General features: G+C 59.6%; 33 protein-coding genes. 17 read left to right on the top strand and 16 right to left on the bottom strand.

Going from position 1 to position 41130, the window contains the following annotated elements; translation table 11 throughout:
- The first annotated feature begins 191 nt into the window (after positions 1–191).
- The 3 genes from EQV90_RS19895 (at position 192) to EQV90_RS19905 (ending at position 2600) form a co-directional block, all read left to right on the top strand.
- The gene (locus EQV90_RS19895) at positions 192–1304 is read left to right on the top strand and encodes a right-handed parallel beta-helix repeat-containing protein (RefSeq protein WP_160627808.1); all 1113 of its coding nucleotides are present in this window, start codon (positions 192–194) and stop codon (positions 1302–1304) included.
- 163 nt (positions 1305–1467) lie between these two features.
- Complete coding sequence (locus tag EQV90_RS19900) at positions 1468–2391, top strand: hypothetical protein (protein WP_240878567.1); 924 nt, start codon at positions 1468–1470, stop codon at positions 2389–2391.
- Positions 2392–2429: 38 nt separating this feature from the next.
- The gene (locus tag EQV90_RS19905; RefSeq protein WP_240878568.1) at positions 2430–2600 is read left to right on the top strand and encodes a hypothetical protein; all 171 of its coding nucleotides are present in this window, start codon (positions 2430–2432) and stop codon (positions 2598–2600) included.
- Between the two features lie 107 nt (positions 2601–2707).
- Here the strand turns inward: EQV90_RS19905 and EQV90_RS19910 are convergent, their stop codons facing one another.
- From EQV90_RS19910 to EQV90_RS19925, 4 genes are all read right to left on the bottom strand, one after another.
- The gene (locus EQV90_RS19910; RefSeq protein WP_037001841.1) at positions 2708–3796 is read right to left on the bottom strand and encodes a polysaccharide biosynthesis/export family protein; all 1089 of its coding nucleotides are present in this window, start codon (positions 3794–3796) and stop codon (positions 2708–2710) included.
- The gene (locus tag EQV90_RS19915; RefSeq protein WP_003446009.1) at positions 3789–4895 is read right to left on the bottom strand and encodes an LPS biosynthesis protein; all 1107 of its coding nucleotides are present in this window, start codon (positions 4893–4895) and stop codon (positions 3789–3791) included. Before EQV90_RS19915 ends, EQV90_RS19910 begins: the two co-directional genes overlap by 8 nt.
- A gap of 54 nt (positions 4896–4949) precedes the next feature.
- Positions 4950–5546 carry an ABC transporter ATP-binding protein gene (locus EQV90_RS19920; RefSeq protein ID WP_235972469.1) on the bottom strand — a complete coding sequence of 199 codons (597 nt, stop codon included), beginning with the start codon at positions 5544–5546 and terminating at the stop codon, positions 4950–4952.
- 69 nt (positions 5547–5615) lie between these two features.
- On the bottom strand, positions 5616–6407 hold the full coding sequence (locus EQV90_RS19925; RefSeq protein WP_100917183.1) for an ABC transporter permease: 792 nt from the start codon (positions 6405–6407) through the stop codon (positions 5616–5618).
- A 192-nt stretch (positions 6408–6599) separates the two neighbouring features.
- On the opposite strand from EQV90_RS19925, the gene EQV90_RS19930 reads away from it, so the two are divergent.
- The 3 genes from EQV90_RS19930 (at position 6600) to umuC (ending at position 8968) form a co-directional block, all read left to right on the top strand.
- Positions 6600–6974: a hypothetical protein gene (locus EQV90_RS19930; RefSeq protein WP_148666177.1), complete on the top strand. Its 375-nt coding sequence runs from the start codon at positions 6600–6602 to the stop codon at positions 6972–6974.
- Positions 6975–7275: 301 nt separating this feature from the next.
- Positions 7276–7704, top strand: a complete 429-nt coding sequence (locus EQV90_RS19935) for a S24 family peptidase (RefSeq protein WP_003446004.1) — start codon at positions 7276–7278, stop codon at positions 7702–7704.
- The gene (umuC, locus tag EQV90_RS19940) at positions 7694–8968 is read left to right on the top strand and encodes a translesion error-prone DNA polymerase V subunit UmuC (RefSeq protein ID WP_003446002.1); all 1275 of its coding nucleotides are present in this window, start codon (positions 7694–7696) and stop codon (positions 8966–8968) included. Before EQV90_RS19935 ends, umuC begins: the two co-directional genes overlap by 11 nt.
- A gap of 565 nt (positions 8969–9533) precedes the next feature.
- Here the strand turns inward: umuC and EQV90_RS19945 are convergent.
- Positions 9534–10028 carry a DUF2938 domain-containing protein gene (locus EQV90_RS19945; RefSeq protein WP_010657287.1) on the bottom strand — a complete coding sequence of 165 codons (495 nt, stop codon included), beginning with the start codon at positions 10026–10028 and terminating at the stop codon, positions 9534–9536.
- A gap of 80 nt (positions 10029–10108) precedes the next feature.
- On the opposite strand from EQV90_RS19945, the gene EQV90_RS19950 reads away from it, so the two are divergent.
- Positions 10109–10513, top strand: coding sequence for a helix-turn-helix domain-containing protein (locus EQV90_RS19950; protein ID WP_003445988.1), 405 nt, complete (start codon positions 10109–10111; stop codon positions 10511–10513).
- Between the two features lie 118 nt (positions 10514–10631).
- Positions 10632–11927 carry an EAL domain-containing response regulator gene (locus tag EQV90_RS19955; protein WP_240878569.1) on the top strand — a complete coding sequence of 432 codons (1296 nt, stop codon included), beginning with the start codon at positions 10632–10634 and terminating at the stop codon, positions 11925–11927.
- Positions 11928–11948: 21 nt separating this feature from the next.
- On the opposite strand, the gene EQV90_RS19960 is transcribed toward EQV90_RS19955, so the two are convergent.
- Both EQV90_RS19960 and EQV90_RS19965 read right to left on the bottom strand, forming a co-directional pair.
- Positions 11949–13043: a lactonase family protein gene (locus EQV90_RS19960; RefSeq protein ID WP_238839956.1), complete on the bottom strand. Its 1095-nt coding sequence runs from the start codon at positions 13041–13043 to the stop codon at positions 11949–11951.
- A 185-nt stretch (positions 13044–13228) separates the two neighbouring features.
- Positions 13229–14131 carry a LysR family transcriptional regulator gene (locus tag EQV90_RS19965; protein ID WP_003445985.1) on the bottom strand — a complete coding sequence of 301 codons (903 nt, stop codon included), beginning with the start codon at positions 14129–14131 and terminating at the stop codon, positions 13229–13231.
- Positions 14132–14237: 106 nt separating this feature from the next.
- Between EQV90_RS19965 and EQV90_RS19970 the strand changes: the two genes are divergently transcribed.
- A complete protein-coding gene (locus EQV90_RS19970) occupies positions 14238–15623 on the top strand; it encodes an MFS transporter (RefSeq protein WP_240878570.1) in 1386 nt (461 codons plus the stop codon).
- Entirely contained in the window at positions 15620–16894 is a 1275-nt protein-coding gene (locus tag EQV90_RS19975; RefSeq protein ID WP_160627792.1) for a glucarate dehydratase family protein, read from the top strand. Before EQV90_RS19970 ends, EQV90_RS19975 begins: the two co-directional genes overlap by 4 nt.
- Positions 16895–17408: 514 nt before the next feature.
- Here EQV90_RS19975 and EQV90_RS19980 read toward each other — a convergent pair.
- The 3 genes from EQV90_RS19980 to EQV90_RS19990 all read right to left on the bottom strand — a co-directional run bounded on the left by EQV90_RS19980 (position 17409) and on the right by EQV90_RS19990 (position 21599).
- Positions 17409–19091 carry an amidohydrolase gene (locus EQV90_RS19980; protein WP_003445976.1) on the bottom strand — a complete coding sequence of 561 codons (1683 nt, stop codon included), beginning with the start codon at positions 19089–19091 and terminating at the stop codon, positions 17409–17411.
- On the bottom strand, positions 19092–20525 hold the full coding sequence (locus EQV90_RS19985) for an MFS transporter (protein WP_003445975.1): 1434 nt from the start codon (positions 20523–20525) through the stop codon (positions 19092–19094).
- Positions 20526–20708: 183 nt separating this feature from the next.
- Positions 20709–21599 carry a LysR family transcriptional regulator gene (locus EQV90_RS19990; protein ID WP_003445970.1) on the bottom strand — a complete coding sequence of 297 codons (891 nt, stop codon included), beginning with the start codon at positions 21597–21599 and terminating at the stop codon, positions 20709–20711.
- Positions 21600–21712: 113 nt separating this feature from the next.
- Between EQV90_RS19990 and EQV90_RS19995 the strand changes: the two genes are divergently transcribed.
- From EQV90_RS19995 to EQV90_RS20015, 5 genes are all read left to right on the top strand, one after another.
- A complete protein-coding gene (locus EQV90_RS19995) occupies positions 21713–23440 on the top strand; it encodes an acyl-CoA dehydrogenase family protein (protein WP_240878571.1) in 1728 nt (575 codons plus the stop codon).
- A gap of 93 nt (positions 23441–23533) precedes the next feature.
- The gene (locus tag EQV90_RS20000; protein WP_003445966.1) at positions 23534–24721 is read left to right on the top strand and encodes a CaiB/BaiF CoA-transferase family protein; all 1188 of its coding nucleotides are present in this window, start codon (positions 23534–23536) and stop codon (positions 24719–24721) included.
- A gap of 27 nt (positions 24722–24748) precedes the next feature.
- Positions 24749–26308 carry a 3-hydroxyacyl-CoA dehydrogenase gene (locus tag EQV90_RS20005; protein ID WP_003445956.1) on the top strand — a complete coding sequence of 520 codons (1560 nt, stop codon included), beginning with the start codon at positions 24749–24751 and terminating at the stop codon, positions 26306–26308.
- Positions 26301–27503: a 3-oxoadipyl-CoA thiolase gene (locus EQV90_RS20010; protein ID WP_003445947.1), complete on the top strand. Its 1203-nt coding sequence runs from the start codon at positions 26301–26303 to the stop codon at positions 27501–27503. The genes EQV90_RS20005 and EQV90_RS20010 overlap by 8 nt, the downstream gene beginning before the upstream one ends.
- Positions 27504–27571: 68 nt before the next feature.
- A complete protein-coding gene (locus EQV90_RS20015) occupies positions 27572–28897 on the top strand; it encodes an OprD family porin (protein WP_003445946.1) in 1326 nt (441 codons plus the stop codon).
- A 775-nt stretch (positions 28898–29672) separates the two neighbouring features.
- Here EQV90_RS20015 and EQV90_RS20020 read toward each other — a convergent pair.
- From EQV90_RS20020 to EQV90_RS20035, 4 genes are all read right to left on the bottom strand, one after another.
- Positions 29673–31040: a cytochrome c gene (locus EQV90_RS20020; protein ID WP_240878572.1), complete on the bottom strand. Its 1368-nt coding sequence runs from the start codon at positions 31038–31040 to the stop codon at positions 29673–29675.
- Positions 31041–31043: 3 nt separating this feature from the next.
- Positions 31044–32666 carry a GMC family oxidoreductase gene (locus tag EQV90_RS20025; RefSeq protein WP_003445936.1) on the bottom strand — a complete coding sequence of 541 codons (1623 nt, stop codon included), beginning with the start codon at positions 32664–32666 and terminating at the stop codon, positions 31044–31046.
- Positions 32659–33189 (bottom strand): sugar dehydrogenase complex small subunit, encoded by a 531-nt coding sequence (locus tag EQV90_RS20030; RefSeq protein WP_127195323.1) that lies wholly within the window; start codon positions 33187–33189, stop codon positions 32659–32661. The genes EQV90_RS20025 and EQV90_RS20030 overlap by 8 nt, the downstream gene beginning before the upstream one ends.
- A 168-nt stretch (positions 33190–33357) precedes the next feature.
- Positions 33358–34758: a PLP-dependent aminotransferase family protein gene (locus EQV90_RS20035; RefSeq protein ID WP_161719403.1), complete on the bottom strand. Its 1401-nt coding sequence runs from the start codon at positions 34756–34758 to the stop codon at positions 33358–33360.
- Between the two features lie 112 nt (positions 34759–34870).
- Here EQV90_RS20035 and EQV90_RS20040 point away from each other — a divergent pair, with 112 nt between their 5' ends.
- Complete coding sequence (locus EQV90_RS20040; RefSeq protein ID WP_240878573.1) at positions 34871–35323, top strand: carboxymuconolactone decarboxylase family protein; 453 nt, start codon at positions 34871–34873, stop codon at positions 35321–35323.
- A gap of 526 nt (positions 35324–35849) precedes the next feature.
- Here the strand turns inward: EQV90_RS20040 and EQV90_RS20045 are convergent.
- Complete coding sequence (locus tag EQV90_RS20045; protein WP_240878574.1) at positions 35850–37952, bottom strand: TonB-dependent siderophore receptor; 2103 nt, start codon at positions 37950–37952, stop codon at positions 35850–35852.
- Positions 37953–38197: 245 nt separating this feature from the next.
- Positions 38198–39427, bottom strand: a complete 1230-nt coding sequence (gene alr, locus EQV90_RS20050; protein WP_029612909.1) for an alanine racemase — start codon at positions 39425–39427, stop codon at positions 38198–38200.
- A 179-nt stretch (positions 39428–39606) separates the two neighbouring features.
- Here alr and EQV90_RS20055 point away from each other — a divergent pair, with 179 nt between their 5' ends.
- On the top strand, positions 39607–40281 hold the full coding sequence (locus EQV90_RS20055; RefSeq protein ID WP_003445922.1) for an MgtC/SapB family protein: 675 nt from the start codon (positions 39607–39609) through the stop codon (positions 40279–40281).
- The last annotated feature ends 849 nt before the right edge of the window (positions 40282–41130 follow it).

The following is a 41130-nucleotide window of genomic DNA, read 5'->3' on the forward strand; positions in this document are numbered from 1 at the left end:
AGGTGCTCTTCCGCAAAAAATAGTGAACTGACAGGAGGAAAGGTCTGTTTTTCGATTAAGTCGGTGTTTTTTGAACCTCAGACAGCTAGACCGTTAAAAACGGCTGCTTACTTCAGACCTTCCTTAAGGGGTACGCCTCTGCTTTTCAGAGTGTATTCTAATAATTCCTTATGCGGCATTGAGCGGAGACAATGAAAATGAAAAAAAGTTCTGGATTGAAACGAAGTCTGAACTGTTTTTTTTCGTTATTGGTCACTTGCCCGGTTGTAGTCTTTGCCGGGGAAGGCGGGGCCTGCCGGCTGCCGGCGCAGAATGCGTTGAGCGGTCAGGTCGAGCTGGACGGTTCTTGTACCTATACCCAGTCTTTGCGTCTACCTGCGAGTAATACGCATCTGAACTGCAAGGGCGCTACGCTGGACGGTGGGAATAATATCCCTATTGGTATTGTTATTGGTGGGGGTAAAAAGAAGATCGAGAATGTAACGGTTGAAAACTGCCGTATTCAGAATTTCAAAAATCGTGGCATCAGTATTACTTCCGGCTTTCGTATCAAAGACCTTTCTGCCGACCGGAATGCGAACTATGACGTGGCGCCCAGTCATATTGTGATCGACAATGTCACTGTGTTAAACAGCGGTCGTGGTGGTGTGTATTTTGACAGCTATACGACGGACTCCACGCTAAAAAACTCCACTATTCAAGACTCAGGTAACGTCGGTGTCTATCTGGAGCAGGGGACGCAGCGCCTGAATATTGTCAACAACACCATTCAGGGCAATGGTAAGGCGGGGAAGCGTGAAGGCTTGTCCGTTGACTCCTCGGCGCATAATACGATTGAGGGGAACCGGTTCATAGGGAATACGCGCGGCGGGGTACTTATGTACAAAAACTGCGGGGAAAACTTTCTGTCCGGAAAGTCTGCACTTCGTTGGCAGTCAAGTGATTTTAATACCGTCCGGAATAATACCTTTACCAATGAGCGTGTCGGTGTCTGGATTGCCTCGCGTCAAGGTAAGGACTTGAGCAAGTGGGGATGCGGTGATCCAGCTGTGGATCCGAGTGGAAAGTACTACAAGGATTACGCCAATAATAATGTTGTTGAGGATAATGTGTTTTGTCATACCAAGACGGCTGTTCGCGTTGAGGGTGACAACAATAAAATCATGAGGAATCGTATTGGCGGCGCCAGTCGAGAGCCTGTGCTCGAACCTTATAAATATACAAAAAAACCGGATGGCCAGAACACGCAAGGCAACACAGTCGAAGGTAATGACACCGTTGAGTGTTCCCCTGAAGGTAAGTGACGACGGTAGAGAAACCTGCCGTTTTGATGTAAAAAGGTAGACCTTCTCGGGGGGAGGTCTCCTTTGTCGAGTGAGGGCAGGTGCTCACACGCCTGTGAACTGCTTGTGCGTATGTGAGATGCATTCCAGGTCTCGACTTTTATTAAATAATAGGTTTGTTGGTATGGACACGTTTTCGGAGATGGAAGGTAAGCATTTCAAGATCGTTGAGCGTGCAGGCTCCAGGCGTCTCATGGTTTTTTTGGCGGGTACAGATAAAACCGACGGGAAATTTGATTTTTGGCACGTTGCGAATGCCCAGTCGTCTCACTTGTTGTTCTTTAATAACGGTCGGAACGAATGGTACCAACAAGGGATCCCCGGTTTTGGTGACAGCCATGAAGGCACCGTAGAAAAGCTAAAGTCCCTTGTTCAATACTTACAAGTTGACGAGGTGTTTTTTGTGGGCGTCAGCATGGGTGGTTATGGTGCGGTTTTATATGGCGCTGCCCTGGATGCAAAAGTGCTGGCCTTTGGTTACGATACCAAGCTGAAGATTAAGGGCAGTCGCAGTCTGAAGCGAATGCCTAAAAATGTTCCCCTTGCATTTCCCGATCTGCGTCCGCTGATTGAGGCCTCGAAAGTTGAAATTTTGCAAATTGCAGGCGAGTGTGACTCTCTTGATTTGCTTTCAGCTGCGCATATTCAGGACATGAAGCAAGTTAAGACCATTACCTTGACGGGTGTTGGTCATGGTGGTGCGCCTTTTATTAAAGATCATTATGGTTTGTCTGAGTTTATTGCCCTGTGGGCCGACGATCAGCCGCTGCCGGAAATTATCGAGGCCGGTGCCTCGGTGAGTAACGGGCCTCTGGTCAGGGCGCTCTATAAAACGTTTCTGGCCTTCCAGGAAAAGGACTGGCTAAAAGTTGAGCTCGAAGCAGCCGTTGCGCTCAAGCTTGATCCAAGGCATGAATACTCAAACTATCTGCTGGGCACAAGTTTGTTGGAGGTCAAGCGGATAGAAGAGGCTCTGGCGCCATTGCTTATGTCTGTCGGCTCGGCACCGCATTACAGGGGGCGCGTTATCGTCTCGGCCGGGCATTGATGCTTAATAAGCGCCATGGGTATGCGAAAGTGCACTTTATGGCCTATCTGAAACGTAATCCAACGGCTCACACTGTGTTGATGATGCTGTCGGATATATATGCGAGAGAGGGGAATCTTCAGATGGCAAGGCAGTACTTGCTCGAAGCTCTTGAGCATGGCGGGGATGCAGAGAAAATAGAACCTCGTCTGGCCAAGCTGGCGGCCTGATTGTTACGGCATCGCCATACCTTTTCAGGGCTGTAATGGATTTCTCCAAACAAAAACGCCAAGACCTAGGGTCTTGGCGTTTTTGTTTAACGGCAGTATTTTTCCGTTTACTGAATACCTGTTACTCGGCCTAGCATCATCGTCTGCACAACAGGGCTGATGATTTTTTGCCATTCATGCACTGCCGAGTTGGTGACATAGATGGTGTCATCCGGCTTGATCACGACCTGACGAGCATAGAAGATCGCTGCCGGGTCGCGCATGTCGAGGCGCAGAACGGTAGGTTTGGCCTGTTTGCCTTCGCCCATGCGGAATATAAATACGCCTTCAGGGTTGGCGCTGCCTTCTTTCAATCCGCCGACACTGCTCAGGGCATCCAGCAAGCTGGTATTTTGCGCTGGCAGATCTTTCAGTCCTGGCTCAGCCACGGCGCCCATGGCCACGAAGCGCTGACGGGCGCGTTCGAGTATGACTTCCGAGTTCGGGCGCAGCACCATGTTGTTGCCGGCCAGAATGTCTTCGTAATTGAACTGTTGAACCTGGCTACCGGTACGCACGGTAACGTTGACCAGATGCGGTTCCATTACCGGTCCGCCCGCCTGGTTGACGGCATCGAGCAAGGTCAAAGGCCCTTGCAGGGTGCTGAAGCGCCCCGGGGACTTGACTGCGCCCGCAACCAGTACCGAGCCTGACAGGTCGCCAACCAGTTCGACGTGGGTTTGCACGTCGGTGGTCATGCCTTTGAGCTGCTTGACGATCAATGCCTCAACTTGGGTGAGGGTCAGGCCTGCCACAAAAGGCTGGCCTACATAGGGCAGTGAAATCGTGCCCTGGTCGTTGATGCGTGTTTTAAGCTGAGTGCCGCCAGTGGACAGCGGGGCAAATAGCGCCGAGCCCTCCGGTGCGTTGTCGGTGATCAGGATGCTCAGGACATCACCGGGCATCAGTCGCGCCGAGGGGGCGAGCGGTTTTGCGATGTTGGCTTGCATCGGGCGCACGGCACCACGCATATAAGGTGCGATGGTGTTGGCGTTGATCTCCACCAGATTGTAGGTCGTGTTCTCGGACTCGATGGCACCCTTGTAAGGGCCAGCGCCGGATATCACGCCACTGCAGCCCGAGAGGCCGAGGATCGCCAGGGCCACTGTTGCCAGTTTCAGGTGGAACGAGTGGGAGAGAGTAAGGGATTTAATCACGGTGATCCTCGATCGAAGCCAGGATGAAGCGAGTAATGCCGTACAGCATCAGTAGGCCGAGCAAGATAGTTGCCAGGTTATACAGACGCTCTGGGTACAGTGCCTGTTGCGGGGTGTTCGGGCTTACGACCGTCACCAGGGTGCGGATCTTTTTGCTGGCTTCAATCCGTGCATTGTCGAGCGCAGCTACTGCGGTTTTGTAGCTGGCTTCGGCGATGCCTGCATCCAGTGTCAGTTGCTGGAAGGCTGAGGCGACTACGTTCAGCTGGGAGCCGTCCGTTGACGACACCAGCAGGCGTTTTTCCTTGGCCAGTTGCTGGGCGATGGCGCTAACCCTTTGCTTCTGCTGTTTCACTTGCGGCGAATCGGCGCGAAGCTTGAACTGCATCTCGGTCAACACGGCCTGTTCTTTGGTGTGCTGGGCTTCGAGGTCGGAAATGATGGTGGCACGGCTTTGTGCAGTGTTTGCGCCATCGAGCACTTTGTTGGTGTTCTGGAAGTCGATCAGTTCGGCTTTGCGATCGGCGTATTGAAGCCTTGCGGTTTCCAGCTCACTTTTGGCGAAGGTCATTTGTTCGCGGGCAATGCTGTGGCTGACTTCGTTTACGAAGTTCTCGCTGGCGGAAAGTATGGTGCGCAGCATTTGCTCCGAAAGCTCGGGGGTAAAGGCTTGCACTTCAACCCGCAACAGGCCGGTAGTTTCGTCGTAGTGGGCGGTTACCATGCGCTGGTAGTAGCTGAGCAGGTCTTCGCGCGAGGCGTCCTTGTTGAGCCAGAAGAACATGTCGCTGCGCTGGGCGGCATATTGCTCGATCCAGTGCAGGCGCTCTTCGAGCAACAACATCATGTCCATTGACCCGATGTATTCGCGCAGGTAGAGCGTCTCTTCCCTGGACGCGGGGTTGGTGCCGGTCAGCAGGGTAGCCAGGCCAGGCATGGCGGCGGCCTGGTTGCCACCGTCCTGACGAACGACGACCTGTGCACTGCTGACATAGCGATCGGCGGCGAATATGCCGTAGTAAATGGCCGCCAGTACCATTGGCAAAATCACCAGGCCGATAGCCAGGCGCCAGCGTCTGAGTTTACCCTTGCTGCTCATATGTGATGCATCCTTGAAGTCGAACGGTTCTGCTTTATAAAAGAGAGTATGAAGTCAGGCGTTGTAGGCTTTGATGCCTTCGGCTACGTCTTCGTAAACCTGGATCTCGCCATTGCGAACCAGCAGTACGATGTCGCAGATTTTTTGAACTTCATTCATGTTGTGGGTCACCAGCACGACTTTTGACTGCTGTAATTTTTCCTGGAATACGTCGGCACATTTACGTTTGAACTGTGCATCGCCGACGGACATCACTTCGTCGATCAGGTAGTAATCAAAATCGAAGGCCATGCTCAGGCCAAAGGCCACTCGAGAGCGCATTCCGGAGGAATAGGTCTTGATGGGCTCGTCGATCCAGTCGCCGATTTCGGCAAATTCCTGAACGTAGCGGATCTTGTCGCGCATGTCGTCGCCCATTGCGCCGTAGACGCGGCAGACAAACTTGATGTTTTCCCGGCCGGTCATGCTGCCTTGAAAACCGCCCGTCAAGCCTACCGGCCAGGAAATACTCCTGTCTGTAGCAACGGACCCGGAGTCAGGGATATCGGCACCGCCAAGCAGGCGCATCAGGGTCGATTTGCCTGCACCGTTGCGTCCGATAAGGCCGATATTCTTGCCTGGCGGAATCGACAACGAGAGGTTGCGGAACACATACCGACGTCCCTTCGGAGTCAAGTAGGATTTGGTAACGTTTCTAAGTTCGAACACGTTGGCCTGTACTCATCCGTTCTTCGTGGAAACCAGGTGCAAGCGGCGTGCGCGATAGCTACCCATGGCAATAAACAGCAGCACTATCGTGATGCAGATCACGTAACCTTCCGACACGCCATCCACAGGGGTGTAGTGCGGCAAGACCTCAGCGCGGATCAGCTCGACAATGTGCAGGAAAGGGTTTAGCAGCAACACCGGCATCATCGCTTGTGGCAGGTAAGCAGCAGGTACCAATACGCCGGAAATGAAATACAGCGGGAAAAAGGCCATGCGAATGACCACCTTCAGGCTGGGCAGGGCATGGGTGATCAATGCCAGTACCATGCCCAGGCTAAACGCAAACAACAGGCCCACGGCCAGTGTCGTCACCCACATCAGCGGGTTGGCCACCGACATGTCGAAGCCGTACCACGCGAAAGCAAATACCAGAATCGCGTACACCGTGGCACTGATGCAGGTTTCCACCAGTACCCGGGCGACATAGGTGTCCAGAGGCTTGATTTGCTTGTAGCCAAACAGCGAGCGGTTTTCCCGCAGGCTGTCCATCAGGCGCAAGGCGGTGTTGCGGTAGAGCAGGAAGGGAGCCATCGCGACCAGGACAAATACCGGGTACTCAACGTCAGCGACGGTACGTCCACGAATGACCGCGAATAAAATACTGAAGATAAGCAGGTGGCATATGGGCTCGATGAGAGTCCATACGGCGCCCATGCGGCGCACGCCAAAACGTGCCCGGGCTTCGCGCAGCACCAGGGCGAAGATCACCGATTTTTGAATCTGGAGCGAGGATCGAGGCTTCAATATGTTTACCGCAATGCAGAGCCGCGCAAATGAATGCGCCGGGGAATTCATTTTCAGGAAATGCAGAACCCCGCGCGGTAAAGCCGGGATTCGAGAGTCTTCCATGTTCTGGGGGCAGGGAGATTAATCGTTTCGTAGTATGAGCGTCAATAAAGAAGCGCCTTTGTATACAGGACAGCTCCTAAAATTATTGTGAATCGCATATTAAAGCGGCGGGTGATTTCTCGAGACACAAGAAATTATAAAGAGTTCAGCGCAATATCCAAAAACCACTGCCGGGGCTGGATTCGAGTTGTTTTTTTCTTGAATTTATTGGGTGTCATTGCCCGTTTTGAGAAAAACAGGTTTGCGCTGAGGCTTTGCTGTGTAGCGAAAGACAGTTCGGCTGCCGGCATGACTGCGGTCGCAGTTTTCACGGGTGCCCGTCTGTCAGTGAAGTTCCACGTTCTTATTGAGGTGGATCCGCCAGGCATTTATCAGGGCGCCAAGGAGGGTGACGGTGACGACAGTGCAAATAACGGTGATCCAGATCATTTTTGGATTCCTTTTGCTGTACTACCCGTATAACCCTCGAAAGTTACAAACTTGCGACGGCCCCTGCGCCTTGCTCCTTACTGAGGATAGACCGTCTGCGCGGGTATTTTTGCGTTTGGGGAAATGACAGCCCGCAACTGCTGTCTGCGGTACATGGAACCGTGTTGTGTTGGTCCCCCAGCAATCGATCTCAGTCGGGCCACTACGTTGCTTGAAGGCTGATGCCCGGGGTGTGGCCATGATCCATCCGTCGAAATCTCGGCCTGAACAATTGACCGGATTCGCTCTACACAGTTAACTGTATATACATACAGTCAACTAAAGGGCGCGTGTCATGGGCTTCACTGTTTTGGGTCCTCTTGCTGAAGGTGGCATTCGCCTGCCGATGTGCTCGTTCAAGATTCCTGCCGGGTTTCCGTCACCGGCGACGGATCATATGGATAAGCAAATCTCGCTGGATGAAGTGCTTAACGTGCGGGCTCCGCATGTTTATCTGGTGACGATCGATGGCGACAGCATGCAGGGCGTCGGGATTTTTGCCGGGGATGTGGCAGTGGTTGACCGCTCCATCGAGCCTGCCCACGGGCATGTGGTGGTCGCGCTGCTCAATAATGATCCGGTCTGCAAGCGTCTGTGCCTGCGGGGCAAGAGGGTCATTCTGGGTTCAGAGAACCCCAGATACCCGGATCGCTATGTGATGGAAGGCGATGACCTTTCGATCTGGGGCGTGATCACCTATAGCGTGCGCAACCATGGCCATTAAGTGCGATCCGGTGTTCGCCCTGATCGATTGCAACAGCTTTTATGCCAGTTGCGAGCGGGTGTTTCGCCCGGATCTGGCGAAAGTGCCGATTGTGGTGCTGAGCAATAACGATGGCTGCGTCATCGCCCGCAGTTATGACGCCAAACCCCACATCAAGATGGGTGAGCCGTACTTTCAGATCAAGCACCGGCTGGAGCAGCTGGGTATCGTGGCATTTTCGTCGAACTATGCGCTGTATGGCGACATGAGCGAGCGGGTGATGAGCCTGATCGAGGCGCAGGTGCCGGCGGTGGAGGTCTATAGCATCGATGAGTGTTTTGCCGATTTGACCGGTATTGCCGATGCCAGCGCCATGGGTTGCCAGTTGCGCAGCCGTGTCCTGCAGTGCACGGGGATCCCGGTCGGGGTCGGGATCGCGCACACCAAAACCCTGGCCAAGCTGGCCAATCACACGGCCAAACGCTTACAGGAGCAAACCGGCGGGGTGGTCAATCTGTGTGGTGAGCATCAGCGGCACTGGGTATTGCGTAATACGGCGGTGAGCGAGGTGTGGGGAGTAGGGCGGCGGATGACGGCTCATCTGCAGGGGATGGGGATTCGCACGGCCATGGACCTGGCCAGCGCTGAGCCGTGGATGCTGCGCAAGAGGTTCAGTGTGGTAATCGAGAAAACCGCCCGGGAGCTGTCGGGCACGCCGTGCCTGGAGCTGGACGAACCTGATCCTCCCAGGCAGGAAATCTGCTGCAGTCGCATGTTTGGCAAGCGCCTGACCAGCGTGGCGCCAATTAAAGAGGCGGTGGCCACTTATATGATGCGGGCTTCAGAAAAGCTCCGCGCGCAGAACTCCTATTGCACCAAGGTGCGGGTAAGTATTCGCACGGGCATGTTCAACCCTGACGAAGCCAAGTATGCCAAGGGGGTGGTAGTGACATTGCCATACCCGACCGATGATGTACGGCTGCTGACCAAGGCCGCGGTTGATGCTGTGGATAGCGTGTTTCAGCCGGGTTTCAGGTACAGCAAGGCTGAAGTGATGTTGCTGGACCTGCGCCAGCCGGGAGAGTTCTCCGATGATTTGTTTGCGCTTAATCAGCCGGCGGAGGCGACCCGGGTGATGTCGGTGCTGGATGCGATTAATCAGCGTTGGGGCAGGGGGACGCTACGGGCTGCCAGCGTGCCGGTGAATCCAGCCTGGGGCATGCGCCGGGAGTTGATGAGTCAGGGCTACACCACCCGACTGGATCAGCTGTGGCGGGTGTCCTAGGTGCGGCTCCCCGCTATCTGTGGGAGCTGGCTCGCCAGCGATGCAGACAACTCGGCATACCTGCCGGACCGCGGTGCAGCCATCGCGGGCAAGCCCGACTCCTACAAAGGGTGGAATGGTGTGGTTCCCCGGTACCTGTGGGAGCTGGCTCGCCAGCGATGCAGACAAATCGACATACCTGCCGGATCGCGGCACTGCCATCGCGGGCAAGCCCGGCTCCCACAAAGGGTGGAGTGGTGTGGTTCCCCGGTACCTGTGGGAGCTGGCTTGCCAGCGATGCAGACAACTCGGCATACCTGCCGGACCGCGGCGCAGCCATCGCGGGCAAGCCCGGCTCTCACATAAGGATGATCTGTGGGAGCTGGCTTGCCAGCGATGCAGACAACTCGGCATACCTGTCGGAGCGCAGTGCAGCCATCGCGGGCAAGCCCGGCTCTCACAAAGGGTGATCTGTGGGAGCTGGCTCGCCAGCGATGCAGACAACTCGGCATACCTGCCGGACCGCCGTGCAGCCATCACGGGCAAGCCCGACTCCCACAAAAGGTGATCGGTGTTGGTTGCTGTCTTAGAGGTATTTGACCAAGGCCAGGCCGGTTATATACAGCCCAAGGCCGAAGGTCAGGTGGGTGACCAGGCTTCTTTGTCGCGCCACCCAGGGTTTGGGGGTGTTTGCAGCAGCAATGCCCATGCCCCAGGCGGGCTGCATGATCAGCCAGGGCGCAGCGACGCTGATGACGCCGGTAATCAGGGCGGGCAGCAGGCTCGGGTGTTGGAGCCAGGCGCTGCCGGCAACGGCCACCAGTGCTGCGGCGAAAATGATGCCGGTCAGGTAGTGAAAAACCCAGCCCGCAATGCGTTCATTGCGGGTTGGGGCGGCGGCTGCAATCGAGGTGTGACGGAATTGCCCCTGCAGCATATGCCCCAGCCAGCGGCCGACGAGCCGGTAGTCGAGGGACGGGATCTTGAAGGCGCGGGTTTTGATCGCGGCCACAAGGTCCATGAACAGGGTCGCGCCTATACCCAGGGCGGCTGCGTTAATAATGATTTCAACCATGGTCATTTCAATTATCCCTTGCCTGTCATGTCTTCTGATTGCTTGAATTGACAAGTGTGCAAGTTCAAGCCGACTTGAGGTCAAGCATGAAAGAGCTGGTCATTGGAGAGGTGGTAAGGCGTTCGGGTGTCGCGGCATCGACTTTGCGCTACTACGAAGAGAAAGGGCTGATCCGCTCCATAGGACGACGGGGCTTGAGCCGGGTGTTTTGCGCGGATGTGCTGGAAAAACTGTCATTGATCGCGCTCGCCCAGTCACTGACTTTTTCACTGGATGACATCGCACATATGGTCAGCGCCGATGGCAGGCCGGCGCTTGATCGCGCGCAGCTGTTGGCAAAGGCCGATGAGCTGGAGCAGGTGATTGTCCGGCTCAGTGCCGCACGGGATGAACTGAGGCGTGCAGCGGTCTGCCCTGCGGCCAGTCATGTGGAGTGCCCGAGCTTTCAGCAGCTGCTGGAGACTGCCGCCAGGGGAGGATCAAAACATTGAGATGAGCCCGTGGAGTAATGCCCTCAAGGGTGCTTTACTCATTCTCTAACCGGCGATTCTCAACGATGGACAAGGCAGTCCGCGAGGTAGAAACAGCCTCTTCCCTTGAGGGCTTTACATGTCCACTGTGCCCGCCACACTGTTGATCGTTGACGATGAAGTCCAGATGCGCACCTTGCTCGACACCCTGTTGCTCAATCAGGGTTACTACACGCTTACCTCCAGCTGCGGCGCAGAAGCGCTGACTGTCGCACAGCAACACATACCGGATCTGATCCTGCTGGATATCAAAATGCCGGGCATGGATGGTTATGAAGTTGCCCGCCAGCTCAAGAGCAACAGTTTGACCGCCAATATCCCGATCATCATGCTTTCCGAGCCCGGGGATCAAAGTGCCCGCATCTCTGGCCTGGAGGCCGGGGCCGAGGACTTCCTCAGCAAGCCGGTGTCCAATACCGAACTGTGGGGGCGGGTGCGTAACCAGTTAAGGCTCAAGGCATTTGGCGACTTTCGGGTTGACCCTGTGCTGGAACGGCATGTTGAACAAGACTCCTCCGGGTCCGGTCTGAGCCACAAGGTCAGTACCGAGATCAACCGCACCCGTGCGATCGAGCATTTCACAGCGCTGGATATCGAGCAGCAGCAGATGCAAGCGGCATTGCGCGACGCGGTGCGCAAGCAGGCTCTGGATTTGGTTTACCAACCCAAAATCGGTCTGGCTGACGGTCAGATTTGCGGGGTGGAGGCGCTGTTGCGCTGGTACCGACCGGGGCTGGTGACTATCTCGCCGGGGGTTTTTGTTCCCGTGCTTGAGAGCCTGGGGCTGATCTCAGAGGTCGGGCAGTGGGTCATCGACACGGTGTGCCGGCAAATTGCCAACTGGCAGCGCGCCGGTCTGGATGTGGTGCCGGTGGCGGTGAACGTATCGGCTCAGCAGTTGCTCGAGGGCGACCTGATCCATGACATTCAGCAGTCCCTCGGCGCGCACCGGGTTGACGCCAAATGGCTGGAAGTCGAGCTCACCGAGAGCTCGCTGGTGGTGAATACGCCGCGCACCATCGCCAGCTTGTTAAAACTCAAGGAAATCGGGATCAACATCTCCATCGATGACTTTGGCACGGGCTATTCGAGCCTGGCTTCGCTGGTGCGTTTTCCCATCGACAAGCTGAAAATTGACATCTCCTATATCCGCGAAATCACCCGCAACCCGCAGGATGCAGCGATTGCCCGCACCATCATTGAACTGGCCCGCAGTCTTGATATGAAAGTCATCGCCGAAGGCGTGGAAACCCGCGATCAACTGGCGTTTTTGAGCGACAACGGTTGCGACCAGCTGCAAGGGTTCCTGTTTTGCCGGCCGTTACCCGCAAGAGAACTGGAACCCTTGTTGCGTGAACCCCGCAGCTTTATCTGAAGGCTCGCTGCCCGGGCAATATCAGGGGTAGCTCACCACCTGCACCCAGTTCGCGCCCTTGCCCGAAGGTGCAGTGGCGTGGCGCGAGAGGGTGCCGTCTTCAGGGTCAATGGCGTACACCCCGACCTGCGGGCTTTTCTCCCCGCTCACCAGCAACCATTGTCCCGAGGGATCTAGCGCAATGCCCCGTGGTTGTTGCTCGACTTTAATGTTCTGCACAAAGCCGGGCAGCCCCGTCTTGCTGTCGATGGCAAACACGCTGACCGTGCTGCCAGTGCGCTCGGAGGTGTAGAGGTGGCGTGCGTCCGGGGTCAGCTTGATATCGGCGGCCCAGATCAGATTGGACGCCAGTGGCGGCGGGGTCGGCTGGCCGGGTTTGATCATCGGGCGGGCGACACCGCGTACCAGGCCGGAGTCCGCCGGTATTGCACTGACATCGCCGAGCTCGGTCAGGCGTCCGGTTTTCGGGTCGATGGCAAAGGTGGTGACGCTGCCGGCCATTTCGTTAAGCAAATAGAGGAAACGGTTGTCTGCCGAAATCACTGGATGACGCGGACCGCTGCCTTCAGGCAACTGAACCTGACCCAGGGGCGTGAGTTTGCCGCTGGCGGCATCGAATTTGAACTCCAGCAGGCGATCGGCGCCCAGATTGGCGGCGTACACGAAACGGTTGGTGCCATCGACAATGATCGAATGGGCGTTAGGCCCGGTCTTGATCACCTGCTGCACGTCATCGGTCACGATGCCGTCGGCATTGATCATATTGACGCTGACCAGGTCCTCGCCGTACGAGGCGCCAAACAGGTAATGGCCGTTCTTGTCGGTCGAGATATAGGCCAGGCTGTCGGCCACGGTCGAGTTCTTCAGGTGCTTGAGTGCACCGTTTTCAGGATCGATGGCGAAGGTGGCCATGGCATAGGGTTTGCCGCGAATGGACGCATAGAGCTTGCTGTGATCGGGGCTCAGGGCCAGGGGCATCACCCCCGGGCCGGCTTCGGTGGTGGCCAGGGGCTGCAGTTGACCCTGTGCAGTCAACGTATAACTGCTCAGGGTGCCATCGGTGGCGTTGGACACGTAGACATAGGTACTGGCCCAGCTCAGCTGGGTCAGGCTCATAAGCACGGCGCCAGTCAAGGTTTTCAGGGGTGTAGCTCGCAGCATCAGAAGGCTTTCTTATTGTTGTATGTTGTCGTACCTCTTTGCTGGATTGTTAGGTGGCTATCATTGTCCTGTCAATCAGTTTATGGGTGCTTGCGGTGCCCGTCAGGGTGCATCGCCGGTAGCGTCTTGTCCCTCAATGCCTACAGGCCCCAGCCGTCCCGTGCTGCCCGCCGTATCCCTTCCAGCAACATCGCGAATGCCGGGTTGTCATTGTTTTCGCGCCAGATCAGATGCAGTTCGCTCTGCACCCCTTCGCCCAGATCGATATCGCGAAACACCACATTCTTGAACGCCACGCTGGAGGCGCAACGCGGCACCAGGGCCAGGCCCATCGCCGCATTGACCAGCGCCAGAATGGTCAGTGACGAGCCCAGCCACTGCACGTACTGCGGGGTCACGCGGGCAGAGCGCAGGGTGCCGGTCAGCAGTTCGTTGAAGGGCGGGTAGGCGGCATGGGAGTACATCAGGAAGGGCTGTGCATCGAGGTCTTTGACATTCACGCTAGCAGCGCTGGCCAGTGGGTGGCTGCCGGGCACCGCCAGCACGAACGGCTCGCGTACCAGGCATTCAGTGGCGTAGCCGGGCTCCAGCAGGGGCGCGCGGGCGATGCCAAGGTCGATGCGCCACGCGCGTAACGCTTCATGTTGCTGATAGGTGTTCATCTCTGACAGATCAATTTTGACCTGGGGCTGCTTGAGCCGGGCCTCGGCGATGACCTTGGGCAAAAATTCATACACTGCGCTACCGACGAAACTGATGTTGACCGTGCCAATGTCGCCTTCAGCGAAGCGCCGCGCGGTGATCGCGGCTTGTTGGGCGCGTTCCAGCAAGTTCTGGGCTTCGATGAAAAATGCCCGCCCGGCAGCGGTCAGGGCGACGCTGCGGGTGGTACGGGTGAACAGCTCGACTCCCAGGTGATGCTCCAACAGTTGAATCTGTCGGCTGAGGGGCGGCTGGGTCATATTCAGCCGCTCGGCGGCACGCCGGAAGTTGAGCTCGGTGGCCACCGTGGTGAAGCAACGCAGTTGGGTCAGTTCGAACATTGATCTAATTCCGGTATCAATCCAGTGCCAAGTTAGATTAGACCGGGAACAATGTCCGCGTCCATGATCGCCCTGTCCCTAAAAAAACAATGATCGGGAGTCCCCCTTGAATACCCTCCAGAGTCTGCCAGACCCCACGGTGCTTGCCCGCGCCGCGGCCAAGGTCAAGCGTCATGTCTTGCCCCTGTTTGTGGTTATGTTCATCGTCAACTACATCGACCGGGTCAATATCGGCTTTGTCCGCAGCCACCTGGAAACCGACCTGGGCATTGGCGCTGCCGCCTATGGCCTGGGGGCCGGGCTGTTCTTTGTTGGTTACGCGATATTCGAAGTGCCCTCCAACCTGCTGCTGCAACGCTATGGCGCCCGCGCCTGGCTGACACGCATCATGTTTACCTGGGGCGCAGCGGCAATGGCGATGGCCTTTGTGCGCGGCGAAACCAGTTTCTATGTATTGCGCTTTATTCTCGGCGCCGCTGAAGCGGGGTTCTTTCCCGGGATCATTTACTACTTCACCCAATGGCTGCCGTCGACCGAACGCGGCAAGGCCATGGCGATCTTTCTCAGCGGCTCGGCCATTGCTTCGGTGATCTCGGGGCCGGTGTCCGGGGCGTTGCTCAATGTCAGCGGCATGAGCCTGCATGGCTGGCAATGGATGTTCCTGATTGAAGGCTTTGCCTCGATCGTGCTCTGTGCCTTCGTCTGGTTCTGGCTGCAGTCGCATCCACGCCAGGCGAAATGGCTGAGCGAAGAAGAGAAGGCTGCATTGCTGGGGGCCAGTGCACTGGAGCAGCAGGCCCGGGAAAGCGTGCAGACGGTCAGGCCGTCGATGTTCAAATTGCTGGCCGACAAACAGATCGCGCTGTTCTGTTTTATCTATTTCTCGATTGCCCTGACCATCTATGGCGCGACGTTCTGGCTGCCGAGCATGATTAAAAAGATGGGCAGCTTCGGCGACTTTCAAGTCGGGCTGTTCAACTCGATTCCGTGGCTGATTTCCATCGTCGCGATGTACGGCTTCGCGGCTTTGGCCAGCAAATGGAAACACCAGCAGGCCTGGGTGGCGCTGACTCTGGTAATCGCGGCGCTGGGCATGTTCATGTCCACCATCGGCGGGCCGGTATTCGCCTTCGTTGCCATCTGTTTTGCGGCCATTGGCTTCAAGGCCGCCTCGGCTTTGTTCTGGCCGATTCCACAGGGCTACCTCGATGCGCGCATCGCTGCCGCGGTAATTGCCCTGATCAACTCCATCGGCAATCTGGGCGGGTTTGTGGCGCCCACCGCGTTCGGTTTTCTGGAGCAGAGCACCGGCTCTATCGAAGGCGGCCTGTACGGGTTGGCGGCCACCTCACTGGTGGCGGCAGCGGTGATCTTTTTTGTCCGTATGACCCCGCGCAATCAGTTCCTTGCCATCCAGCCCGAGGCCTGCGCAGCCATTACCCCGTCCCGGCATAACCCTTTGAAAACTGATCCAGCAGGAGCCGCTTCTTGAAAATCCAACGCGTCACTGTCACCCCCATCGCTTTCCGGGACCCGCCGCTGCTCAATGCCAGCGGCATTCATGAACCCTTTGCCCTGCGCTCGATCATCGAGATCGAGAGCGACAATGGCTACATTGGCCTGGGCGAGAGCTACGGCGATGCTCCGGCACTGGCCATCCAGCAGCAGTTGCAGGAGCAACTCATAGGTCTCGATCCGTTCAATCTCAATCAGTTGCGGGCCATTGTGCAGGCCACAGTGGCGGCCAATAAACCGCGGAGCATGGCGGGGGCGGAACTGGCCCCCGGCTCCCATGCCAGCAAAGCGGTGAGCAACGCCTATTCGGCCTTTGAAGTGGCGTTTCTTGACCTGCAGGCGCATTACCTGAAGGTGCCGCTGGTGGACCTGCTCGGCGGCGCGGTGCGCGATGAGATTCCCTTCAGTGCCTACCTGTTCTTCAAATACGCCGAGCATATTGATTCACCCTACAAGGCCGACGCCTGGGGCGAGGCACTGAACGAAGCACAAATCGTCGCCCAGGCCCGGCGCATGATTGAGGACTACGGCTTCAAAAGCATCAAGCTCAAGGCCGGGACACTGCCCCCGGAGCAGGAAGTGGCGTGCATCAAGGCGCTGAAAAAAGCTTTTCCCGGCTACCCGCTGCGCATTGACCCGAATGGCAACTGGTCGTTACCAACGGCCATTCGCATGGCGCAATTGCTGGGTGACGATCTGCAGTATTACGAAGACCCGACCCCGGGTCTGGAGGGCATGGCCGAATTGCACCGGCGCACCGGCTTGCCACTGGCAACCAACATGGTGGTCACCGACTTCGATGAGTTCCGCCGCAGCGTGGCCCTCAACAGCACACAGATTGTGCTGGCCGACCACCATTACTGGGGCGGGCTGCGTGACACCCAGGTGCTGGCCAAAATGTGCCAGACCTTTGGTCTGGGCGTGTCCATGCACTCCAACTCGCATTTGGGCATCAGCCTGATGGCCATGGCCCATGTCGCGGCCTCGGTGCCAAACCTGGACTATGCCTGCGACACCCATTACCCCTGGCAGGAGCCGGACGAAGAGGTGATCAAGGGTGGCAAAGTGCCGATTGTCGACGGTTGCGTGAAAGTCACACGGGCTCCGGGTCTGGGGCTGGAACTGGACTACGGGCAATTGGCCAGATTGCATGACCAGTTCCTCAGCTGCGGCATTCGCCAGCGCGATGACGTGAAGCAGATGCAGCGTTACAAGCCTGAGTGGAAGGCAGTCAAACCGCGCTTTTGATCGCTGCTACAGGTTGTGTGCAACGCCCGGGCATTGTGGGAGCTGGCTTGCCAGCGATGCAGACAATTCGACATTACTGCCGGACCGCGGTGCTGCCATCGCGGGCAAGCCCTGCTCCCACAAAGGGTGGAGTGGTGCGGCTGCCCGGTACCTGTGGGAGCTGGCTTGCCAGCGATGGCGGTTAGGCCATCGCGAGGTAATCCAGGTTGGGCGCAACGCCCGGGCATTGTGGGAGCTGGCTTGCCAGCGATGCAGACAAATCGACATGACTGCCGGCCCGCGGTGCTGCCATCGCGGGCAAGCCCGGCTCCCACAAAGGGTGGAGTGATGCGGCTCCCCGGTACCTGTGGGAGCTAGCTTGCCAGCGATGGCGGTGAGGCCACCGCGGGGTAATCCAGGTTGTGTGCAACGCCCAGGCTTTGTGGGAGCTGGCTTGCCAGCGATGCAGTGATGCCACCGCGAGGTAGTCCAGGTTGTGTGCAACGCCCGGGCTTGGTGGGAGCGGCCAGTAATATCAGTCGTGAGCCTGGTACACGGATTTACCCTCGACGATGGTTTCCAGCACTTTGATGTCCTTGATGTTCATCGGGTCGACTGTCGCAATGTCGTCCGACAGGACCACCAGGTCTGCGTATTTGCCGACCTCAATCGAGCCGCGCTCCTGCTCTTCGAAGTTCTGCCGGGCCGCGTTGATTGTGGTGGCGCGCAGGGCATCGGCCACCGGTACACGCTGCGCGGCACCCAGCACCTTGCCGCCGGTGGTCACCCGGTTCACCGCCGACCAGATCAGGCGCATCGGCTCCATCGGCACGATGGGGGTATCGGTATGGATGGTGTAGCGCAGGCCTCTGTCCTGGGCGGAACGGGCGGGGCTGATGCGCTCCGCGCGGTCCTTGCCGATGAATATATCGCGATGGCGGTCGCCCCAGTAGTAGGTGTGCAGCACGAAGAACGAAGGAATTATATTGAGTCGCTTGACCTCGTCGAGCTGATCTTCGCGCATCATCTGCGAGTGGATGATCACTTGCCGAGCATCCTCCCTCGGGTAGGTTTCCTGGGCCTTGCGATAGGCATAAAGCACATCGTCGATCGCCGCATCGCCATTGGCATGGATCATCATCTGGCGCCCGGATTTGTGCACGGCCAGCACCCGGGCTGCCAGCTCCTCACGGCTGAAACGGGGGAAGCCGCGGTAGGTCAGGTCGTTATTGAACGGGGTGTGGTAATGCTCGCTCAGGTAGCCTGTATAGCCTTGAATTGAACCGTCCGAAAACTCCTTGACTCCGCCGACCTTGATCATGCCGCTGGGCAGCGCAACTTGGTCCACCGCGTCCATGGTTTCCAGGCTGCTCCAGGTCATCACCCGGATAGGCAATTCTTTGGCCTGCACCGCATCTTCAAGCATTTTCAGCAGTGCCGGGGTGGTGCCGGCGCCGTGATTGGCGGTGGTCACGCCGTGGGCGGCATACCACTGGCCGGCAAGACGGATGCCTTCCCGTTGCAGGGGCTCGGTCAGGGCCGGGCGCAGTTTGCCCACCAGGGCCAGGGCCGACTCTTCCAGCACGCCATTGGGCTGGCCGTCGGCATCCTTGCGGATCACCCCGCCCGGCGGGTTGGGGGTACTGGCGGTGATGCCGGCCAGGGCCAGAGCGGCACTGTTGGCGACCGTGAGATGCCCCGAGACATGGGTGATGTAAATCGGCCGGGTGCTGGACACCCGGTCGAGATCGGCACGGGTCGGGTGGCGCTTTTCGGCCAGCAGGGTGTCGTCATAGCCGGCGCCGCTGATCCAGTCCCCGGGGCCGACCTTGGCCTGCTGGGCCTTGAGGCGCGCGACGATATCTTCGATGTTGCGCACATCGCCGATGGGCGGGCTGTTGAGGTCGGCGACAAAGGTCCCGGTGATTTTCGAACTGGCAAAATGACTGTGGGCATCATAGATCCCGGGGATCATGGTCTTGCCGTGCAGATCCACCACCCGGGTGTCGGGCCCGATGTAGCGGGCGAGGGCGTCGGACTCGCCCACCGCGAGGATTTTCCCGTCGCGCACCGCAACGGCCCGGGCCGTACTGTTGTCCTTGTCCACGGTCAGTACATTGGCATTGGTATAGACCACCTGGGCGTCGACTTTGGCCGGATCGGCGCTGGCGTTGACGGTCAGCGTGGCGAGCACTGCAAGCAGATAGTTGGCGTTCATTCAAATCCCCGGTGTATGGGTGGCTGCGATGGGTGTCAGGACATTTTTTGCCCCGGTGTCTGTCGCCGTACGCGGCTGCGACCGGGGTGCCGGGCCGCTATCAAGTGCCAGTTCATCGGCATCGGCCTGCTCGGCCGTCGACAGTTCTGAGGCCGTATGGCCAATACGCTTGAGCAGCATCAGCATGCACACCAGCGAAACCAGGGCGTAGCAGGCCGAGGCAATCGCCACGCCTATGATGCTGCCGGTGGAGTTGAGAATGCCCTGGGCCAGCACCGGGGTCGCACCGCCCACCAGCAATGAGCACAGTTGATAGGAGACCGACAGTCCGCTGTAGCGCACCTTGGTCGGGAAGGCCCGGGCCAGGATGCCGCCCACTGCACCGTAAAACATCGAATGGGGAATGGTCGCCAGGCACATGCCGAGCACGGCGATCCAGTAGATTTTGGTTTCCACCGCGAGGAACATCGCCGGCATCAGCAACAGCTCCGGGATCACCATAAAGGCCACGGCCTTGCGCATGTCGATCTTTGACACCAGCACCGCGCCGAACGGCTGGACCAGGAACTGCACCACCAGAGAAATGATGATCACGCTGAGAAAGGTGCTTTGGGCGTAGCCCAGTTCCTTGGTGGCCCAGGACAGGGCAAAGGTACTCTTGAAGTAAGTGACATGGATGATCGGCAGGACGCCGGCACACAGCAGCACAATCCGCCAGTGGTCGCGCAGCACGGCCACAACGGGCAGTTTGACGGTCTTCTTTTGTTCCATCAGGCGCTTCATGTCATCCGACTCTTCGAGCTTGAGACGAATCACCATGCCGACGATCACCAGTGCTGCGGAGAGCAGGAACGGAATGCGCCAGCCCCAGAGCATGAAGTCCGAGACCGGCAGGGCGCTGAGGGCGAAGAACACGATGGTCGCCAGCAGGTTGCCGGCGGGGGACCCCTGCTGGGCGAAAGCGGCATACAGGATGCCCTTGCCCTTGGGCGCATTCTCGCTGGCTATCAGAATGGCACCGCCCCATTCGCCACCCACCGCGATTCCCTGAATGACCCGCAGCACCACCAGTGCGATCGGGGCCCAGATACCAATTTGCAGATAGGTGGGCAACAGGCCGATGCAGGTGGTGGCCACGCCCATCATCACCAGGGTGATGACCAGGGTGGTCTTGCGCCCGATCTTGTCACCCAGGTGACCGAAGATAATGCCGCCTATGGGGCGCGCGATAAACCCGGCCCACAAAGTAAGAAACGACAGCATGGTGGCGGTGCCGGGGTTCAGGTCGGCGGGAAAGAACACTTTGCCGAACACCAGAGCAGCGGCAATGCCGTAGGCATAAAAGTCATACCACTCGATGGTCGTACCGATGAACGAGGCCACTCCGGCCTTGCGGGCTCTTTTGTGGGCGGCAACTTCCTGGGTGGCATTCATAGTTTTTTCCTGCTCATTATTATTGGTCTATGTCCTCTCCCGAACACCTGGAGAGGCTTGCACGGCACATCAGCCTCCAGGCGGGCGAGGAGGTCTGATGGCTGGAGCCTATACAGGCAGAATTGAAAAAAATAATGATTAAATTTTATTGTTTGATACGTGATTTCGTATCGTCGAAAGGCTTTAGCGGCAGTTCTGTTGCTGGGCCTTGAACAGCTCCAGCAGGCTTTGTGCCGCCGCCGAGGGCAACGTGGCCTGGCGAATGGCATGAATTTCGGAGTGCGCGCCGCTGCCGTTGATTTGGCAATAGTGCACCCCCTGTTTCCAGGTTGCAGCCAGGGTCTGGGGTACCAGCGCCACGCCCAGGTTGTAGGCCACCATAGACACCACGGTTTGCCAGAGCCGGGTTTCATGGCGGATTCGCGGACTGAAACCGGCGGCCACGCAGTGGGCAATGATCAGGTCGTGATAGTGGGGAGACACGTTGCGCGGGAACAGAATGAAATCTTCGTCCGCAAGGTCCTGCAGATCGATTCGCTCCTGACCCGCCAGCCGGTGCGAGTCGGGGAGGCAGCACAGGAACGGCTCGCGCAGCACCGGCTCGCAGCAGATGCTTTCGGGGAATTTGCTGCGGTGCACGAAGCCGATATCGATCTGCCCGCGCTGCAAGGCCTGGACCTGCTCGGCACTGTTCATTTCCATCAATACGATTTCGGTGTCGGGGTGCTGCTGCTCGAAAATCCTGACCGCCTGTGGCAGGCCGCGATGCAGGATCGAGTTGACGAAGCCGACACTCAGGCGCCCGACAAAACCCTGGGCCGAGCGCCGGGTCAGGTGCCTGGCCTGTTCGGCCCGCAGCAGCAGGTAGCGGGCTTCGTCGAGCAGCACCTGACCGGCATTGGTCAGACTTACTGACTTGTTGTTGCGGTTGAGCAACTGAATGTCGAGCTGGCTTTCGAGCTTTTTGATGTCGAAGCTCAGGGCTGGCTGGGAGATAAACAGGCGGGCGGCGGCTCGGCCAAAATGCAGCTCTTCGGCCACAGCTACAAAGTAACGCAGTTGCTTGAGATCCATGGGGATTGGCCTCGGCTTACGATAATTTTTGGTTATCGTAGTTGATTAACTTTGTATTAGATACTTATCGATGGCGACCCTACTCTTGGACCACAAGAATCAGGAGAACTGCCATGGATACCCAGCCAGACCGCGCCTACGACCCCTTGAATATCCCCGACAGCCGGGGGCTTAACCTGTTCGATTGCGATGCCGGGCTGGCCGCGCTGCTCAAGGTGTATCTGCCAGCCGCGGTCTATGGCCACTGGCTGCCGACCTGGCGCAAACTGGGCGCCAGAGCCGGTGGCGAACTGGATCTGCTGGCGCTGTCGGCCGACAAAAATCCGCCGAAACTGTTGCCCCGCACCCGCCGTGGTGAAGACCTGCAAAGCATCCAAAAACACCCGGACTTCGTCGCGCTGGAGCGGGTGGCCTACGCCGAACTGGGCCTGGCTGCCATGAGCCACCGTGAGGACGGCACACTGGCGCTGTCGAAATACGCGCTGACCTACCTGTTTGTACAGGCCGAGTTCGGCCTGTGCTGCCCGGTGAGCATGACCGATTCCCTGACCCGCACCCTGCGCAAGTTCGGCTCCCCGCAACTGCAGGCGCGTTACTTGCCGTCGCTGGTGTCCCAGGATTTCGACAGTCTGTTCCAGGGCGCCATGTTCATGACCGAGCAGGCTGCAGGCTCCGATGTGTCGCGCACTGAAACCCGGGCCCGGCAGATCGATGGCGAGTGGCAGTTGTTCGGGGAAAAGTGGTTTTGCTCCAACCCCGATGCTGACCTGGCCATGGTGCTGGCCCGTCCCGACGATGCGCCATCGGGCATGAAAGGGGTCAGCCTGTTTCTGCTGCCCAAGCTGCGCCCGGACGGCTCGCGCAATGCCTACCGGATTCAACGGCTCAAGGACAAACTTGGCAGCCGCTCCATGGCCAGTGGCGAAATCACCCTTGAGGGCGCCACGGCGTATCTGATCGGGGAGGTCGGGCGCGGGTTCCAGCAGATGGCCGACATGATCAACATGTCGCGTCTGTCCAACGGCGTACGTGCGGCCGGGCTGATGCGCCGGGGTATCAACGAGTCGCTGTACATTGCCCGTAACCGCCGGGCTTTTGGCCGGCACCTGATCGAAATGCCCTTGATGCAGCGCCAGTTGCTGAAAATGATGCTGCCCACCGAACAGGCTCGTTCGATGTTCATGCAAATTGCCACGCTGCTGCCCAAGGCCGATGCCGGCGACGAGGCCGCCCGCAAATGCGTGCGCATCCTCACGCCGCTGATCAAATTCCGCGCTTGCCGCGACGCCCGCCGGGTCACCGGCGATGCCATGGAAGTGCGTGGCGGTGTGGGTTACATCGAAGAATGGAGCGATGCCCGACTGGTACGCGACGCCCACCTGGGTTCGATCTGGGAAGGCACCAGCAATATCGTGGCGCTGGATATCGCCCGTGCCGTGACCCGCGAGCAGGCGCTGGAACCCTTGCAGCTGTTTCTCGCCAACCTGCTGGCCGAAGCGCAGTTGCCTGCGGCCAGCCAGCGTCTGTTCGAGGGCGTGCTGCAACGCACCGTTGCCAGAGTGGCCGAGGTGGCCCATGAGCAACGGGACGAGCAGGTGCGGTTGGCGGGCAGCGCGCTCTATCACATTGCCACGGCGATATTCATGGCCTGGGAAAGCAGCCGGCAGGCGGGTGATTACCGGCGTCTGGCTCTGGCGCACCTGTTGCTGCAACACAAGCTGTTGCCACGGGACCCGCTGAGCCCGGAGCCGGAAATCGAGGCCGGCCTGCTGGCGCGTCTGGCCAATGAAAGCCCGCTGACGCAAGCCGACGCCCTGCAGCTGTTACCCAAAACCCTGTAGGAGCGAGCTTGCTCGCGAGCATTTGGAAATACCGCGCAAAAGCTCGTTTCTACAGGAAATCAGATTGAATTCGATATTCATCAGAGCGTATCTATGAGCACTCCCAAAGGGGCCCTCGACGGCCTCAAAGTGATCGACCTCAGCCGCGTACTGGGCGGCCCTTATTGTTCTCAGGCGCTGGCCGACCATGGCGCCGAGGTAATCAAGCTGGAACCCTTGAGCGGCGATGAAACCCGCGGCTGGGGCCCGCCGTTCGAGGGTGACGACGCGTCCTATTTCCGCGGGGTCAATCGCAACAAGCAGGGGATTGCAGTGGACTTGTCCCGCCCCGAAGGCATCGGGTTGCTGATGCAATTGCTGGAGGACGCCGATGTCCTGATCGAGAACTTCAAACCCGGTACCCTCAAGCGCTGGGGAATTGATTACGCCGATGTCCTGAGCCAGCGCTTTCCCGGGCTGATCCACTGCGCGATCTCCGGTTTTGGCGGCGACGGCCCGCTGGGCGGCCTGCCAGGTTACGACGCAGTGATCCAGGCCATGGCCGGGCTGATGAGTGTCAACGGCGAAGCCGATGGCGGCCCGTTGCGCATTGGCCTGCCTATCGTCGACATGGTCACCGGGCTCAATGCGCTGGCGGGGGTGCTGCTGGCGCTCAATGAACGTCATCGCAGCGGTTTGGGCCAGTCGCTGGACATCACCCTTTACGACTGCGGTGTGTCATTGCTGCACCCCCATGTGCCGAACTATCTGGCGGCCGGCAAGGTTCCGCAGCGTACCGGCAATGCCCACCCCAATATCGCGCCCTATGACAGTTACCGCACCGCCAGCGAGCCGATTTTTCTGGCCGTGGGCAACGATCGGCAGTTTGCCAGACTGTGCGAACAACTGGGCGCCGGGGACTTGCCACAAGACCCGCGTTTTATCGACAACGGCGCCCGTTCGGTGCACCGCGAGGCCTTGAAACAGGCGCTGGAAAAGCTCCTGGCCCGGCACGACGGGGCGACGCTGGCGCCGCAGCTGATCCAGCTCGGTGTGCCCTGCGGCTCCATTGCCACCATCGACACCGTGGTTGCGCACCCGCACACCTTGCATCGCGGTCTGCTGGTGGAGATCGGTGACTATCGCGGCATTGGTTCGCCAGTGAAGCTCTCGCGTACCCCGGCCACCTATCGCAGCGCGCCTCCGGCCCTGGGGCAGGACACCCGCCAGGTGTTGCAGGGCATGGGGCTGGACGCGCAGATGATCGAAAAACTTTATGCCGCGGGCATTGTGCGCGGCTGATTCCTTACCAATACCGGAGTCCTGCGCATGCAATTACAACAACCCATCGGTCTGGTCGGCACGGGCGCCATGGGCCAGGGCATTGCTCAGGTCATGGCTCAAGCCGGGTTGAAGGTATCGCTGTTCGATACGCGCCCGGGTGCTGCCACCAACGCCCGGGAACAACTGGCGTCGACCTTCGCCATGCTCCGGCAAAAAGGCCGGATCACCCCCCAGGCGGCCAGCGCGGCGCTGGATCGGGTACAGGTGGTCAACAGCCTGCAGGAACTGGACGATTGCCAGGTGGTAATCGAGGCCATAGTCGAGGACCTGGAAGCCAAGCAGCAGCTGTTCCGGCAACTGGATGCGCTGCTCGATCCGGCGACACTGCTGGCAAGCAACACCTCGTCTCTGTCGATCACGGCAATTGCTTCGGTCTGCGCGCATCCGCAGCGGGTGGCTGGGCTGCACTTCTTTAATCCGGTGCCCCTGATGCGCATCGTCGAAGTGATTGGCGGTATCGCCACCGCGCCGCAGGTGATTGATCAGTTACAGGCGCTGGTGCGCCATGTCGGCCACTGTCCGGCGATCTGCAAGGACTCGCCGGGCTTTATCGTTAACCACGCCGGACGGGCATTCGGTACCGAAGCGCTGCGTATTCTCAGTGAAGGGGTGGCGCCGCCGGGCCTGATTGATGCGGTGCTGAGGGTCGGCGCCGGGTTCGCGATGGGGCCGTTCGAATTGCTCGACCTGATTGGCCTGGATGTCAGCCTGCCGGTGATGGAATCGGTATATCGCCAGTTTTATCAGGAACCGCGCTACCGGCCCCATCCGCTGTTGCACCAGATGCTGGCGGGCGGGCACCTGGGGCGCAAGAGCGGGCAGGGCTTTTATCGTTACCAGGGCAAGGCGGGTGCGCCACGCTTTGCCCAGCCGGTACCGGACTGCAAGCAGATCCCGCCCGTGTGGGTGGCAGGTGATGATGAAACCGGCAAAATCCGGCTGCTGAGGTTGCTCGAGCAACTGGGGGCCAGGATCGAGCATGGTCCGCAGCCATCTGCCGAGGCCCTGTGCCTGCTGGCGCCCCTGGGTGATGACTGCACCGAGTCGGCCCTGCGCCATGGCACCGATCCGGCGCGCACGGTGGCGGTCGACACCTTGCTGGAACTGGATAACCTGCGATGCCTGATGCCCACTCCGGTGACCCGGGTCGATATGCAACACGTCGCCCACGCCCTGTTCAGTGCCGATGGCGCCACGGTGGTGGTAATCGGTGACAGCTGCGGTTTTATCCTGCAGCGCACCCTGGCTTGCATCGTCAATCTGGGTTGCGACATCGCCCAGCAGGGCATTGCCTCGGTGGCTGACATTGATGGCGCGGTGCGCCTGGGTCTTGGTTATCCGCAGGGGCCACTGGCCTGGGGCGACCTGCTGGGCGTCGGGCGGGTGCTGCAGATTTTGCAGCGCATGCATGCCTTGACCGGCGACCCGCGTTATCGCCCCAGCGGCTGGTTGCGGCGCCGGGCGCGACTGGGAATCGCGCTGTGCCAGACGGAAAACCCGCTGCCCGCAGCCCACCTTGTTCAGCAGGAGATAAATCATGCTTGAGGCTTATGTTTACAGCGGTTTGCGAACGCCTTTTGGCCGCCATGGCGGCAGCCTGTCGGCGGTGCGCCCGGATGATCTGGTGGGTGAGCTGCTGGCCCGTCTGGTGCAGACCTCGGGCCTGCCCGTGCAAGCACTGGAAGACGTGATTCTGGGCTGCACTAACCAGGCCGGCGAGGACAGCCGCAACCTGGCGCGCAATGCTTTGCTCAGTGCCGGCTTGCCCATGACGGTGCCGGGGCAGACGGTCAACCGCCTGTGCGCCAGTGGTCTGTCGGCAGTGATCGATGCCGCCCGGGCCATTACCTGTGGTGAGGGTCGCTGGTATCTGGCGGGCGGGGTAGAGAGCATGTCTCGGGCGCCACTGGTTATTTCCAAAGCCGAGACTGCGTTCAGTCGCAGCCAGGAGATCGCGGACAGCACCATCGGTGCCCGTTTCGCCAACCCCCGGCTGGTACAGCGTTATGGCAATGACAGCATGCCGCAGACCGGCGACAACCTTGCCCGGCTGTACGACATCAGCCGCGAGGAGGCCGACCGCTTCGCCGCCGGCTCCCAGTCCCGTTATCAGGCGGCTTTGCTGGCAGGGGTGCTGGACGACGAAATCATGGCTGTAGACGTGCCTTCTGCGCGCAAGGGTGAGTCCCGTCAGGTAAGTGTCGACGAGCATCCACGGGCCCAGTCCGACTTCTCTGCGTTATCGCGGCTCAAGCCCCTGTTTGAGGGCGGGGTGGTCACTGCAGGCAACGCTTCGGGAATCAACGACGGCGCGGCCGCTCTGGTGCTGGGCAACCGAGAGATTGGCCTTGCCCATGGCGTGGCGCCGATGGCGCGGATTCTGTCCTCGGCGGTGGTCGGGGTAGAGCCACGGATCATGGGGATTGGTCCGCACCAGGCGATAGTGGTGGCGTTGCAGCGGGCCGGTATCGGCCTGGAGCAAGTCGATCTGATCGAAATCAATGAAGCCTTCGCGCCACAGGTGCTGGGGTGCCTCAAGGCCCTGGAACTGAGTTTCGACGACCCTCGGGTCAACCCCAACGGCGGGGCAATTGCCATGGGCCATCCGCTGGGCGCATCGGGTGCGCGGCTGGTACTGAGTGCCTGCCGTACCTTGCAGCGTCAGCAACAGCGTTATGCGGTGGTCAGCCTGTGCGTAGGTGTCGGCCAAGGCGTGGCGATGGTGATCGAGCGCGTGTGATTTTTTCGCAATACCCTCGAACCTAAAATAAAAACAGGGCGTGTAACCGCCCAAGGGAAAACTTTGCCATGAATACACCTTCACCCCTGTCCTGCCTGGTTCTGGGGACCTTGAGCTGTGCGGTCGGCCAGGCCGCACACGCCGACTTTGTCAGCGACAGTCATGCCAGCCTGGGCTTGCGCAATCTGTACTTCAGCCATGACTTTCGCGACCAGCGCGGACCGTCCGGGCAGGCTAAAACCGAGGAGTGGGCCCAGGGTTTCATGCTCAATTTCACCTCGGGGTTTACCCGGGGGACCCTGGGGTTTGGCGTGGATGCCCTGGTGCTGCAAGGCCTGACCCTGGACAGCGGTGCAGGCAGGCATCGCGGCAGCAGCATGATCCCGGACGATGGCCAGGGGGTTGCCAGTGACTGGAGCCGTCTGGGCCTGACCGGCAAGGTGCGGCTGGGGCAAACCGAAGCCCGGGTGGGTACTCTGCAGCCCAAATTGCCGGTACTGGTGGCCAACGACGGCCGTCTGTTGCCGCAAACCTTTGAAGGTGTACAGCTCACCAGCCATGACCTCGACAACCTGACCCTTACGGCCGGGCGTATTGAACAGGCCACCGGGCGCGGTTCAAGTGACCGCACCGGGCTGGCCGTGGCGGGCGGAACGCGCCAGAGCAATGACTTTGTGTTTGCCGGCGCCGATTACAAGGCCGGCCGCGATCTGCTCCTGCAGTACTACGCGGCCAACCTGGAGAACTACTACACCCAGCAGTTTTTCGGCTTGCAGCATACCTGGGCACTGGGTGAAGGGCAGTCGATCAAGACCGACCTGCGTTACTTCGACACCGGGTCGAGCGGGGCGAACGGCAGCGGCGGTGGTCGTTCTGACGGCTATCGGGTGGGGGGCTATACCCGCGATGGCAGAGGTGAAATCGACAACCGCACCTGGAGTGCGATGTTCACCTGGAACCTGGGTGGCCATGGGTTGACCGGTGGTTATCAAAGCGTTTCCGATGCCAGCAACTTCGTGCAGCTCAATCAGGGCTCATTGCCCGACAAGGGCGCGGGAGGTGCGAGCCTGTACCTGTTTACCGATCGCTTGCTGACCAGTTTCAACCGGGCCGGTGAGAACACCTGGTTCGGGCAGTACGCCTATGATTTTTCCACTGTTGGTGTCCCGGGTTTACGGGCGTCGATGGTCTACCTCAAGGGCGACGGGATCCGCACCGTTTCAGGGGATGAGCACAAGGAATGGGAACGCGATCTGTTGCTCGATTACGTGATCCAGGAGGGGACGTTCAAAGGGCTGGGGCTCGGGGCGCGGTATGCAACATTGCGTTCGCAGGCGGCCCCCGATCAGGACCAGACCCGATTGATTCTCAGCTATAGCCTAGCGTTGTTCTGAACGTAGGCGCGAGCTTTGAGGGAGCGGCCAGTAACCTGTAGGAGCGAGCTTGCTCGCGAGCTCTTTGTTGCGGTGTTGAAAAGCTCGCGAGCAAGCTCGCTCCTACAGGTTGTATACAACGCCCGGGCTTTGTGGGAGCTGGCTTGCCAGCGATGCAGACAATTCGACATGACTGCCGGACCGCGGTGCTGCCATCGCGGGCAAGCCCGGCTCACACAAAGGGTGGAGTGGTGCGGCTGCCCGGTACCTGTGGGAGCTGGCTTGCCAGCGATGCAGACAAATCGACATGACTGCCGGCCCGCGGTGCTGCCATCGCGGGCAAGCCCGGCTCCCACAAAGGGTGGAGTGGTGCGGCTGCCCGGTACCTGTGGGAGCTGGCTTGCCAGCGATGCAGACAAATCGGCATGACTGCCGGCCCGCGGTGCTGCCATCGCGGGCAAGCCCGACTCCCACAAAGGGTGGAGTGATGCGGCTCCCCGGTACCTGTGGGAGCTGGCTTGCCAGCGATGCAGACAATTCGACATGACTGCCGGACCGCGGTGCTGCCATCGCGGGCAAGCCCGGCTCCCACAAAGGGTGGAGTGGTGCGGCTCCCCGGTACCTGTGGGAGCTGGCTTGCCAGCGATGCAGACAATTCGACATTACTGCCGGACCGCGGTGCTGCCATCGCGGGCAAGCCCGGCTCCCACAAAGGGTGGAGTGGTGCGGCTCCCCGGTACCTGTGGGAGCTGGCTTGCCAGCGATGGCGGTTAGGCCATCGCGAACAAGTTTGGGCTTAACCCCGGCGCTTGCGACGTGCTCGCCATACCAGCAGCAGGATCAAAACAATGACGCCGGCGGCAATCGCGCCCTGGGCCAGTGCGGCCAGGTGCGAGACGGGGCCGCCTGCGCGGGTTTGCTTGACCTGGGCGGCGCTGACTTTGACCTGCGGGTTGCCGTAATGCTCGGTCAGCCAAGTGGCCAGTGTCGCTACCTGCTGGTCACTCAGGGTCTTGGCGAAACCTTGCATGCGGATGTCCTGACCGTCAGCGCCACGTTTCACGCCTTCCAGAATCACCATTACCAGGTTGGCCGGATTACTGCGTCCGACCGCCGTGTTGTGCAGCAACGAGGGCAGGGCGCCTTCAAAGCTGCCCTGGGCCTGGGCCTGGGCCTGGTGACAGGAACTGCAGTAGGCATCGTAGATCTGCGCGCCGGTCATTTTGTCGCCATCAGCCGGCAACTCTACGCCACGGATGCTGTTCAGCTCGTCGGTGGCTTGGCCAAGGGCATACACCGGTTTGCTGTCAGCCGGGTTGTGCTGAGCAGGCAGGGCCTTGAGGTAAACGGCAATGGCCTTGAGGTCGCTGTCGTTCATGTACTGCAGGCTGTGATCCACCGCTTCGGCCATCGGCCCGGCAGCTTGTGCCTTGCCCCGGACTTCGCCGGTTTTCAGGTACGCCACCAGCTGCGCGTTGTCCCAGCCACCGATACCGCTGTTGAGGTCGGAGGTGATGTTCGGCGCGTGCCAGGTCCCTACATCACCACCGGCCAGCTCTTTGGACGAGACTTCGGCCATCAGCAGATTGCGCGGGGTGTGGCAGGTGCTGCAGTGGGTCAGGCCCTGAACCAGGTAGGCGCCACGGTTCCACTCGGGGTCGCGGCCGGTATCGGCAACGAAGGTGCTGTTGTCGAGAAACAACAGGTTCCACGCCGCCATGGACAGGCGAATGTTGAACGGAAACGGCAGCTCGGTGGCTTTGGTCGGGCTGTCCACCGGCTCCACGGCGTTCATGAAGTAGGCGTACATATCCTTGATGTCTTCATCGCTGACTTTGGCGTAAGCGGTGTAAGGCATGGCGGGATAAAGATGCTGGCCGTCGGCACGCACACCCTTGCGCAGGGCATCGCTGAACTGCTCCAGGCTGTAGTTGCCGATACCCGCCGTTTTCGACGGGGTGATGTTGGTGGCGATGATTTCGCCGATCGGCGTAGGCAGCGCCAGACCGCCGGCAAAGGGTTTGCCACCGGGCACGCTGTGGCAGGCGACGCAGTCACCGGCGGTGGACAGGTACTGGCCACGTTTGATCTGTGCGTCATCGGCAGCATTGACGTTGAGTGCCAGCAGCATCAGCGCGCTAAGGGAAACAAGATTCCAGTTCATGGCTCAACCCCGTCCCTGTTCAGTGGCAATGATCCGGTTCGGCAGGATGTGTTGCGCAGTGCGCAAGGTCAGTGCCGCAGCAGTCAGGGTCGAGTTCATGGTGGCGGAGGTCGGCATCACCCCGGTGCTGCAAATGAACAGGTTGTCGTGGTCGTGGGTACGGCCATAGCTGTCACAGACCGAAGTCTTCGGGTCGATGCCCATGCTCATGGTGCCGGTGATGTGCTGGTTGTTGGCAAAGCTGCCTTCGGCGCTGTAGCGCAGATTGGTCCCGCCCATCATTTCGGCAATCCGGGCGAAGTCTTTGTGGGACCGCGCTGCACCCTTGCGGGTGTATTCGTCGATGGCGTAGTTGACCTTGGGTTTTGGCAGCCCCAGCTTGTCTTTCTGGTCGCTCAGGCTGATGCGGTTCTCAGGGTTGGGCAGTACTTCCAGCACGTCCTTGAGGCTCATTTCAAAGGCGGCGCGGTGGCGCAACTGCTTCTCGAATTCGGCACCGTAGACCCCGGCCGTGATCAGCGCGTCAGTGGCGCTGTTGACCCGGGAAATATTGGTGAAATCCAGGCGATACGGGGCGTGCTCAGAGCGGAACTCACCATCGCGCATGGTATTGATCGAGCTCGGGCTTTGCGGGCCACGACCCAGCCACAGTTCTTCATCGGCATCGAAGGTCAGCGAGGTGCTCGGGTGGTCCATCAGGTTGCGACCCACCATGCCCGAGCTGTTGGCCAGGCCGTTGGGGTACTTGTCGCTGGCAGACATCAGCAGCAGTTTCGGGCTTTCGATGCCGTTGGCCGCGAGGATGAAAGTCTTGCCGGTGACCCGGTGCGACTGTTTGTCCGCGTCGAAGTAGTGCACGGCCACGATATGGCCCTTGTCATCATGTTCGATGCGGTAAACCACGGCGTTGACCTGCAGTTGGGCGCCTGCGTCCACTGCGGTCTGGATCGCGATGCCGCCATGGTATTGCGCGTCAATCGGGCAGATCGGCTGGCAGCTGTTGTTGCCACAGCAGGCCGGGCGACCGTCATAGGCGCGGCTGTTACGGGCCGTGGTGTTACCCACTACCGGGAACGCCGGGGCCAGGCGTTCGCGGATGCGGCGCATGGCGTAGGGTTCGGTCACGGGCTCCATCGGGAACGGCTGGCTGCGGGGTGAACCGGTGTTTTCGGCGCCTGACACGCCCCAGATCTCTTCCGCTTGCTGATAGAAAGGGTCGAGTTCTTCGTAGCTCATGGGCCAGTCGACGCCCAGGTTGTAGAGGGTCTTGATCCGCATGTCGCCGGGTACCAGGCGCCATGCCTGTGCTGCCCAGTGCCAGGTGGTGCCGCCGACGCCACGGATGTATTCGGCCGGGTACGGGTAAGGGCCGCCCTGGACCAGATAACCGTTGTCGGTGGGCTTGTAGATCGGGTGCGGGGCAATGTCGCTACAGGTGTAGGGCGACATCCAGTCACTTTTACGTGTCGAGTTGCGGAACGCGGCCACCACACGCCCGCGATCGATAGGACCGCCGGCTTCGAGAATCAGTACCGAAGCGCCTTGCTTGAGCAGGTGAGTGGCAGCCATGGCGCCGCAGATACCCGAGCCGATGATGACGATGTCCGCGGACAGTTGATCAGACATTGTTCACCTCTTTTTTCAATTCGACTGTCGGGTTGCGAGCCCAGCTTCCATAAGCGCCATAGGCATAGGTCGGTGGCTTGAGCACGTCAGCCACGATCTGCGCATTGAGTGCATGCTCGTACGCCAGGCAACGGGCCTGGGCGCCGCTGCCGACTACGCCCATGAACCAGGCCATGGCCACTTTGCGCGGCACGCTGGCCAGGGAGGATTTTTCGTCGTCCAGGGTCTTTTGCAGTTGCATGGGATCAATCTGGCGTTGATTGATCAGTGCCAGAAGCTCTTTGGCCGCCTGGGGGAAACCGGGGTCTTGTTCAACCAGGGCGTTGTACAGCATGCCGGCCAGCACCGGATCGAGGCTTTGACGCCCGGCGATGATCGCTGACAGCGCCACAAAGGCACCTTGTTCTGGCGTGTCGACCGTTTCGGCCAGGGCGAAGGGAATCAGGGACGCGGTATAAGCAGTCAAGAGCCCTTGCAGCAGCACGCGCCGCGTAGGCTTCTTCAGTTCATTCAGGCAATTCATGGTACTTCCTGTCGTGGCAGGTTTTCGTTATAGGAGTGAAGCTTGCGCAATCAGCGAAGTGATGGCGCGGGGGGACGCTGGCGGTGGTTAGTCGCCAGCGGTAGGGGGAGGCAAGAATAACAAATGTTTAGCTAACTATCTTTAATTCTTTCAGTGCCCTGGCCGCTGCTACATAAGTGCCAGAATGCGCTGGCCCAGGGCTTCGGCGCTGGCTTGTGACGGGATGTTGGCAAAGCCGAGCAGAAGAGCCGACTGAGGTGTGCTCTGCAGGCTCCATTCGCTCAGTGCTTCGGCGAACAGGCCGTGCTGGCGCATGCGCTGCACCAGTAACCGGTCCGGTTGCGGGTCTGCCAGGCGCAGGATCAGATGCATGCCTCCGGGGTTGGCGTCAATCCGGATGTGTTCGCCCAGCACTTTGCTCAGCCCGCTCACGGCCATGGCCCGGCGTTCGCCATAGAGTTTGCGCATGCGCTGGATATGCCGGGCAAAGTGGCCCTGACTCATAAAGGCCGCGACGATGGCCTGGGTCAGTGGCGGGCAACCGCTGCGAAAAACCTGGCTGATGCTTTCGAAACGCTGGATTTGCGCTTCGGGTACCACCAGATAGGCCAGGCGTAGCCCGGGGAACAGCACTTTGCTGAAGGTGCCGCTGTAAATCACCCGGCCATCGCGGTCCAGGCTTTTGAGTGCCGGCAGCGGGCGACTGCTGTAGCGGTACTCGCCGTCGTAATCGTCTTCGACAATCCAGGCCTGTTGCCGGCTGGCCCATGCCAGCAATTGCAGGCGGCGCGGCAGTGCCAGGGATACACACAGCGGGCTTTGATGGGCCGGCGTGACAATGGCCGCCCGGTATCCCTGGCCCATGTCGTCGGGCAGGGCCATGCCGTCCTGATCCACAGCGGCGGGGACCGCTTGTATATCCAGGGCTTCGAGCAACTGCCGGGTGGGCGGATACCCCGGGTCTTCCACCAGCACCTGCTCCCCCGGTTTGAGCAAGGCATGGGCGATCAGCGACAGGCTGTCCCGATAGCCCGAGGTGATGAACACCTGGGACGGCGTGCAGCTAATCCCGCGGGCAACCTGCAAGTAACCGGCAATGGCGGTGCGCAACGATTCCAGGCCCTGGTCCGAAGGCAGGGCCATGTCCTCGATGGTGGCGCTGCGCACGCACCGAGCACTGATCTGGGCCCAGGTTTTCCGCGGGAAAACGTCCAGCGCCGGCAGGCCCATTTGAAAGGGCATGATTGCCGGTAGCCGGGGCAGGGCCGGGCTGGCGGCGGCAAGGGCAGGTAGCGGTCCGGGATTGAGGCTGATCCCCGGTGTCACGACTGTGCCTGCCTGACCCCGCGCCTGCAGATAGCCTTCGCCGGTCAGCAGTGAATACGCGCTGTCCACAGTGCCTCTGGCCAGGCCCAACTCTTTGGCCAGAGCCCGTGCTGCGGGTACCCGTTCACCGGGTTTCAGCGAGCCGCTGGCAATGGCCGCGCGCAAATGCTCATAAAGTTGACGGTAGATGGGTTCGCTGGAGCCCGGGTCCAGGGGGGAAATGCGCGGCGCGGTGGTTTTCATGGTCTGCCTGAAGGAATCATGGCCTATGGATAAAGACGATTCTTGGCTCTTTTGGGCAGGGCCAAGAATCGGCACTATGGCCCCACCTAATGTGCCACTGCAAGGACAGTTCATGAGTCAGCGTATCGATTACTCCAAGGCGTCACCCGAGGGCAACCGGGCATTTGCCAATGTCTATGCCTGTGTGCAAAACAGCAGCCTGCCCAAAGCCCTGATCGACCTGGTGTATCTGCGAGTTTCACAAATAAACGGCTGTGCCTACTGCATCGATGTCCACTCGCGGGATTTGCTCAAGCACGGCATGGCCGTGGAAAAACTGGTGCTGGTGCCGGTGTGGCAGGAAGGGGGGGAGTTGTTCAGCGCACGGGAACGGGTTGCATTGAGATGGGCTGAAAGCGTCACCCGGGTCGAGCAAACCGGCGTTGGCGATGCGGACTATGAACGGGCAACCGCCGAATTCAGCGACCAGGAACTGGCAGACCTGACCTATGCCATCGGCCTGATGAATGCCTTCAACCGCTTCGGTGTGGCCTTTCGCATGACCCCGGCAGCGGCCCGGGGTTGATGCCATCGCTGGCAAGCCAGCTCCCACAGGAGAGGGATCCCTTCCATCAGTGGCAAGCCAGCTTCCACAGGAAGAGGGATGCCTTCCATCGCTGGCAAGCCAGCTCCCACAGGAGAAGGGATACCTTCCATCGCTGGCAAGCCAGCTCCCACAGGAGAAGGGATGCCTTCCATCGCTGGCAAGCCAGCTCCCACAGGAGAAGGGATACCTTCCATCGCTGGCAAGCCAGCTCCCACAGGAGAAGGGATGCCTTCCATCGCTGGCAAGCCAGCTTCCACAGGAAGAGGGATACCTTCCACCAGTGGCAAGCCAGCTTCCAGAGTAGAGGGATACCTTCCATCGCTGGCAAGCCAGCTCCTACAGGAGGATGGATGTCTTCCATCGCTAGCAAGCCAGCTCCTACAGGAAGAGGGATGCCTTCCACCAGTGGCAAGCCAGTTCCCACAGGAGGAGGGGTGCCTTCCACCAGTGAGAACTGGCTTATGTGGGAGCCGGCTTGCCGGCGATGGGGTCGGCCAGGCCTTTCTTAGAACTTCCAGCTGACCGACGCCGTCACGTTGCGCGGATCGCCATAGTTGCTTTGGCCGTAGCGCACGCTTTGCAGGTACTTGCGGTTGGTGAGGTTGTCCAGGTTGAGTTGGGTGCTCCAGTGCGCATCGATGTCGTAGCTGGCCATCAGGCCCACCAGCGCGTAGGCCGCCTGGTTGGCCGCCGGGGCATCGTCGTTCTCGATTTTGCTTTGCCATTTCAGGCTGCCACCCACCTTGACCTTCGGCGCCATCGGCAGTTTGTAAGTCATGGATGAGGTCAGGGCATTGCGCGGGATGAATTTGCGCCCGCGGTCATTGTCGGCATCGGTGATGTACACATAGGTGTAGCCGCCGCTGATTTGCAGGCCCGGCGCCAGTTCCCCGGACGCCTCAAGCTCTATCCCGTCGCTCTTGTAGGACATGCCGTCATACAGATACCCGCCCAGCGCCGGATTAAAGCCGGCATAGGTGGCCACGTTGTCCTGCCTGGTGTGGAATACCGCCGCGCTGACATCCAGTTTGTTATCCAGCAAATGGCCCTTGATGCCCGCTTCGTAACTCTTGCCTTGCAGCGGGTCGATCACTTTGCCCTGGGTGTTGAGGTAGTACTGGGGATTGAATATCTCGGTGTAGCTGGCATACAGCGAGTATTGCTCGGTCAGGTCGTAAACCACGCCCGCATAGGGCGTGACCTTGCCATGGATGCTCACATCCCGGGCCGAGCCGTAGTTCTCGCCGTCGCTGTCGGCGCTGAGCATGCGCGCCCCGATGATCAGGTGCAGATCGTCGGTCAGGCTCAAACGTGTGCCGGCATAGACACTTTTCTGCCGGTCGGTGTAGTTCGAGGTATCAGCGGCATTGGCGATGTTGTAGGTGGGCTTGGGAATTACCCCGTTGAGGGCATCTTGCAGCGAGACGTCGGTGTCGTACGACGAGGAGCCATACAGCGAGGTCTCCTGGGTGCGCGAGCGGGCCACGTTGGCGCCGAAGGTCAGTTGGTGTTCACGACCGCCGAGGGTAAAAGGCCCGCTGAAGGAAATGTCGCCATCCAGCTCGCGGGTCTTGTCCTTGTAGTTGGAGGCAAGACCGGTGAACCCGGTGGCCGAGCCGCTGTTGCCATACACGTAGAACATGTCGGTGTCTTCGCGGTGCTCCATGGCGGTCAGGGTCAGCGTCGACTTCCAGTCATTGGCGAAGCTGTGTTGCCACTCGGCAAAGGCGCGGGTGGTATGCACGTCCCAGTACACCCAGGGTTGGGCGATGCTGGAACGGGTGCTGCTGTAGTGCAGCGCCTTGCCGCTGGCATCGGTCAGCGGCAGCGCGCCCCAGCTGGCGCCGTTGGCATTGCTCTTCTGGTCTTCGATGCCCAGGGTCAGGGTGTCGCTATCGCTCAGGTCGAAGGCCAGCAGGCCGCTGAAAATATTCTTCTCCCGGGAGTAGCGGTCGAGGTAGGAATTGCCCGTCTCGTTGGCATAAATCACCCGGCCACGGACATTTCCCGAGTCGGTCAGAGGCCCTGAGACATCGAGGTCGACGCGGCGCTTGTCCCAGGACCCGGCACTGACACTGACCTTGGCTTCGGTGTCATAGGTGGGGCGCTTGCGCACAAAGTTGACCGTGGCCGAGGGGTTGCCGCTGCCGGTCATCAGGCCGTTGGCGCCGTGCAAAATGTCCACTTGCTCATAGGGCGCCATGTCGATATCGCCCACCAGCACCCCGCCGTTCAACGGCATACCCATGCCGTCGTACTGAAAGTTGGTGATGTCGAAGCCACGGGCGGTGAAGTAAGTACGATCGGTCTCGATCTTCTGCACGTTGACCCCCGGGGTGCTGCCCAGCACGTCGCGGATACTGTTGAGTTTGAAGTCATCCAGTTGCTCGCGCTTGATGCTGGTCACGCCTTGAGGGGTTTGCCCGGCGCTGAGGTTCAGGCGGGTGGTGCTGGCATTCGGCCTGGCCTGATAACCCTGCGGCGCGTCTTCACCGTCGCCAGTGATGCTCGTGGTGGGCAGGTCCAGGGTGTCGGCAACGGCACTATTGAGAATGCCCAGGGCGATCAGGGTGAGGGCTGACGTGGGCAGGGTGAACATTTTGCGCATGATCTGCGAATACTCCGGGCATGGAACTGCGTAAACGAGAATGGGTTACAAATTTTTACATTCTCGCAAATAACAATCAATGCCATTTACCAATCTTTACGATTCGCGTTTACAGGAGGGGCGATCATGCTGCGGTCTACCCAACGGTAGGAGCGAGCCTGCCTCGCGAGCTTTTTGCGCGTGGCGCATAAATCGCCAAGAGCTCGCGAGGCAAGCTCGCTCCTACAGGTTCAGGGTTCAGGTTGTTATTGGTCGATCAGGATCTTCGGGTTGGAGTTGCCCCATACGGTGTACAGGTCGGCCAGCAGCGCGCCGTTGATGTCTTCGACCTCTGCCTGGCTGATTTGCGCCTTGCCCTGTTGGCCGAACAGCACCACTTCATCACCGCTTTTCACGTCCGGGGCATCGGTGACGTCAACCATAAGGGTGTTCATCGATACCTTGCCCACCACCGGCACGCGGTGGCCGTTGATCAGCACAATGCCTTTGTTGGTGAACGCACGACGGTAACCGTCGGAGTAACCGACTGTGATGTTGGCCAGTTTCGAGTCACGACCCAGGGTGTAGGTGCGGTCGTAACCGACGGTATTGCCCTTGGGGTAGCTATTGACCGAGGCCACGTGGGACTTGAATTGCATCACCCGTTTGTAATCTGTGTGGGACGGTACGGTGTCACCGAACAGCGCGCCGCCGGGGCGGACCATGTCCAGATGCGACTCCGGCACTTCCAGGGTGGCGAACGAGTTGGCCGCGTGCAGGGTGATTTTGCTGCGATCGAGCCCGGCGACGTTCATCAGCCACTGCGCCTGCTGGTTGAAAGCCTTGAGCCCGGCGCGCACGTCATCGGCATCCTCGACGGCGAAGTGGGTCATGATCGCCCGTATTTCAAGGTTCGGCACTTTGGTGATGGCCACCGCGTCACGGCGCCCCTGGGCGGTGGTCATTTCCACGCCGTTACGGCTCATGCCGCTGGAGTTCAAGCCCAGATGGACCACCAGCGGGCGACCGTGTTGCTCGGCAATCAGGCTGGCCCTGACCGCGAAGTCGAGGTTGCCCACCAGTTCTTCCATGTTGTACGGCAGCGCTGCTTCCAGCTCGCTGAGGGCGGCGGTGCGTACGCGGATCAACTGGCCCTTGAAGCCGCTCTCGCGCACCACACGGGCTTCTTCGTTGCTGGCAACCCCGACACAGGGAACGCCCATGGCAATCACCGACGGCATCAGCAGACCGATACCGTGACCGTAGGCATCGGCCTTGAGCACGGCGCAGATTTTCGACTTGCCATCCAGAGTGGCTTGCAGCACCCGGATATTGTTTTCAAAGGCAGCCTTGTTGATTTCGACCCAGGCATTGCTGTCCTGGGTACTGACCTGTGCCACACCATCGGTCATCGTCAGGGGCGGGGCGGCGAAGGCCGGGTTTTGCAGCAGAGCCATACCCAGAGAGAGGGCGAGCAGGGTGCGAGTGAAGGGCATCATCAGCGTTTCCATACTTTATTTTTAGGGAGGTAATAGGGCGGGGCGATACTAGATTTGACGCTGGCTAAAGTCACTCCCCTGGCCGCGGATCTGTCTCATTGTGTCGTGATGCCGATGATCTGTGGCCGATCCCCAAAGCTTGGCTATGCTCGAAAGTTTGCGGGGGGACGCGGGCGATGATTTCAGATCCGGAGATGTGTTTACGTTTGTTATTGGCGGCCTTGCTGGGCTGTCTGATCGGGCTGCAACGGGAGCATCTGTTCTGGTCCGCAGGGTTGCGTACCCACATGCTGGTGTGTACCGGCGCCTGCCTGTTCATGATGGTCTCGGCCTTTGGTTTCCAGCAGGCCCTGACCATGCCCGGTACACAGCTGGACCCTTCGCGGATCGCGGCACAGGTGGTGACCGGCATCGGCTTTTTGGGTGCGGGCTCAATTTTGCAGCGTGGTGCCGTGATCAGGGGCCTGAACACCGCGGCCAGCTTGTGGGCAGTGGCCGCCATTGGCCTGGCGGTGGGTGGCGGGCTGTATACCTTGTCGGTGGCGGCCGCAGCCTTGATCCTGGTGATTCTGGCAATTCTCGGGCCGCTGGAGCGCAAGTACCGCGATTACCTGAAGGTGCATGTGGTCAGGCTGGTGGCGCCGACCGCTACGCTGACAATGAGCCGGCTCAAGGAGGTATTGGGCGCCCGGGCCGATAACATCAAGCATCTGGTGACGGAGCGTGGGCCGGTGCATGACACGGAAATCGTCACCATCGAGTTCAGGAACACGTCCCGGCTGGAGTACAACGCCATCGTCAACGACATCCTCGGCATACCGCAGGTTACTGAAGAGCAGTCTGTTCAGTAACCTGCGGTTTTGCAGCGGTCACGACTTGCTGTTGGCTCGCCCCGGATAATTGAGCACGAACTGCAAGTATCCATCAGGTCACCGTTGAGGGCCCATAGTGTCATGGACTTCTAACGATGTCTAACGGGTCCTAACAGGCGACCCTATGGTATCCCATCAGGTCTCGACTGAAATCCCCAGTAGAATTCACTGGGGTCCTTATCGCGCGCATCATGTGGTTCCTTATCGCGCCTGCGAGACGGCTGGGTCCGGCCACCCACCGGGGGAACCTCACAGCGCTATGAGCTTAGGGTCAGTGCAGGAAAATTCTTGTCATATTCTGGTAGACCCTGTGGCCTTCCGTTAAGGCACTTTTAAGTGACCCATTGAGTCAACACCCCAAAGGGTTCCAGCAAGCTCGCCCAAGAGGTCCGCAATGGTTTCCCCATAGGACAGACCATAGAGAGTCAGGGCCAGCCCCACGAGCTTACACGTTGCGGGAGACTTCAAGAGGGCCTTAAGGACAGCCAACCGTGTAGTCTTGGCGTCCATAGAGCGCTCCTGTGTGAAATCTGAGAGTTAAGCGGGGCCATGACCCAGCACATTTAAGCAGTGATGCCTTAAACATGGGTCCTTAGGGAGACCATAAGGTCAGACCCTGGGGCCTGTGACGTGGATCGTGTAGGCTTTGATAGGTCCTCTCTCAGGGTTCCTTTGAGATATGGGATTGGTGAAACCTTATACCTGAATCGCCCCTAGTTTCGTAGACACCTCCAAGCCTTAAAATGAGGCCCATTAGGAGGTGCCATGAGCAACCAGCGATATCCCGAAGAATTCAAAATCCAGGCGGTCAAACAAGTGACCGAAAAG

It is taken from the genome of Pseudomonas sp. TMW22089 (assembly GCF_022496645.1).
Classification (GTDB): domain Bacteria; phylum Pseudomonadota; class Gammaproteobacteria; order Pseudomonadales; family Pseudomonadaceae; genus Aquipseudomonas; species Aquipseudomonas paraversuta.

Excerpts from the sequence above, each read along its gene's own strand:
- EQV90_RS19900 (WP_240878567.1), top strand. The coding sequence starts at position 1,468 with ATGGACACGTTTTCGGAGATGGAAGGTAAGCATTTCAAGATCGTTGAG.
- EQV90_RS19955 (WP_240878569.1), top strand. The coding sequence starts at position 10,632 with ATGTCCACTGTGCCCGCCACACTGTTGATCGTTGACGATGAAGTCCAG.
- alr (WP_029612909.1), bottom strand. The coding sequence starts at position 39,427 with ATGCCCTTCACTCGCACCCTGCTCGCCCTCTCTCTGGGTATGGCTCTG.
- EQV90_RS20005 (WP_003445956.1), top strand. The coding sequence starts at position 24,749 with ATGCAATTACAACAACCCATCGGTCTGGTCGGCACGGGCGCCATGGGC.
- EQV90_RS20010 (WP_003445947.1), top strand. The coding sequence starts at position 26,301 with ATGCTTGAGGCTTATGTTTACAGCGGTTTGCGAACGCCTTTTGGCCGC.
- EQV90_RS19980 (WP_003445976.1), bottom strand. The coding sequence starts at position 19,091 with ATGAACGCCAACTATCTGCTTGCAGTGCTCGCCACGCTGACCGTCAAC.
- EQV90_RS19995 (WP_240878571.1), top strand. The coding sequence starts at position 21,713 with ATGGATACCCAGCCAGACCGCGCCTACGACCCCTTGAATATCCCCGAC.
- EQV90_RS20040 (WP_240878573.1), top strand. The coding sequence starts at position 34,871 with ATGAGTCAGCGTATCGATTACTCCAAGGCGTCACCCGAGGGCAACCGG.
- EQV90_RS19935 (WP_003446004.1), top strand. The coding sequence starts at position 7,276 with ATGGGCTTCACTGTTTTGGGTCCTCTTGCTGAAGGTGGCATTCGCCTG.
- EQV90_RS19960 (WP_238839956.1), bottom strand. The coding sequence starts at position 13,043 with ATGAGCCTGACCCAGCTGAGCTGGGCCAGTACCTATGTCTACGTGTCC.
- EQV90_RS20015 (WP_003445946.1), top strand. The coding sequence starts at position 27,572 with ATGAATACACCTTCACCCCTGTCCTGCCTGGTTCTGGGGACCTTGAGC.
- EQV90_RS19985 (WP_003445975.1), bottom strand. The coding sequence starts at position 20,525 with ATGAATGCCACCCAGGAAGTTGCCGCCCACAAAAGAGCCCGCAAGGCC.
- EQV90_RS20020 (WP_240878572.1), bottom strand. The coding sequence starts at position 31,040 with ATGAACTGGAATCTTGTTTCCCTTAGCGCGCTGATGCTGCTGGCACTC.
- EQV90_RS19990 (WP_003445970.1), bottom strand. The coding sequence starts at position 21,599 with ATGGATCTCAAGCAACTGCGTTACTTTGTAGCTGTGGCCGAAGAGCTG.
- EQV90_RS20000 (WP_003445966.1), top strand. The coding sequence starts at position 23,534 with ATGAGCACTCCCAAAGGGGCCCTCGACGGCCTCAAAGTGATCGACCTC.
- EQV90_RS19945 (WP_010657287.1), bottom strand. The coding sequence starts at position 10,028 with ATGACCATGGTTGAAATCATTATTAACGCAGCCGCCCTGGGTATAGGC.
- EQV90_RS20055 (WP_003445922.1), top strand. The coding sequence starts at position 39,607 with ATGATTTCAGATCCGGAGATGTGTTTACGTTTGTTATTGGCGGCCTTG.
- umuC (WP_003446002.1), top strand. The coding sequence starts at position 7,694 with ATGGCCATTAAGTGCGATCCGGTGTTCGCCCTGATCGATTGCAACAGC.
- EQV90_RS19895 (WP_160627808.1), top strand. The coding sequence starts at position 192 with ATGAAAATGAAAAAAAGTTCTGGATTGAAACGAAGTCTGAACTGTTTT.
- EQV90_RS20030 (WP_127195323.1), bottom strand. The coding sequence starts at position 33,189 with ATGAATTGCCTGAATGAACTGAAGAAGCCTACGCGGCGCGTGCTGCTG.
- EQV90_RS20035 (WP_161719403.1), bottom strand. The coding sequence starts at position 34,758 with ATGAAAACCACCGCGCCGCGCATTTCCCCCCTGGACCCGGGCTCCAGC.
- EQV90_RS19950 (WP_003445988.1), top strand. The coding sequence starts at position 10,109 with ATGAAAGAGCTGGTCATTGGAGAGGTGGTAAGGCGTTCGGGTGTCGCG.
- EQV90_RS19915 (WP_003446009.1), bottom strand. The coding sequence starts at position 4,895 with ATGAGCAGCAAGGGTAAACTCAGACGCTGGCGCCTGGCTATCGGCCTG.
- EQV90_RS19965 (WP_003445985.1), bottom strand. The coding sequence starts at position 14,131 with ATGTTCGAACTGACCCAACTGCGTTGCTTCACCACGGTGGCCACCGAG.
- EQV90_RS20025 (WP_003445936.1), bottom strand. The coding sequence starts at position 32,666 with ATGTCTGATCAACTGTCCGCGGACATCGTCATCATCGGCTCGGGTATC.
- EQV90_RS20045 (WP_240878574.1), bottom strand. The coding sequence starts at position 37,952 with ATGCGCAAAATGTTCACCCTGCCCACGTCAGCCCTCACCCTGATCGCC.
- EQV90_RS19905 (WP_240878568.1), top strand. The coding sequence starts at position 2,430 with ATGGCCTATCTGAAACGTAATCCAACGGCTCACACTGTGTTGATGATG.